General features: G+C 58.6%; 50 protein-coding genes, 1 other RNA gene and 1 pseudogene (2 of these 52 running past the window's edge). 23 read left to right on the top strand and 29 right to left on the bottom strand.

The features are described from left to right. From AC1PLA_RS08205 to AC1PLA_RS08190, 4 genes are all read left to right on the top strand, one after another. A protein-coding gene (locus AC1PLA_RS08205) for an ATP-binding cassette domain-containing protein (RefSeq protein ID WP_481105958.1) crosses the window boundary here: on the top strand, positions 1-732 show its 3' end. Its footprint begins 957 nt before the window's first position; the window shows 732 of its 1,689 coding nt (coding positions 958-1,689); its start codon lies beyond the left edge, outside the window; the stop codon is at positions 730-732. Continuing rightward, entirely contained in the window at positions 716-1,801 is a 1,086-nt protein-coding gene (locus tag AC1PLA_RS08200; RefSeq protein ID WP_024939322.1) for an HlyD family secretion protein, read from the top strand. Before AC1PLA_RS08205 ends, AC1PLA_RS08200 begins: the two co-directional genes overlap by 17 nt. Continuing rightward, positions 1,798-3,201, top strand: a complete 1,404-nt coding sequence (locus AC1PLA_RS08195) for a TolC family protein (RefSeq protein ID WP_115510827.1) — start codon at positions 1,798-1,800, stop codon at positions 3,199-3,201. Before AC1PLA_RS08200 ends, AC1PLA_RS08195 begins: the two co-directional genes overlap by 4 nt. Before the next feature lie 151 nt (positions 3,202-3,352). Further along, positions 3,353-3,565, top strand: coding sequence for a hypothetical protein (locus tag AC1PLA_RS08190; RefSeq protein ID WP_016901556.1), 213 nt, complete (start codon positions 3,353-3,355; stop codon positions 3,563-3,565). A gap of 271 nt (positions 3,566-3,836) precedes the next feature. On the opposite strand, the gene AC1PLA_RS08185 is transcribed toward AC1PLA_RS08190, so the two are convergent. The 6 genes from AC1PLA_RS08185 to hrcA form a co-directional block, all read right to left on the bottom strand. After that, the gene (locus AC1PLA_RS08185; RefSeq protein WP_481105957.1) at positions 3,837-4,964 is read right to left on the bottom strand and encodes a prephenate dehydrogenase; all 1,128 of its coding nucleotides are present in this window, start codon (positions 4,962-4,964) and stop codon (positions 3,837-3,839) included. Beyond that, positions 4,961-5,869 (bottom strand): pyridoxal kinase, encoded by a 909-nt coding sequence (gene pdxY, locus AC1PLA_RS08180; RefSeq protein ID WP_481105956.1) that lies wholly within the window; start codon positions 5,867-5,869, stop codon positions 4,961-4,963. Before pdxY ends, AC1PLA_RS08185 begins: the two co-directional genes overlap by 4 nt. Positions 5,870-6,203: 334 nt before the next feature. Beyond that, positions 6,204-7,334, bottom strand: coding sequence for a molecular chaperone DnaJ (dnaJ, locus tag AC1PLA_RS08175; protein WP_039511676.1), 1,131 nt, complete (start codon positions 7,332-7,334; stop codon positions 6,204-6,206). A gap of 159 nt (positions 7,335-7,493) precedes the next feature. Then, positions 7,494-9,419, bottom strand: a complete 1,926-nt coding sequence (gene dnaK / locus AC1PLA_RS08170; protein ID WP_016901561.1) for a molecular chaperone DnaK — start codon at positions 9,417-9,419, stop codon at positions 7,494-7,496. Between the two features lie 142 nt (positions 9,420-9,561). Further along, positions 9,562-10,080 (bottom strand): nucleotide exchange factor GrpE, encoded by a 519-nt coding sequence (gene grpE, locus AC1PLA_RS08165; protein WP_010366360.1) that lies wholly within the window; start codon positions 10,078-10,080, stop codon positions 9,562-9,564. A 99-nt stretch (positions 10,081-10,179) separates the two neighbouring features. Beyond that, positions 10,180-11,232 (bottom strand): heat-inducible transcriptional repressor HrcA, encoded by a 1,053-nt coding sequence (gene hrcA, locus AC1PLA_RS08160; RefSeq protein WP_016901562.1) that lies wholly within the window; start codon positions 11,230-11,232, stop codon positions 10,180-10,182. 116 nt (positions 11,233-11,348) lie between these two features. Between hrcA and recN the strand changes: the two genes are divergently transcribed. Then, complete coding sequence (gene recN / locus AC1PLA_RS08155; RefSeq protein WP_039520448.1) at positions 11,349-13,013, top strand: DNA repair protein RecN; 1,665 nt, start codon at positions 11,349-11,351, stop codon at positions 13,011-13,013. Positions 13,014-13,126: 113 nt separating this feature from the next. On the opposite strand, the gene fur is transcribed toward recN, so the two are convergent. Then, positions 13,127-13,537, bottom strand: coding sequence for a ferric iron uptake transcriptional regulator (gene fur, locus AC1PLA_RS08150; RefSeq protein WP_016901564.1), 411 nt, complete (start codon positions 13,535-13,537; stop codon positions 13,127-13,129). A 104-nt stretch (positions 13,538-13,641) separates the two neighbouring features. Between fur and AC1PLA_RS08145 the strand changes: the two genes are divergently transcribed. Further along, entirely contained in the window at positions 13,642-14,037 is a 396-nt protein-coding gene (locus AC1PLA_RS08145) for an outer membrane protein assembly factor BamE (protein ID WP_039528130.1), read from the top strand. A 276-nt stretch (positions 14,038-14,313) separates the two neighbouring features. On the opposite strand, the gene AC1PLA_RS08140 is transcribed toward AC1PLA_RS08145, so the two are convergent. Together AC1PLA_RS08140 and AC1PLA_RS08135 are read right to left on the bottom strand one after the other, a co-directional pair. Further along, positions 14,314-14,589: an RnfH family protein gene (locus AC1PLA_RS08140; RefSeq protein WP_016901566.1), complete on the bottom strand. Its 276-nt coding sequence runs from the start codon at positions 14,587-14,589 to the stop codon at positions 14,314-14,316. Positions 14,590-14,591: 2 nt separating this feature from the next. Further along, positions 14,592-15,023 (bottom strand): type II toxin-antitoxin system RatA family toxin, encoded by a 432-nt coding sequence (locus AC1PLA_RS08135; RefSeq protein WP_016901567.1) that lies wholly within the window; start codon positions 15,021-15,023, stop codon positions 14,592-14,594. Between the two features lie 60 nt (positions 15,024-15,083). Here AC1PLA_RS08135 and smpB point away from each other — a divergent pair, with 60 nt between their 5' ends. Further along, positions 15,084-15,587 (top strand): SsrA-binding protein SmpB, encoded by a 504-nt coding sequence (smpB, locus tag AC1PLA_RS08130; protein ID WP_039520446.1) that lies wholly within the window; start codon positions 15,084-15,086, stop codon positions 15,585-15,587. Between the two features lie 145 nt (positions 15,588-15,732). On the opposite strand, the gene AC1PLA_RS08125 is transcribed toward smpB, so the two are convergent. Continuing rightward, positions 15,733-18,192, bottom strand: a complete 2,460-nt coding sequence (locus tag AC1PLA_RS08125) for a S8 family peptidase (RefSeq protein ID WP_481105955.1) — start codon at positions 18,190-18,192, stop codon at positions 15,733-15,735. 133 nt (positions 18,193-18,325) lie between these two features. Here AC1PLA_RS08125 and ssrA point away from each other — a divergent pair. From ssrA to AC1PLA_RS08080, 9 genes are all read left to right on the top strand, one after another. Next, positions 18,326-18,722, top strand: a transfer-messenger RNA (tmRNA) gene (gene ssrA, locus AC1PLA_RS08120). Positions 18,723-19,033: 311 nt separating this feature from the next. Further along, positions 19,034-20,359, top strand: a complete 1,326-nt coding sequence (locus tag AC1PLA_RS08115) for a site-specific integrase (RefSeq protein ID WP_481105954.1) — start codon at positions 19,034-19,036, stop codon at positions 20,357-20,359. A gap of 159 nt (positions 20,360-20,518) precedes the next feature. Further along, positions 20,519-21,169: a Cap15 family cyclic dinucleotide receptor domain-containing protein gene (locus AC1PLA_RS08110; RefSeq protein WP_481105953.1), complete on the top strand. Its 651-nt coding sequence runs from the start codon at positions 20,519-20,521 to the stop codon at positions 21,167-21,169. After that, entirely contained in the window at positions 21,169-21,345 is a 177-nt protein-coding gene (locus tag AC1PLA_RS08105) for a hypothetical protein (protein WP_481105952.1), read from the top strand. The genes AC1PLA_RS08110 and AC1PLA_RS08105 overlap by 1 nt, the downstream gene beginning before the upstream one ends. A 5-nt stretch (positions 21,346-21,350) precedes the next feature. Beyond that, positions 21,351-22,283, top strand: coding sequence for a nucleotidyltransferase family protein (locus tag AC1PLA_RS08100; RefSeq protein WP_481105951.1), 933 nt, complete (start codon positions 21,351-21,353; stop codon positions 22,281-22,283). Between the two features lie 123 nt (positions 22,284-22,406). Next, a complete protein-coding gene (locus AC1PLA_RS08095) occupies positions 22,407-23,336 on the top strand; it encodes a HEPN domain-containing protein (RefSeq protein ID WP_481105950.1) in 930 nt (309 codons plus the stop codon). 140 nt (positions 23,337-23,476) lie between these two features. Further along, complete coding sequence (locus AC1PLA_RS08090; protein WP_249453430.1) at positions 23,477-24,310, top strand: vWA domain-containing protein; 834 nt, start codon at positions 23,477-23,479, stop codon at positions 24,308-24,310. A 2-nt stretch (positions 24,311-24,312) separates the two neighbouring features. Then, entirely contained in the window at positions 24,313-25,059 is a 747-nt protein-coding gene (locus tag AC1PLA_RS08085; RefSeq protein ID WP_481105949.1) for a hypothetical protein, read from the top strand. Next, the gene (locus AC1PLA_RS08080) at positions 25,056-26,714 is read left to right on the top strand and encodes a protein kinase family protein (protein WP_481105948.1); all 1,659 of its coding nucleotides are present in this window, start codon (positions 25,056-25,058) and stop codon (positions 26,712-26,714) included. The genes AC1PLA_RS08085 and AC1PLA_RS08080 overlap by 4 nt, the downstream gene beginning before the upstream one ends. Positions 26,715-26,778: 64 nt before the next feature. Here AC1PLA_RS08080 and AC1PLA_RS08075 read toward each other — a convergent pair whose 3' ends face one another. Further along, positions 26,779-28,143, bottom strand: a complete 1,365-nt coding sequence (locus AC1PLA_RS08075) for a phospholipase D family protein (protein WP_481105947.1) — start codon at positions 28,141-28,143, stop codon at positions 26,779-26,781. A 1,316-nt stretch (positions 28,144-29,459) separates the two neighbouring features. On the opposite strand from AC1PLA_RS08075, the gene AC1PLA_RS08070 reads away from it, so the two are divergent. Further along, positions 29,460-29,684, top strand: a complete 225-nt coding sequence (locus tag AC1PLA_RS08070; protein WP_481106175.1) for a hypothetical protein — start codon at positions 29,460-29,462, stop codon at positions 29,682-29,684. Here the strand turns inward: AC1PLA_RS08070 and AC1PLA_RS08065 are convergent. Next, a pseudogene (locus AC1PLA_RS08065) lies at positions 29,580-30,038 on the bottom strand (MobA/MobL family protein); the annotation flags it as partial. The gene AC1PLA_RS08070 and the pseudogene AC1PLA_RS08065 overlap by 105 nt on opposite strands. A gap of 595 nt (positions 30,039-30,633) precedes the next feature. Between AC1PLA_RS08065 and AC1PLA_RS08060 the strand changes: the two are divergent. The 3 genes from AC1PLA_RS08060 to AC1PLA_RS08050 all read left to right on the top strand — a co-directional run bounded on the left by AC1PLA_RS08060 (position 30,634) and on the right by AC1PLA_RS08050 (position 34,209). Beyond that, positions 30,634-32,448: a protein adenylyltransferase SelO family protein gene (locus AC1PLA_RS08060; RefSeq protein ID WP_481105946.1), complete on the top strand. Its 1,815-nt coding sequence runs from the start codon at positions 30,634-30,636 to the stop codon at positions 32,446-32,448. Next, the gene (locus AC1PLA_RS08055; RefSeq protein ID WP_057672816.1) at positions 32,438-32,869 is read left to right on the top strand and encodes a toxin-activating lysine-acyltransferase; all 432 of its coding nucleotides are present in this window, start codon (positions 32,438-32,440) and stop codon (positions 32,867-32,869) included. Before AC1PLA_RS08060 ends, AC1PLA_RS08055 begins: the two co-directional genes overlap by 11 nt. A 62-nt stretch (positions 32,870-32,931) precedes the next feature. After that, positions 32,932-34,209: an MFS transporter gene (locus AC1PLA_RS08050; protein WP_131084748.1), complete on the top strand. Its 1,278-nt coding sequence runs from the start codon at positions 32,932-32,934 to the stop codon at positions 34,207-34,209. 100 nt (positions 34,210-34,309) lie between these two features. Here AC1PLA_RS08050 and AC1PLA_RS08045 read toward each other — a convergent pair whose 3' ends face one another. The 12 genes from AC1PLA_RS08045 to AC1PLA_RS07990 form a co-directional block, all read right to left on the bottom strand. Further along, a complete protein-coding gene (locus tag AC1PLA_RS08045) occupies positions 34,310-34,894 on the bottom strand; it encodes a hypothetical protein (protein WP_228415116.1) in 585 nt (194 codons plus the stop codon). A 116-nt stretch (positions 34,895-35,010) separates the two neighbouring features. Then, positions 35,011-35,535 carry a hypothetical protein gene (locus AC1PLA_RS08040; RefSeq protein WP_228432359.1) on the bottom strand — a complete coding sequence of 175 codons (525 nt, stop codon included), beginning with the start codon at positions 35,533-35,535 and terminating at the stop codon, positions 35,011-35,013. A gap of 43 nt (positions 35,536-35,578) precedes the next feature. After that, entirely contained in the window at positions 35,579-36,217 is a 639-nt protein-coding gene (locus AC1PLA_RS08035) for a hypothetical protein (protein ID WP_139328711.1), read from the bottom strand. A gap of 66 nt (positions 36,218-36,283) precedes the next feature. Further along, positions 36,284-37,054, bottom strand: coding sequence for a hypothetical protein (locus tag AC1PLA_RS08030; protein ID WP_235857321.1), 771 nt, complete (start codon positions 37,052-37,054; stop codon positions 36,284-36,286). A 202-nt stretch (positions 37,055-37,256) separates the two neighbouring features. Continuing rightward, positions 37,257-37,751, bottom strand: coding sequence for a hypothetical protein (locus AC1PLA_RS08025; RefSeq protein ID WP_144431282.1), 495 nt, complete (start codon positions 37,749-37,751; stop codon positions 37,257-37,259). A gap of 27 nt (positions 37,752-37,778) precedes the next feature. Continuing rightward, positions 37,779-38,591 carry a pesticin C-terminus-like muramidase gene (locus tag AC1PLA_RS08020; RefSeq protein WP_221281601.1) on the bottom strand — a complete coding sequence of 271 codons (813 nt, stop codon included), beginning with the start codon at positions 38,589-38,591 and terminating at the stop codon, positions 37,779-37,781. A 102-nt stretch (positions 38,592-38,693) separates the two neighbouring features. Beyond that, positions 38,694-40,910 (bottom strand): peptidase domain-containing ABC transporter, encoded by a 2,217-nt coding sequence (locus AC1PLA_RS08015; protein WP_481105945.1) that lies wholly within the window; start codon positions 40,908-40,910, stop codon positions 38,694-38,696. After that, positions 40,907-42,205 carry an HlyD family secretion protein gene (locus AC1PLA_RS08010; protein WP_481105944.1) on the bottom strand — a complete coding sequence of 433 codons (1,299 nt, stop codon included), beginning with the start codon at positions 42,203-42,205 and terminating at the stop codon, positions 40,907-40,909. Before AC1PLA_RS08010 ends, AC1PLA_RS08015 begins: the two co-directional genes overlap by 4 nt. A 304-nt stretch (positions 42,206-42,509) precedes the next feature. Further along, a complete protein-coding gene (locus tag AC1PLA_RS08005; protein ID WP_481105943.1) occupies positions 42,510-46,193 on the bottom strand; it encodes a peptidoglycan-binding domain-containing protein in 3,684 nt (1,227 codons plus the stop codon). Continuing rightward, positions 46,190-46,645: a hypothetical protein gene (locus AC1PLA_RS08000; RefSeq protein WP_323486917.1), complete on the bottom strand. Its 456-nt coding sequence runs from the start codon at positions 46,643-46,645 to the stop codon at positions 46,190-46,192. Before AC1PLA_RS08000 ends, AC1PLA_RS08005 begins: the two co-directional genes overlap by 4 nt. Before the next feature lie 44 nt (positions 46,646-46,689). Further along, complete coding sequence (locus AC1PLA_RS07995; protein ID WP_481105942.1) at positions 46,690-48,393, bottom strand: type IV secretory system conjugative DNA transfer family protein; 1,704 nt, start codon at positions 48,391-48,393, stop codon at positions 46,690-46,692. A gap of 162 nt (positions 48,394-48,555) precedes the next feature. Then, a complete protein-coding gene (locus AC1PLA_RS07990; protein WP_033485469.1) occupies positions 48,556-48,897 on the bottom strand; it encodes a helix-turn-helix domain-containing protein in 342 nt (113 codons plus the stop codon). Between the two features lie 235 nt (positions 48,898-49,132). Here AC1PLA_RS07990 and AC1PLA_RS07985 point away from each other — a divergent pair, with 235 nt between their 5' ends. Continuing rightward, positions 49,133-49,450, top strand: coding sequence for a hypothetical protein (locus AC1PLA_RS07985; RefSeq protein ID WP_029820095.1), 318 nt, complete (start codon positions 49,133-49,135; stop codon positions 49,448-49,450). 48 nt (positions 49,451-49,498) lie between these two features. After that, on the top strand, positions 49,499-49,891 hold the full coding sequence (locus AC1PLA_RS07980) for a hypothetical protein (protein WP_076038853.1): 393 nt from the start codon (positions 49,499-49,501) through the stop codon (positions 49,889-49,891). Between the two features lie 224 nt (positions 49,892-50,115). Here AC1PLA_RS07980 and AC1PLA_RS07975 read toward each other — a convergent pair whose 3' ends face one another. The 3 genes from AC1PLA_RS07975 to AC1PLA_RS07965 all read right to left on the bottom strand — a co-directional run bounded on the left by AC1PLA_RS07975 (position 50,116) and on the right by AC1PLA_RS07965 (position 52,762). Further along, the gene (locus AC1PLA_RS07975) at positions 50,116-51,003 is read right to left on the bottom strand and encodes a MobA/MobL family protein (protein ID WP_076038851.1); all 888 of its coding nucleotides are present in this window, start codon (positions 51,001-51,003) and stop codon (positions 50,116-50,118) included. A 102-nt stretch (positions 51,004-51,105) separates the two neighbouring features. Further along, complete coding sequence (locus AC1PLA_RS07970) at positions 51,106-51,606, bottom strand: hypothetical protein (protein ID WP_481105941.1); 501 nt, start codon at positions 51,604-51,606, stop codon at positions 51,106-51,108. Between the two features lie 31 nt (positions 51,607-51,637). After that, positions 51,638-52,762, bottom strand: a complete 1,125-nt coding sequence (locus AC1PLA_RS07965) for a DUF4062 domain-containing protein (protein WP_076038849.1) — start codon at positions 52,760-52,762, stop codon at positions 51,638-51,640. A 534-nt stretch (positions 52,763-53,296) separates the two neighbouring features. On the opposite strand from AC1PLA_RS07965, the gene AC1PLA_RS07960 reads away from it, so the two are divergent. Beyond that, positions 53,297-54,688 (top strand): site-specific integrase, encoded by a 1,392-nt coding sequence (locus tag AC1PLA_RS07960; protein ID WP_481105940.1) that lies wholly within the window; start codon positions 53,297-53,299, stop codon positions 54,686-54,688. 42 nt (positions 54,689-54,730) lie between these two features. Here the strand turns inward: AC1PLA_RS07960 and AC1PLA_RS07955 are convergent, their stop codons facing one another. Both AC1PLA_RS07955 and AC1PLA_RS07950 read right to left on the bottom strand, forming a co-directional pair. Then, positions 54,731-56,545 (bottom strand): hypothetical protein, encoded by a 1,815-nt coding sequence (locus tag AC1PLA_RS07955; RefSeq protein ID WP_323522318.1) that lies wholly within the window; start codon positions 56,543-56,545, stop codon positions 54,731-54,733. A 228-nt stretch (positions 56,546-56,773) separates the two neighbouring features. Next, positions 56,774-57,671 carry the 3' portion of a hypothetical protein gene (locus tag AC1PLA_RS07950; RefSeq protein WP_481105939.1) on the bottom strand. 140 nt of this gene lie beyond the right edge of the window, so the window shows 898 of its 1,038 coding nt (coding positions 141-1,038); its start codon lies beyond the right edge, outside the window — the gene reads right to left on this strand; its stop codon occupies positions 56,774-56,776.

Below are 57,671 nucleotides of genomic sequence, written 5' to 3'. Positions count from 1 at the left end.
TTCGCCATCCCGCAGGAACGCGCGGTCGTGGCACCCGGCAAGACGCCCGGCAACAGCGCGGTGCGCCTGGACGGGGTGGTGATCGACGGCGCGCGTTTCGATTTTTCGCTGGCTGCCGGCGAGCAGCTGGTGACGATCGCCGATGGCGGCGCGGAGCGGCTGCTGGCGATGATCCTCAAGCGCCATGTGGTCCCTGATCGCGGGCTGGTGATGGTGGGCGGTGCGGACATGGCCACCTTCGACATGTATCTGCTGCGCTCGGAAGTGACGGTGCTCGACCGGCCGACCATTGTCGAAGTCACCATCCGCGAATATCTGGCGCTGGCGTCGGCCGATGTGAACTCCGAGGCGATGCTGGAAGCGATCGATGCGGTGGGCTTGCGCACCCGCATCGCCGCGCTGCCGCAAGGCCTGGACACGCGGCTGGCCGCTTCCGGCTACCCGCTGTGGATCGGTGAAGTGATGGCCTTGAAGCTGGCCAATGCGCTGCTGGTGCGCCCGCGCGTGCTGATGCTGTCGCAGCTGTACGACCTGATTCCCGCCGACCGCCTGGCCGGCGTGCTGCGACGCCTGAAGGCGGCCGGCACCACCGTGCTGCTGTGCACCGGCCGGCCGGAAGACATCACCCTGGATGGCTGGTTCCACCTGCAGCCCGAGCGACAGCAGCGCTTTGCCACCCGCGCCGAACTGATCGCCTCCACGCAGGAGGCAAACGATGCAGCACGCGACTGATCGCAACGCGCACTTCCCCACCCTGGCGGCGATGCGCCCACCCAGCATCGCCAAGGCGCTGGCCTGGATGCTGCTGATCGGCATTGTCATTGCCAGTGCGATCCTGGCGCTGGCGCCGTGGGTGCAGACCGCCAGCGGCAAGGGCCAGGTGGTGGCGCTGGATCCGGGCGACCGCCAGCAGCAGGTCACCGCCTTCGTGCCCGGCCGGGTCGAGCGCTGGTATGTGCACGACGGCCAGCATGTTTCGCGCGGCGATCCGATCGCGCGTGTCGGCGATCTGGACCCGGATCTGCTCGCCCGCCTGGCCAGCGAGCGGGCCCAGGTGCAGGCGGAAATCACCGCGATCCAGCAATCGCGCGCGGTTGCCAGCATCGATGTGGCGCGCAGCAGGCAATTGCTCGCCGAGGGGCTGGCTGGCCGCCGCGACTTCGAACTGACCCAGATCAAGGTCGCCGAGGCCGATGCCAAGCTGGCCGAATCGCGCGCCAAGCTGACCCGCATCGACATCCAGTTGAACCGTCAGTCGGCGCAGCTGGTGCGTGCACCGCGCGATGGCCGCGTGCAGCAGCTCAACGCCGCCAGCGGCAGTGCGATGGTCTCGCCCGGCACGGTGCTGGCGGTGATCGCGCCGGAGCGGGTGGAGCGCGCGGTCGAGCTGTATATCGACGGCCGCGACGTGCCGCTGATCCGCCCCGGCCGCCCGGTGCGGCTGGAGTTCGAAGGCTGGCCGGCGATCCAGTTCAGCGGCTGGCCGTCGGTGGCGCACGGCATGTTCGATGGCCGCGTGCGCGCCATCGACCCCAATGCCGCGCCCGATGGCCTGTTCCGCATCCTGGTCGAACCGCAGCCGGGCAAGCCGGCCTGGCCGGCGCAGGAATTCGCCCGCCAGGGCGGCAAGGTGCGCGGCTGGGTGCAGGGCGAAACGGTAAAGGTGGGCTACGAACTGTGGCGCCAGCTCAACAATTTCCCGTTGGAGTTCGGCCGCCGTCCGGCAGCGACGACGACGCAGGATGAGGGCAAGGCCAAGGCGGCGCCCAAGGCCGAAGACGACGAGACCGGCAAGAAATGATCCGCCGTCTTGTCGTCCTGCTGATCGCGCTCGCACCGGGCGTGGTCGCCGCCCAGACCACCCCGCTGACGCTGGACGAAGTGCTGCGCTCCTCTGCACGCTCTTCCCCGCAGATCGTCGAAGCGCTGGCCAAGGTCCGCCAGGCCGAGGGCAAGGGCATCTCGGCCGATGGTGCGTTCGATACCGTGTTCGATCTCGACGGCCGTTCGCGCGAGGCCGGCTACTACGACGGCAGCACGATCGAAAGCACCGTCAAGCGTCCCTTCGATGACAACGGCGGCTATTACTACGGCGGTTACCGCTCCTCGCGCGGCGCATTCCCGGTCTACGAAGACAAGTCCTACACCGACCGCGGCGGCGAAGTGAAAGTCGGCGCGCTGTATGCGCTGCTGCGCGACCGCGTGGTCGACGAACGCCGCACCCGCCGCAGCGTTGCCGGTGGCGATATCGATGTCGCCCAGTACGAAGCGCAAATGGTCGCCATCGGCGTGCAACGCCGCGCGGTGGATGCCTACCAGAGCTGGGTCGCGGCCGGCCTGAAGCTGCGCGCGTACAACGAGCTGCTGCAGCTGGCCGAGCAGCGCCGCAATGCAATTTCGCGGCAGGTGACGCTGGGCGCGCGGCCCACCATCCTGCTGACCGAGAACGACCAGAACCTGGTCCGCCGGCGCGCCCTGGTGGTGCGCTCGGAGCAGGACTTCGCCAACGCCGCCAATGCCTTGTCGCTGTACCTGCGCGACGATGCCGGCATGCCGTTGATCGTCTCCACCGAACGCCTGCCGGCCGATACATCGGCGCTGGAAGGTCTGGCCGGTGCCAGCAGGATCACCGCACCGGTGGAGCGCCCCGATTACCGCGCGGTGCTGACCCGGATCGACCAGGCCACCGCGCGGCTGATGCTGGCGCAGAACGATCTCAAACCACGCCTGGATGTCACCTTCGAGGTCAGCAAGGACCTGGGGGCGCCCGGTGTGGGCGGCCCGAACCGCTCGCCGACCGATGCGATCATCGGCTTCCGCTTCAGCGTGCCGCTGGAAAACCGCACCGCCAAGGGCAAGGTCGCCGAAGCACGCGCCGAGATCGAGGCGCTGGATCAGCGCAGCCGCTACCTGCGCGACCAGATCACCGTGGAGGTCGAATCGATCGTCATCTCGCTCACCGCTGCCGAGCGGCTGGCCAAGATCGCCGACGAAGAACGCAGCCTGGCCGACCGCCTGGCCGTGGCCGAACGCCGCCGCTTCGAACTGGGGTCGGGCGATTTCTTCCTGGTCAATCAGCGCGAGGAAACCGCCAACGATGCCCGCGTGCGCCTGATCGATGCGCAGGCGCGCATTGCCTCGGCGCGTGCCGAGCTGGCAGCGGCAACGGCCGACCGGGACGCATTGCAGCTGAGCCGTTGAGCAGGCTGCCTGCCGGCTCCCGAGCGGTGCCGCAGTGCGCAATGACGCCCGGGTAACACCTGCCTGCGCATGCTCGCCTGCACCGGCCCGGCGCCGGGCGTGCGGTCCCTGGCGGCTCGCACTGCGACCCTGAAATCCTTCGGAGATGCGTATGTCTTTCCGGCAATTTCCCGCAATCGGTGCAGATGGCGAGTCCTACGTCATCATCGAATTCCGCGACGAGCTCGAATCCCGCAACGGGCCTCAACCACGCACGCAAGCGCACACGGCGCCACGCTACGAACTGCCCGATGGCCGCCGCCTGCAACGGCATGGCCAGCGCTTCATCACCGATGGTGGCGAGCTGCGCCTGTCGACGCCCTGAGATGGCACTGGTCATTTTTTGACCAACCCGTTCGCAGCCGTTGCAGCGCAATGGCTGCACACAGTTATCCACATGCTTGTGCAGGTTTCATCCACACCCTGTGTGGATGAAAGCGGTGCGCCTTGTCCGGCATTGCGCCCAGCGACAATCACCGTCGCGCATGGGGCCATCGCATGCAGTGTCATGCGGCCAGCACGTGATCGGTGACTGACATCTGCACCCTGATGCGGCCATCGACAGTGGGCAAGCCCACGGCCGCCCCGCACTGCTGCTACCCGTTCCGGTCGGAACGCTCCAGCACCCGCCCGATGCCGCTGCGGTCGATTTCGCTGGCTGCCCGCGCCAGCGCGGCGCGATCGCTGCCCGGCTCGAACCCGATGCGGAAATGCAGCTCGCCCACCGGCGTGCGCGAGGAGTGGATCGACGACAGGTTCACCCCGTGCTGCTCGAACACATGCAGCAAGGCACGCAACGACCCGGGCTGGTCTTCCGGCAGATACACGCTCAGGGTCAGCGGTTCGGTGAGGTCGGCCAGCAGGTAGCCCACGCGCTCATAGGTGTAGTTGCCGGCCGCGAGCGATTCGCCCTGCAGCGCCTGCGCGTTGTCGTCCAGGAACCGGACGCGAAACTGCGCGCGCGCCGCATCGTCACCTTGCGCGACCAGGGCGCGCAATTCCTGCAGTTGCAGCAACAGCCGATCGAGCATCTCGCCGACATAAGGATTGCCGAACTGGATGTCTTCGTAGATCGCCGGATTGAGCGAGAGGATGCGCGCGATCACCGCGGTATCCAGCTCGAACGAGGCCGAGCGATACGGCATCAGCGCGCGCAGCTCGCCGAGCAGCGGCGCGTAGTCGCGCAAGGTGCCGGCCTGTGCCAGATGGGTGGCGTGCACCATTGCCTGCACCAGCGCCATCACGCGGTCGTGGTGCTCGGGCGTGGCGTACACGCACTCGGCCTGCAACGCGGTACACAGCGCCTGTACCCACGTGGACCAGTGCTGCAGGCGTGCCTGGCAGACCACCATCACCCGCCCTTTCAAGGTGGGCGATTTGGGCGGTGCGGTCATCGGATGCAGGCCGACGACCTCGGCCGGCGAGGCAAGCATCGCGGCGACCGGTGCCTGCTTGATCGAGGTGACATCCATCCACAACTGCGACGCGGCACGCGGGCCGGCAAGATCCACATAGCGCTCGATCAAGCCGGCGGTGTGGCGGATCGGTGCAGAGAAAATCAACACATCCGCTCGCTGCGCCAATGTGGCTTCGTCGATGTCGCCGTCACCGGCCGGATCGAAGCCGATCACCTCCAGCCGCATGCGCGTGCGCAGGAACTGCGCCAGCCAGCGTCCGTAGGCGCCGGCGATGCCGACGATGCCGACCACCGGCTGCGCCATCACGCCAATCGCTCGACGGCAAAGCGCGGTGCGGCCGCGAGTGCGGCCGGTGCGGCGGCCAGCACATCGAACTCTTCGAAGCCTGCAGCCAGGGTCGCTTCCAGCGCGCTGTGCACGCCGCCGAGCGCATGCCCCACCGCCTGCTCGAACGGCACCCCGCGCAGCAGCAAACCGATCAGCAAGGCCATCAGCACATCGCCGGTGCCGGCCACATCCACTGGCAGATGCGGCGTGGCCCAGCGATACACCGCCGTGTCGCTGACCGCCAGGGTCACCAGCTCACCGGCCGCACCGGCCACGCTGTGTGCGAGCACCCATTGCGGGCCGCGCGCCAGCAGTGCGCGCGCGGCGACGATGGCATCGTCCTGCTGCAGACTCGGCAAACCGGTCAGGCGCCCGAGCTCGAACGCATTCGGCGTCACCAGCCAGGCATGCGGCAACAGCCGCTCGGCGAAGACGCGCTCCAGTCCAGGCTCGACATACGGGCCGGTGTGCGTGTCGCCGATCACCGGATCCAGGCAATACCGCAGCTGCGGCGCCTGCGGCAGGGTCTGCTCGAGCCAGTCGGCGAATGCCTCGCCATTGGCCAGGCTGCCGAAGTAGCCGGAGACCAGCATGCGCGCACGCTGCGGCAGGCCGCGCTCGGTGGCACCCAGCAACAGGTCAGCCAACCAGTCGGCCGGCAGGATGCGGCCGCGCAAGGTGGCGTAGAACGGCGCGTTGCTCAGCAGCGTGGTTGGCACTTCCGCCACCCGCAGGCCCAGCGCACGCAACGGCGGCACCGCCGCGCTGTTGCCGGCATGGCCATAGACCAGTTGCGATTGCACCGAGATCACATCGATCGGCGAAGGACCATCCGGGCGCTGGCGGCGACCGTGGACGAGGTGACTGTCGGGGGCATTGTTCATCGCCGCATTTTACGCCAGCGCCACCGCGCGCCCAGCGTCGATCGATGCGCCCACCGTCCGCTCGCCGCTGCACGCACCGCCGCCAGGCTGGTCTATGCGCTGGCAGCAGTCGCTATCGCCCTTACCTCTGTGGGCTCCCGCCGCACAAACGTAAATGCCGGCCCCCGGGGCCGGCATTGATAGGGAGAACCTCGCTCAGCCGTGCAACTCTCCGGGCATTCGGAAGCGGGCGTCCGCATTTGCGAATCCCGAATCGCCACGCTGGCGCACCATCCCTGCAGGCCCGGCCACACCGCCCTTACGATTCCCCAATCCCGACCCCCGACTCCCGGCCTCAGGACGTCATCCGATCCCAGAAGCCCTTGACGCCGTCGATGAACGTGGCCGACTTGGGCGAATGCTTGCGTGCATCCTCACCGGTGAACGTGGCTTCGAACTGCTGCAGCAACTCGCGCTGGTCGGCGGTCAGATTCACCGGCGTTTCGACCACCACGCGGCAATACAGATCGCCTTCGGTGCGGCTACGCACCGAGCGCACGCCCTTGCCGCGCAACCGGAACAGCTTGCCGGTCTGGGTTTCGGCCGGAATGCGAATCTCCGCCTCACCGCCCAGGGTCGCCACGCGCACGGTATCGCCGAGCGCCGCCTGCGAGATACGGATCGGCACTTCGCAATGCAGGTCGTCGCCATCGCGCTGGAAGATCGCATGCTCGCGCACGCGCACTTCCACATACAGATCGCCTGGCGGCGTGCCGGCCGGACCGGCCTCGCCCTCGCCTGCCAGGCGGATGCGGTCGCCGGTATCCACGCCGGCAGGCACCTTGATCGACAGCACCTTGTCTTCTTCCACGCGACCGGCGCCGTGGCAGGTCTTGCACGGATTCTGGATCAGCGTACCGCGTCCGTCGCAATGCGGGCAGCTCTGCTGCATGGCAAAGATGCCGCGCTGGATGCGCACCTGGCCGCGTCCGTGGCAGGTCCCGCACACTTCCACCTTGCCGTCTTCCGAACCGCTGCCGTGGCAGGGCTCGCACTCGATCAGGGTCGGGATCTCGATGCGGCGCTCGATGCCGGCGACGGCTTCTTCCAGATCCAGTTCCAACACGTAACCGACGTCGGCGCCACGTCGCGCAGCGCGCGGACCGGCGGCGCCACCGCCGAAAATATTGCCGAAGATATCGCCAAAGATATCTCCCATGTCCGGGCCACCCGGCCCACCGCCACCACCGCCCATGCCGTGCTCGAACGCAGCGTGGCCATGCGCATCGTAGGCGCGGCGCTTGTTGCCGTCCGACAACACTTCATAGGCTTCCTTGCACTCCTTGAACATCGCCTCGGCAGCAGCGTCGCCTGGATTGCGGTCCGGGTGGTGCTTCATCGCACAGCGCCGATACGCCTTCTTCAGCTCCTCGTCGCTGGCGCCACGGGCAACGCCCAGCACTTCGTAGTAATCGCGTTTGCTCATAAGCCGGTATTGGGGATTCGTGATTTGAGATTCGTTGAAACGCAAAAGCGGACAGCATGCGCTGGTCCGCCTTGGCGACGCGACGCGTAAAGGATATCGGGATGGGGATCGGCAGCTTTAGCGGCTGCCAATCCCCACTCCCGACTCCCAAATCACGGCTTACTTCTTGTCGTCCTTGACCTCGGTGAACTCGGCGTCCACCACGTCGTCGGCGGCCTTGGAGGCCTGCGCGTTGCCGCTGGCCGCATCGGCGTTGCCGCCCTGCTCTGCCGCGGCGGCGGCTGCGTACAGCGACTGGCCGGCTTCTTCCAGGGTCTTGCTGCGGGCTTCGATCTGCGCCTTGTCGTCGCTCTTCATGGCGGTTTCCAGATCCGATAGCGCCGCTTCCACCTTGCCGATCACATCGCCACCGACCTTGCTGCCATGCTCGGTGATCGCGGTACGGGTGGCGTGGATCAGGCCATCGGCCTGGTTACGGGCCTGCACCAGTTCCTGGAACTTCTTGTCTTCCTCGCGGTTGGCTTCCGCGTCGGCGACCATGCGCTGGATCTCTTCGTCCGACAGACCCGAACCGGCCTTGATCTCGACCTTCTGTTCCTTGTTGGTCTTCTTGTCCTTGGCCGACACGTGCAGGATGCCGTTGGCGTCGATGTCGAACGACACTTCCACCTGCGGCATGCCGCGCGGCGCCGGCTCGATGCCGGACAGGTCGAACTTGGCCAGCGACTTGTTGAAGCGGGCCTGCTCGCGCTCACCCTGCAGTACGTGCACGGTCACGGCCGACTGGTTGTCCTCGGCGGTGGAGAAGGTCTGCGAGGCCTTGGTCGGGATGGTGGTGTTCTTTTCGATGATCTTGGTGAATACGCCGCCCATGGTTTCGATACCCAGCGACAGCGGGGTCACGTCCAGCAGCAGCACGTCCTTGACGTCGCCGGCCAGCACGCCGCCCTGGATCGCAGCGCCCACGGCCACGGCTTCGTCCGGGTTGACGTCCTTGCGCGGTTCCTTGCCGAAGAAATCGGCAACCGCCTGCTGCACCTTCGGCATGCGGGTCTGACCGCCGACCAGGATCACTTCGTTGATGTCGCTGGCGCGCAGGCCGGCATCGTTCAACGCGGTGCGGCACGGCTCGATCGACTTCTTGACCAGGTCTTCCACCAGCGCTTCGAGCTTGGCACGGGTCAGCTTGATGTTGAGGTGCTTCGGGCCCGAGGCATCGGCGGTGACGTACGGCAGGTTCACTTCGGTCTGCTGGCTGGTCGACAGCTCGATCTTGGCGCGCTCTGCGGCGTCCTTCAGGCGCTGCAGTGCCAACGGATCCTTGCGCAGGTCGATGCCCTGATCCTTGTTGAATTCGTCGACCAGGTACTCGATGACACGGTTGTCGAAGTCTTCGCCGCCCAGAAAAGTGTCGCCGTTGGTGGCCAGCACTTCGAACTGCTTCTCGCCATCGACTTCAGCGATTTCGATGATCGACACGTCGAAGGTACCGCCGCCCAGGTCGTACACGGCGATCTTGCGGTCGCCGCCGTTCTTGTCCAGGCCATAGGCCAGGGCGGCCGCGGTCGGCTCGTTGATGATGCGCTTGACGTCCAGACCGGCGATGCGGCCGGCGTCCTTGGTGGCCTGACGCTGGCTGTCGTTGAAGTAAGCCGGCACCGTGATCACGGCCTCAGTGACCTTTTCGCCCAGGAAGTCCTCGGCGGTCTTCTTCATCTTTTCCAGCACGCGCGCAGAGATTTCCTGCGGTGCCATACGCTTGCCATCGCTGGTCTGCACCCAGGCATCGCCGTTGTCGTGGGCAAGAATGCCGTACGGCACGTGCGAGATGTCCTTCTGCACTTCGGCGTCGGTGAACTTGCGGCCGATCAGGCGCTTCACCGCGTAGAAGGTGTTCTTCGGGTTGGTCACCGCCTGGCGCTTGGCCGAGGCACCGACCAGCACTTCGCCGTCCTTGGTGTAGGCGACGATCGAAGGCGTGGTGCGGTCGCCCTCGGAATTTTCGATGACGCGGGCCTTGCCGCCGTCCATGATCGACACGCACGAGTTCGTGGTGCCGAGGTCAATACCAATGATCTTGCCCATGGATACGCTCCTGATGATTCTGTAGCTGTGTCCGGCGAAGCCGGGTCTGGCTGAGATGTGGGGGTGGTGCGCAGGTGTTCAAGCCACCTGCACGAATCTGCGTTTCGCGCATGCGCCCGGCAGTTCAGCCGGGCGCTGCGGTTCAGTCGTGCTTGGCCACGACCACCAGGGCCGGGCGCAGCAGACGCTCGTTGAGCAGATAGCCTTTCTGGAACACCTGCACCACGTGGCCCGGGGCGATACCCTCGGCCTCGCCCTGGCTGATCGCCTGGTGCTGGTCCGGGTTGAACGGCTGGCCGACCGGGTCGAGCAGGGTCAGGCCGTTGTCGGCCGCGACCTTGAGCAACTGCTTGTAGGTCATGTCCAGGCCATCGCGCAGCGGGCTGGGCTCGGTGCCGGCCGCAGTCAGGCCGGCATCCAGGCTATCGAACACCGGCAGCAGCTCGCCCAGCAGCTTCTCGTTGGCGAACTTGCGCGCGTTCTCGACATCGCGGGCGATGCGCTTGCGCTGGTTTTCCAGATCGGCCCGCTCGCGCAGGGCATCGGCCTTGACCAGCGCGATCTCGCTGCGCAGCGACTCAATCTCGGCCTTGAGCGGATCGGTCTCGGGTGGGTTCTGGGACAGGTCTTCGGAGTCGAATTCGGGGTGGTCTTGGTTCATGTGCAGTTCCCGGGCAAGCGGAACGCCCGCCCCAACGTCACCCCGTATGTGGGCGCGCGCGCGCGTTTCAAGCAAAACGATCGTCTCGATCGCTGCCGCTTATCGCGTGCCGGGCGGTTCCATGGCCGCGCCCAGCACCTGGGCGGCGGTCTGCACCAGCGGAATCACCCGGTCGTAGGCCATGCGTTTGGGCCCGATCACGCCCAGCACGCCCAGCACCTGGCCATTGGCGGCATACGGCGCGGTGACCAGCGAGACATCGTCCAGCGACACCATGCCGGTCTCTTCACCGATGAAGATGCGCACGCCCGGCGCCTGGATGGTGCGTTCGAGCAGTTGCAGGATCTCGCGCTTGCTGGCGAAGGCCTCGAACAGCTCGCGCAGCCGGTCCAGGTCGGACAGGTCCTGCACGCCCATCAGGCGGGTCTGCCCAGCCATCACCATATCGTCGGCGTCGGCCGGCACCAGCGCCTCGCTGGCCAGATCCACGCTGTGCGCCAGCAGCTGCTCCATCTCGTTCTTGGCCATGCGCAGCTCGCGCAGCAGCGAGGCGCGGATGTCCGACAGCGCGCGCCCGGCAAATTGCGCATTGAGGTAATTGGCCACCCGCTCCAGCTCGGCCGGTTCGTAGGCCCGGCGCGGCTCGATCACCCGGTTCTGCACCTCGTTGTCGGCAAACACCAGGATCGCCAGCACCCGGCGCGCGTCCAGCGCCACGAAGTCGATATGCCGGAACGCGAACTGCTCGCGCCGCGGCGCGCTGACCACGCCGACGAAATGGCTCATCGCCGACAGCATCTGCGAGGCGCTGCCCAGCAGCGACTGGGTGCCGTTGCCGCTGGCAAGCTCCGCGCGCAGGCGGCGCACTTCTTCCTCGCCGGGCGGCTGCATCTGCACCAGGCTGTCGACGAACACCCGGTAGCCGTGCGCGGTGGGCACCCGCCCGGCCGAGGTATGCGGAGAGCTGAGCAGGCCCACATCCTCCAGATCGGCCAGGATGTTGCGGATGGTGGCCGGGCTGACGTCCAGCCCGGCGTGCTGGGCCAGCGTCTTGGAACCGACCGGCTCGCCATCGCGGATATAGCGGGCAATCAGCGTCCGCAGCAATTGGCGTGCGCGGGGATCGAGCGTTGGGGACTGTGACGCGCGCATGGGATCATCCGGTGAGACTGGGCATAGATAATGTCTGGCCCTGCGGTTGGCAAGCGTCTTATTCCCTGCCCGCCGCTCCCACCCTAAGCTTCCCCAAAGCGTTCACACTCGACCCCATGCTCAGACACCTCTCCATCAAGGATTTCGCCGTCGTCCGCGCCACCGAACTGGAATTCGGGCCAGGCATGACCGTGGTTTCCGGCGAAACCGGCGCCGGCAAGTCGCTGATGGTGGACGCACTGGGCTTCCTGTCCGGGCTGCGCGCCGACAGCGGCGTGGTCCGCCACGGTGCCGACCGCGCCGAGCTGTCGGCCGAATTCCAGCTGCCGGCCCAGCACCCGGGCCTGACCTGGCTGTCGGACAACGAGCTCGACGACGATGCGCAATGCCAGCTGCGCCGGATCATCCGTGCCGATGGCGGCTCGCGTGCCTGGATCAACGGCCGCCCGGTGACCTCTTCGCAACTGGCGGAGCTGGCCTCGCGGCTGGTGGAGATTCACGGCCAGCACGAACACCAGGCCCTGATGGCCCGCCATAGCCAGCTCGCCCTGCTTGATGCCTATGCCCGCAACGGCGCGCAGCGCGAGCAGGTGCGCCAGGCCAGCCAGCGCTGGCAGGCCCTGCTGGACGAACGCGATGCGCTGTCCGCGCAGGGCGATGTCTCCGACCGCATCGGCTTTCTGGAACACCAGCTCGGCGAACTGGAACGCGAGGACCTGGACCCGGCCGCGATCGCCGCGCTGGACGTCAATCACCGCCGGCAGGCGCATGCCACCGCATTGATCGGCGCCTGCGACAGCGTGGCCCTGCAGCTCAATGGCGACGACGGCGCCTCCGCCCTGGGCCTGCTGCAGGACAGTCGCCACGACCTGGCGCGCGTGGCCGAGCACGAGCCACGCCTGGGCGAGGTCGATGCACTGCTGGACAGCGCGGTCATCCAGATCGAGGAGGCGCTGGCCCTGCTCGACCGCGTGCGTGACGACCTGGAGGCCGACCCGGCCCAGTTCGAGGCGATGGAGCGCCGGCTCGGCCGCTTGCACGATCTGGCCCGCAAGCACCGTGTCACCCCGGACGAACTGGCCGCCCAGCGCGACCGCATGAGCCTGGAAGTGGAGAGCCTGCGCGGCGCCGACGAGCGCCTGCAGCAGCTGGACAAGCATATCGAGGCGGCGATCGGCGTCTGGCGCAGCGCGGCCAGCAGCCTCAGCGCCAGCCGCAGCACCGCTGCCGAGGCCTTGTCGGCCGCCACTACCACGCTGATCGGCGAGCTGGGCATGGGCGGCGGGCAGTTCCTGATCCAGCTGCAGCCCCAGGACACCCTGCGCCCTGACCCCAACGGCGCCGAGCGGGTGGAATTCCTGGTCGCCGCCAACGCCGGGCAGCCACCGCGCGCATTGCGCAAGGTCGCCTCCGGCGGCGAGCTGTCACGGATTTCGCTGGCGATCGAGGTCGCCGCGCTCGGGCTGGACAGTGTGCCGACCATGGTCTTCGACGAAGTGGATTCCGGCATCGGCGGCGCGGTGGCCGACATCGTCGGGCAAAAGCTGCGCGCCCTGGGCGAAGAGCGCCAGGTGCTGTGCGTGACCCACTTGCCACAGGTGGCCGCCAAGGGCCACGCGCACTATCGGGTCAGCAAGGCGCCGGTGGACGGCATGACCCAGAGCGCGGTCGAACTGCTCGGCCCGCAGGCGCGCCAGGAAGAACTGGCGCGCATGCTGGGCGGGGTGGAAGTCAGCAAGGAAGCCCGCGCGGCGGCACGCAAGCTGCTGCAAAGCGCCTGAGCCGCCGGGCGCTGTCTCGGCCGCCATCGGGGTTGCCCAGGCAGCCGATGGCGGCAAACGCACAAGGCGGCCGAAGCCGCCTTGTCGTTACCGCGATGCCACCCAGCTTGCCGTCAGCGCGGACGCTTCTTGCGCACGTACAGCACCAGCGAGTGCTCTTCCAGCTCGTAGCCATGCTGGGCGGCGATCTGGCGCTGCAAGGCCTCGATCTCTTCGCTCTCGAACTCGATCACGTGGCCGGTGTCCACGTCCACCATATGGTCGTGATGGCCGCCGCGATCCAGCTCATAAACCGCCTGGCCGCCTTCGAAATTGTGCTTCAGCACCAGACCGGCGGCCTCGAACTGGGTCAGCACCCGATACACCGTGGCCAGACCGATTTCGTCGCCATGATCGAGCAGCTGCCGATAGATGTCTTCTGCGCTGAGATGGTGCTGGTTGCTCTTCTGCTCGAGCAACTCCAGGATCCGCATCCGCGGATGGGTCACCTTGAGCCCGACTTTGCGCAGGTCGTGGGTTTCCATATGTTCTCCGTTCATTGGCGATTTAGCGCCAGCTGCCATCAAACGGGTCGCGGCGACCGGCGGGAGTGTATCATCGGCGTGATTTCCTCAGCACTTAATCCCCGATGCGTAATCTCCTGCTGGTCGCCGCCGTTGCTCTTTCCACCGCTGGCTGCGGCATCATCTACAAGCAGCCGATCTACCAGGGCAATCTGATCAAACAGAATGCCGTGGAGCAACTGCAGGTAGGCCAGAGCAAGCAGCAGGTCAGCGCGTTGCTGGGTACCCCCTCGATCCCCGATCCATTCCATTCGCAGCGCTGGGACTACACCTCCACCCAGCGCGTGGACCGTCTGGCGCGCACCGAGATCAAGAACTTCACCGTGTTCTTCGAAAACGAGCAGGTCGTTCGCTGGGAAGGCGATTATTTCCCGTCGCAGGACGAGCAGCTGGCCAAGTCGGCGCCCAAGCAGTTCGGTCGCAATCTGGCCCGCGACAAGAAGAAGCAGCGCGGCCGTTGATGCGCTTGGTCGCTTACCGCGTAATCGCCTGAGTGTTGGCTGGACCAGAAACGCATCCGTTTGAACGGATGCGTTTTTCATTTGCCTAGTCGAAAAGATGTGTTCGATCAGGAACTGCAGCGCTGATCCAGATATCGACATCTGCGGCTTTTTGTCAGCCGTCTCGGGGCGACATGCGCCTGTTCAAGCTACCGGCTGCGCTCGCTTGTCTAGATCACTCACCAGAAGAGCTCGCTGTTGCGCACGGCGCGCATGCATCGCAGTGCCGGCCAACAGCTATCCGTTGGGACCGGCCTTTTTGCTCGGTCCGGCACGCCGCCGCCGCGCCTCCTTCGGGTCCAGCAGCAGCGGCCTGAGCAATTCCACCCGGTCGCCGTCGCGCAGCACCTGATCCGCGCGTGCGATCAGCCCATGGATCGCCTGCGCGGCAGGTGGTCGATCCGGTGCCAGACCGGAGGCGGCAATCGCCTCGGCCACGGTGGCGCCCTCGGCCAGCTCCAGCGACACCGAACTGCAGCGGTCCGGCCAGGCCAGCACGACGTCGACCCGCATGCTCAGACGTCGCCGCGATCGGCGACCCGCACGAAATCGTTGACCATGCGGTCGGCCAGGCCCTGAAAGCCCAGCGCCAGCGCCGGGCCCAACAGTCGCGAGCTGGTTTCCACTTCCAGGGTCAGGCTGACCTTGCAGGCGTTCTCGCCCAGCGACTGAAACTCCCACAGGCCTTCCAGGCGCTTGAACGGCCCGTCGCGCAGATGCATGACGATGCGCTGCGGGCGTTCGAGCACGTTTTCGGTGGTGAACCAGGTGCGGAACGACCCCAGCCCCAGATCCAGCCGCGCCACGATATGCGCCTGGTCCTGTTCAAGCACCTGCGCAGCATCACACCAGCCGAAACGGCGCGGATAGGCGGCAACATCATTGACCAGATCGAACATGCGGGTGGCGCTGTGTTCGACCAGGGCGCTGCGACGGATGGTAGGCATTCGCTAACTTGTGAAAGACAGAAGATCGTTTGATGACGCCGAATCGGCGACAATGGCGGCATGAGCAAGAAACCAGCCAAGGATAAAGCAAACGGCGCGACGGCCACGAAAACCATCGCGCTGAACAAGCGTGCGCGCTACGAATACCACCTGGAAGAGCGCTACGAAGCCGGCCTGGCCCTGCAGGGCTGGGAGGTCAAGGCGATCCGCGCCGGCCGCGCCAACATCATCGATGGCTACGCCTATGTGCGCTCCGGCGAGATCTTCCTGATCGGCGCGCAGATCACCCCGCTGATCCAGGCCTCCAGCCACACCGTGCCGGTGGAACGCCGCGATCGCAAGCTGCTGCTGCACCGCCGGGAAATCGACAAGGTGCTGAGCAGCGTCGAACGCGACGGCTACACCCTGGTGCCCACCGCGCTGTACTGGAGCAACAACAAGGTCAAGCTGGAAATCGCACTGGCCAAGGGCAAGCAGAATCACGACAAGCGCGACGCCGCCAAGGACCGCGACTGGCAACGCGACAAGCAGCGCGTGATGCGGCGGCATAACCGGGATGCGTGAGTAGCCGGGATTGGGGATTCGGCATTGGGGATTGGTAACGGCAAAGCCATTCGCAGCCGGCGCTGGGCTGTCTCCAAGCCCTGGTGAGCAACAAGGCGACGCGTAGAACTCGTGCTTTTGCGAATCCCCAATCCCGACTCCCGAATCACGTCGCTCCAAGCATCCGCATCAAATTCGGCACTCCCCTGCCCTGCACATAGCGATCGCGTTGCAGGTCGGTGCTGGTGTCCAGCATCAGCTGCTTGACCCGATCCGGGAAGCCGATGAACTCGCGGCGGGCGGAGAGGAAGCCGGCCAGCACGCCGGAGACGTGCGGTGCGGCCATGCTGGTGCCGCTCATCTCCACCATCAGGCTGGCCGGATCTTTCGGGTCGAAATCGTAATAGGCCGACAGGATCTTTTCGCCCGGCGCCACGACATCCGGCTTGCCGCGTCCATCGGCGGTCGGTCCGCGTGACGAAAAATACGACACGCCGTAATTGTGCGGGCTGCTCTTGTGCACCGAGCCGACCACGATGGCGTCTTCCAGATTGCCCGGGTCGCTGATCGACAGATCCATGTTGGCCGGATATGCATCGCCGTCGTTGCGCATCAACCAGGCCAGACCTTCGTTGCCGGCGGCCACCACCACCAGCACGCCTTGCCGCCATAGCCGCCGCAACTCGTTGCACAGCGGCGTAAAACCGCAGCCGTAGCTCTCCGGATCGAAGTAACCGCCCAGGCTCAGATTGACGCCGTGGATGACCAGCTCGCCGGCGCGCTCGTTGATCGCTGCCACCTGCTGCACCGCCTTGATCATCCACGAATCACGGCCGTTGCCGGCATCGTCCAGCACCTTGAACCCGTACAGTTGGGTGTCCGGCGCCATGCCGGCAAACTCCAGCGGTTTGCCCGGGTTGCCCTGCGCGTCGGGAATCACCGCGCGGCTATGGCCGGCGATGATCCCGGCGATATGCGTGCCGTGCCCGTGCCGATCCAGCCGGGCGAAGGCATCGCCGTCGGCGCGCGTCAATCGCCTGGCTGCACCCCGCCGCGTGCAATCCCATTGCGCCACCACCGTGTCGCGCTCTCCCTTTGCGAAGAAATGCGGGTGACTGGCTGCGATACCGGTGTCCAGCACCGCCCAGCCGATCTGTTGCCCGCGTGCGCGATACGCGGTGCGCGCCGCATCGGCATGCAGGACGTTACCGGACGCGTTGATCAACGCGCGCTTGCCGGCATCGCGCCACACGCGCCGGAATCCTAGCGCGCGGTAGCGGTCCTGCAGCGATTCGATCTCGAACCGCGTCAGCCGCGCCGACACAAACCGCTGCAAGGCATCTTCCAGCTCGATCGCCTCGTCTAGCGCATCGCCGCTCAAGCCGGTGGTCGCTGCAGCGGTCTGGCGCAATTGCGCCAACAGCAGCGCACGCGTGGCGGCCGGGTCGTCGCCCAGCAACCGGCGATCCAGCTCGATCAGCACCTCATGCCGGTACTCGGCGCCATGCGCTTCCAGCTGCTCGCTGAGATCCTTGATCAGCACCGCATTGGAGACCGGTTGGTCGAAGCCGACGCCCACCGCTTCGCGCACCGCCGCGCGCACCTGCGGAATCGACAGATAGCCCGAGCCCGAATGCGCGTTGTGCTGCCAGTCCGGATTCAGGCGCGCGCCCGCGAGGTTTTCGAAACGCCCCTTGGCGTTGGCAATGTCGTCGCCGAGATCCGGATCCAGCGCGATCGGGTCGCGCGTATCGGCCACGTTGATCCAGCGCCGCACGCACGCGGGAAACGGCAGCTTGCGCGTGCCGGTCCAGCGCTTGAACATGCTGCGCACCTGCGGCAGGCCCAAGGGCGAGCCCAGGGTCAGGAACAGGATGACCTCGCACTCGGCCGCCTGGAGCTGACGCAGCACGTCAAAGGCGATCATCGATCCCTGGCTGTGCGCCACCACCACAAACGGCCCGCCACCCGAACGCAACCGCTGCATCAGGCTCTCGCGCATCAAGGCCGCACGCTCGGGCACGAAGAACAAATCGTGCACGTCCTGCAGCAGCGCAGCGGAGATCAGCCGCAGCAGCACGCGGTTGATCGCATCGATCGGACCTTTGGCCTGCACCTCGCCCGCCGCCGGCATCGCGGGCGCGGCATCCAGTTCATCCAGCAAGCGGTGCAGATCGACACGCTCTTGCTCGCTCTGCGCCAACGCATCGGCGAGCAGATGCAGATCCTGCTCGCCTGGCACCAGCCCAAGCGTGCTCAGGGCGCGCTGCACGCTCTGATTGAGCGCCGGGCCGACATCGCGCGCATCGCAGTTACCGGGTTCGGCAACCGGATAGCGCTCGCGATTGACCCAGTACGCCAAGCGCGTGCGCTCGCCCATCGGCCGCCCGAACAAAGCCTTGTCCCACTGACAGCGCAACACCTCGGCCGGCGGCTTGTTGCCGATGCCATGGATGTAGATCACGGTGCGCGCCTTGCCCTGCACGCGCGTCGGCCCGCTGTCCTGCGCCTGCTGCTGCGCGGCTCTGCCTGAGGAGGGCCGAGGCCTGGGGGCGTCGACGCCCGATGCGCGTTTGCGGGGCGTGCTGCGTGCCTGCCGCGGACCTGGGGGCTTGCCTGTCGCCATCGTTTGGCTCCTTGATTACCAGACTTTTCCGTCCGATAGGACTGAAGCCACTGTAAGCGCTGCACGTCTCACCACTTGTGACAGGGCGCTCCGATCCCTACACTGATCAGGTCAGCGTTTTGATGCTTTCCCCGGGGGTGCACTGGTTTCGACGGGGGTCGCGAAGTCGCTTGGCGCATGCCGAGGGGGCAGCTTTCCTCGTTAATCCAGCAGCAAACTTTTAGTTGCCAACGATGACAACTACGGTTCGGACTTCGCTATCGCCGCTTAATTGGCTTTAGTTGTAGTTCTACAGCCGCCTAAGGCGAACCCCCGAACCTACTTGTGCCCGTGCTCGTAGGTGTAGGGTCATTATCACGGAACCATCGGTAGTGGCTGCCTGTCAGCTACCGGTTAGATAAAGCAGGCTGGTTTCCAGGTGCGCTTTGCCAACCGTGCTGCCTGGGAATGAGATCCAACGGAGGGCTAAGCATGTAGTGCTGGGGATGGAGTGCTTCCGGACGGCGGTTCGATTCCGCCCACCTCCACCATCTGATCGCGGAAAAGAGCAGTAAGTGCTTGATTTCGCGAAGGTTAGGCCCGGGGTTTGATGTTCAGTTTGAGCCTGCGTTAGGTATCAAACGAGGTATCAAACCCCGTGCCGAAGCCTTATTTTTTGCGCCGCCCTGCTGGGCTCTATGTGCGCTTCTTTGTCCCGACCGACCTCCAAGCTCTCGTTGGCTCGCGCTACCTTGTCCGTCCCGTTCGCTTGTCCCCGGGTGATGCTGCCCGACTGGCCGTAGCTCGAACTGCTGTGGCACTCTCGGAAGCATTCGATCGGATGCGGCGGGGGGCAAGCAGCATGAAGGACGATTTGCTGAGCCAGGCTTTGGCCGCGTTGCAAGGGAACGAAGCACGCCCCTACACCATTAAGGTCGGTGGCGTGGAGCTCTCTGCCAACGGAGCAGACGATCACGCCCGGCTGCTGGACGCACTGAAACATCTCCCCCTTCAGCAACTGGCTTCTGTGAAAATCGCCGGACCGCTGCTTTCAGAGCGCGCGGCCATCCACATCAGTGAAATGCGGCGTGTGGGGCGAAGCGCGAAAAACGTGCTCGACACCGAACACAGCCTGGGTCTGTTTGTGGCGCTTGTCGGCGACAAACCGGTCGAAGACTACAAGCCCGATGATGTCCGCCAGTTCCTGGATGCGCTTGAGCACTATCCAAGCAACGCTACCAAGAAGGCGGTGTTCGCCGGCCTCACCCCTGTCGAAATCCTGAGCAAGGCGCGGCAAGGTGGTCATGAACTGCTGAGCATGCGCACCAAAGAAAAGCATCGGGATCGTATTGCGTCCTTCTTCAACGCCTTGGCGAACGAAGACCTGATTAGCAAGGCGCCTCACAAAGCCATCCTCAATCGTGCCAAGTCGCTCACCGATGAGCCGAGTCGTGATCCGTTTAGCCAAGCCGAGCTTGAAGCCCTGCTTGAACTGAATGCGTTCACTTCCTGGGCCCGCAAGTATCCGCACCGATGGTTTGGCACGCTGTTGGGATTTGCCACCGGTGCTCGGGTCAACGAGGTCGCTCAGCTCTATGTTGACGACATCGGCAAGGTCGGCGATTTCTGGGGCGTGCATTTCCGGGGAGCCAAGCCGGATCAACGCTTGAAGAACCCCCACTCCTCCCGCTTTGTGCCCCTACCCACATCCCTGATCGAGGCTGGGTTCTTGGTCTATGTGGATGAGGTCAAGCACGCAGGCTTTGAGCGACTGTTCCCGCACTTGGCCTACAACGCCGAAAACGGCTACGGCGACGCGCTAGGGGATCAGTTCCGGGCCTATGCGATCAAGCAAGGACTGACCCAACGGCTCAAAAGCTTTCATTGCTTCCGGCACACCTTGTCCAACTCGCTGGTCAATGAGCACGGCGTGTCGCTTCCGATTTCCCAGCAAATCACCGGCCATGAGTTGACGCTTCCGCCGGGCTTGAAGCATTACGTTGATCCGCCTTCTGTTCCCGCTCGCTTTTCGGCCATTGAACAGTTTGGCCCGCCGCTTCCCCTTCCCGCTTATACGCCTGGGCAATTTGATCGTGCGTTCAAGCAGGTTCGCCACATGGAGCGACGACGCGAGCAAGCGGCAAAGAATAGAACGACTAAGGCGCGGACCACCGGTTGGAGGAATTAAGCAGCTTGAGCGTTCTTGTCCCGCCACTGCCTCCCCACTTCAGTCTGACTTCCTTCGTAGCGACCACACCTAAGCGAACCCAACAACATAATTTCAACGATTCACGACTACGGACGTATTTCAACCGTCGCATTCTTTGAGACTATTAGCGACCATCCTATGGTGGTTGAAAAAACAGGGGCTCAAATGGATCATGAGTATGTAGTGCTCGGCGGGATCAACCGGGCGCAGATCGGGAAATACCTCGCCAGAACAGCTTCGATTGTCTCAGGCCTATTGGTCTGGACCCTTTTGCAAGCCGTCGACATCGCGAAGGGGCTCGGCCTTAGCGCAAACCTACCGCCCGTTGTCCTATCTCTGCTCGGTGCAGGAACGGTGTATGCCGTTCTTTACTTAATCTTTCCTCGCTGGATCTGGCGCATCCCACTCGTCATGCAATGGTTAAAGGTTGCTGATCTCTCCGGCACATGGATTTGCGAAGGTCATCCCTTCCCACGTCCTGATTCGCACGCCGTCAATTGGACGGGAACGATGACGATCACGCAGGACTGGGACAGGGTGCGGATCCACCTAGATGCGGGTCTATCAAAATCTAACAGTGACGTTGCGGGCTTGGTTTCGGATCCCATTGAAGGATTTGTGCTGCTTTACAGCTATCGCAATGAGCCCAAAGCTGGAGAAACACAGCTCAACGCTCATCGTGGCTTTGCACGACTGGTGTTCGTAAAAGACATGAAGAGTGGTAACGGCGATTACTTTACCGGTGATGGACGTCACTCGTCGGGCAATTTCACACTAAGGAAGCAGTGATGGCAAAGACTATTAATGAGCGTATCACTGCCTTGAAATCAAGACGCAGTGGCGAGGACCGATTTGATCTCTTGGTAGAGGACAAAGCTGCTTTGGCTAACTACATCGGCAAAATGCTGCGCGAGGAGGTATGGGAAAAGAAAGCTTCTAATAAACCCACACGCGTTATGCTTTAGGCGCAATGCAAGAAGTGGATGCAGATTACACCCGTATAAGCACTGAGACTGCAATGCGAGTAGCAAATCAGCTCGAAAAGCGCGTAAAAGCATTTAACCTGGAATTTCATCTTCAAGGATCCGTCCCGCTAAATGTCCACATCCGGGGAGTCAGCGATGTAGACCTCCTTACGCTCATTAATGAGCGATTCTACAACTATGATCCTAACGGGATTCGCGCTTTGGCCGGGGCTTATCAGCCAACGCAACTGACTTCTTTACAGGAGCTAAAAGATCTTCGAAATGAGGAAGAGCTGGCGTTACGGAACGCGTTCCAGGCAGCGAAAGTTGATACAACGGGAAGTAAAGCAATCAAAATTTCCGGCGGATCGCTTGCCCGGTCAGTCGATGTTGTCCCGTCCCACTGGCATGAGACCGCCGCTTACCAACAAAGCGGCGCGATGCATGATCGCGGAGTCATCATCTTAGACAAAAAGACAAACTCTACAATGACAAACTTCCCCTTCAAGCACATCAAACAGGTGTCAGACCGAGATAATCTTACACTTGGCTCGCTTAAAAAATCTATACGACTGGTCAAGAATGTCAAAGCTGATTCAGATAGGACCATTGCACTGCCAAGCTTTGATCTCGCAGCAATCATGTTCCACGCCAACCCGACGGCCCTTCGCGCGGGATATACGTTCGAACTTGCCATTTTAGCAGAGACTCAACGCCACCTTGATTATCTTTATCATCATCCTGACGAGGCAAAACTACTCGATGTCCCTGATGGCACGCGACGCATTTTCGACAGCCAGGCAAAGCTTGACGCACTGTTTAGCTTGTCTGTCGAACTGGATGAATTGCTCGAAGCTGTTGCCAATGAGCATCAAGATCACCAACCTGCCAAAACTCATTATGAGCGCCGACAGTTACTAGAAGCCGTCCAATTATGACCCCCATCCATAAATTGAAAAATTCTAAAAATTAAACTGCAACCACCAGTGGCGAGATTTTATAATGACTTATTTCAAAGACGACGCCACCACTACATCCCCATTCATAACAGAGTAATTATATTGAAATCGGAATGGAACGCGCCACCGAAGCCCGAGTCAAAACACGACTTCGACCAGATGATGATGGGGCTGGACGAGCACTTCAATGGATTGGACCTGCATATCCATCAACGTCCTGGCAATGCGGCCATTCTCATTGCCCAAACTTACGGGAAAGGGCAAAAAATCATTCTTTTTGGCGGTGGCCCGCCTGGTGACAGCCGGCCATTTTCTGCGACCTGGCTCTCTCAACGAGCTCATTCTTGGTATGAGCAGCGATATGGGGAAGACATCAAAGTTCTGCCTTCTCTTGGCTTTTTCATTATTCCACTTGAATACCGAGCATGGAAGGTGCGTGGACCTTACAGCAACGGCAGCTTACGCTTGGTATGTGATCGACGTCTTCATCAAGGAGAAAAAGAAAACATCATCAGTCGTGGCCCTATCGATGTGAACATGCTCGATTGCTTTGAGGGGATGACTCAGTCGTATGCTGATACGTTAGATGAAAAAGCATTCGATGAAGTCGCATCGCGTTTTCTCGTGGGTTTGGATGCTTTGACATTCTTAGACGCAATCGCTCAAAGCGACGACCCGCTGTTTCGACAAGCACGCGCAGATTACAACCATAGCGTCGAAGCACTGACGAGCGTTGAGCGTAGCTATGGCAAAGCAAGACGAGATACCGCCACATGTGCTGAAAAGGTCATGAAGGGACTCCTCGCGAGTAAAGGCATACCTTTCAAATCAAATCATGAACTTGTCAAGTTTGCACAAGCACTCAATGACCAAGGCGATCTTCATGTCGATCTTGAGCTGGCATCCTTGCTCTATACAGATGCAAGTGTGAGCTACGGAAAAGCAGTTTCGAAGGAAGAAGCTCTCGCAGCCCACGCCACTTTACTGCGTTTTTTGTCGGAACTACTTGTTCAGGCCTTTGGGAGGCCGTAACAGATTCTTTCCATGCATTGATCACATTTTGCTCTATAACAGCCACCGGCAACAGGTCGCGCCTGAACATCTTGAAGGTCTGACGCTATGATGTGGCTTGGAAGAGCTGGAAGTCTTCTAGCTCGCACTTAGGAGTCCTGATGAGCTATACCGCAGAGATTAGTCGCACTAGCCCAACCGCCTTCTTGTTTTTGGTCGATCAATCCGGCTCCATGCAGGAAGTAATGACGAATGGTAAGTCCAAGGCGCAGTTCGTCGCCGACGTGCTCAACCGCACCCTTGCAACACTGATCACCCGGTGCACCAAGTCTGAGGGAACGCGCAACTACTTCGAAGTCGGCGTTCTTGGCTACTCAAACTCGGACGCGCAGAACGGTTTGGCGGGTGCTCTCTCGCACACCGTGCTCCACCCAATCTCTCAAATCGAAGCCAATCCTTTGCGCGTTGAAGACCGAGTCAAGCGGATCGATGATGGCGCAGGCGGCTTGGTCAGCCAGTCCATCAAGTTCCCGGTCTGGTTTGAAGCACGCGCCTCTGGCGGCACCCCGATGTGTAATGCCATCACCAGCGCAGCCGCTGAACTTGTGGCCTGGTGCGATGCGCATCCAGACAGCTATCCGCCCACCGTTCTCCATGTCACTGACGGCGAATCCACAGACGGTGATCCGGAGGGCCTTGCCCAGCAACTCCAACAAATTGCCACGAATGACGGCAATGTTTTGCTGTTCAACCTGCACGTAAGCGCTAGCGGTGGCGATCCAGTGACCTTCCCGATCTCGGACGCTGGTCTGTCTGACAACTACGCCAAACTCCTTTTCCGGATGTCGAGCCCCCTGCCCCCGCACTTGCAACAAGCTGCTCAGGAAAAGGGAATCAAGGCGACCATGGAGTCTCGCGGCTTCATGTTCAACGCAGAGACTGCGGAGATCGTGGACTTCTTCGATATCGGAACGCGAGCAGCCCAGCTGCGCTGACCATGCCCATCCAGATCTTGTTCGACGGCTCTGTTGCCAAACATTTGGACGCGCCGGAAGCCAATGAAGACGCCTATCTTTTGGCAGCGGCGTCCGGACGCATCGTGCTGTCTGACGGTGCATCCGAATCGTTCGACGCCAAGAACTGGGCCGCGCTTCTTGTGGACCAGTTCTTGGAGCACCCTGCCAATCTGTCTGATGCGATAGCCACATCCACGCGGCAATACGAAGCGCTCCATGACGCGCCAAGTCTGTCTTGGTCGAAGGCTGCTGCCTATGAGCGCGGCAGCTTCGGCACCCTGCTTGTTGCACAAGACGAGGCCGAACAGTTACAGATCAGAGTCACGGCGATTGGCGATTCGTTTGCCGCACTCACCGATGGTGAGCAGATGCTCGCGTGCGCGCCCTATGAAAGCTCGGAGCAGTTCTCTCTTCATCCAACATTGATCAGCACCAAGCCCGATCTCAATGCGCTCTTGTTTGAAGATGGCAGCGGGGTCTGGACTGAGGTGGTTTGGCCCTATGAGACCCATGGATATCGGCTTCTCTTGTGCATGACAGACGCGCTAGCCGCGTGGCTGCTTGAACACCAGGAGCGCAGTGATCCCACTGCTCTTGAACGACTTCATGCTGTCAGGGAGTTGGAGGAGCTTGTCAGCCTTGTCGAAGAAGAGCGAACCAAAGGGAGCATGAGGCGGGATGACACCACCCTCATTATCGCCGCGTTGACTGGCGCCGGACATCTATGAACTATCCATCGCTTGAGAAATACAACGAAGCACTACAAGCGCCTGCGCGTGCGATTCAAGATCCACAGCTTAGAGCCGGGCAGTTGCGGACCACCGGACTGGGGTTACCATTGGCTTTGTGTGGCGGCTTTGCACTGACCTATACGGTTGATACGGGCGGAAAGCGCTTTGCGCTGCGTTGTTTTCACAAAAAATCCAACGATCTGGAACGGCGCTATCAGGCGATTGCACTCCGACTCAAGCAACTTGCGAGTCCCTACTTCCTGCCGTTCGATTTCATCCCTAGCGGGATCCTGATCGATGGGAACCTCTACCCCATCGTCAAAATGGAGTGGGCTCAGGGCACCACGCTTGCCGAGTTTTTGGAACGCAACCACGGAAATGCTGCTGCGCTAACCAAGCTTCGTCAGGCGCTTGCAGCTCTTTCCGCGTATTTGGAAGCACAGCAGATTGCTCATGGCGACATTCAGCCTGAGAACCTGATGGTCAACGCAGACGGTAGTTCCGTCCAGCTCATTGACTATGACGGCATGTTTGTCGAAGCCCTGCGTGGAAGTGGTGCGACTGAACTTGGCCAAGCCAACTTCCAGCACCCTAAGCGCACGGCGTCCAATTTCAACGAGCAGCTTGATCGCTTTTCTTTCATCACACTTGATGTCGCTTTACAGGCCCTGACCGTATCTCCGGGACTTTGGAAAGCCTCGAACTCCGAACCCAGCGCTATCGTTTTTCGGCGGAACGACTTCCTTGACCCCGGCACCTCTGTCATCTTCAATCAAGTTCTAGGCCTTCCGGGGTTGAAGGTTCCCGCGCAGTCGCTTGCGCAGCTTGCGGATGGGCCTTTTGATCAAGTTCCGACACTTGCCGACTTCCGTGTTCAGCGCGGACTCGGACCGAACACAATTGTGTTCAACCCACAGGGCAAGCCCAAAGACATTGCCTACCAAAGCCCTTATACGGTCTGTGATGCGGCGAACTTTGCCCAAGTCGAAGCTCAGGTCGGCAGCCGCGTGGAGTTGATTGGCAGGATCGTTGATGTCACTCAAAAACGATACGGCAGGAACAAAAAGCCTTTCATCTTCATCAATTTTGGCGATTGGACAGGCAAGTCCGTAAAACTTTCAATTTGGTCTGAGGCATTGCGGCAGTTCCCCTCGGAGCCCAACAGCAGCTGGAATGGCCGTTGGGTCAGCGTGACCGGCCTGGTAGAGCCGCCCTATCACGGTCAAGCCGGGAAGATATCGTATATCAGCATCGGCATTAGCATCGAAAATCCAGGTCAGATCAAGCAACTTACAGAGGTAGAAGCGCGCTTCCGATTGCGCGGCGGGAAAGCACCTGTTGTTACCGCTGGTCGAAATGAAAACATCCTCAAGGGTATGGGTGGAGCGGGAAATACAGTTCCTCGGAGCACGAGCCAACAAGCTCCCAAGCCACTTCCCCCGCCGAGCACTCCTAACGCTCAAGTCCTTCAAAGGATGCAGCGACAGACGCCTCAGGCTGTTCCAAGGCCAACTGGGTCCGCGCCCCGCCCCAGCTCTCATCAGGTATCACCGGGACCTCGCAGAACCAGCTCACCCAAACGCATGGGCGCAGGAGCTTGGATCGCGCTTATTGTCTTTGTTCTGATTGTCTTGCGTTGGTGTTCTAGCTAATCGCGGCTTCGCGTGTCAACGCAGAATTGTGTCCAATGAGCTACCCAGTGGTGAGTCTTGGCTGCTAGACGAGAACATCGACGTCGTTCCCAAGCGCTCGAAGCGCTTTACTCGTGCGTGAGTTACGCGGTGGGTAGTCAGTCGGACGGGCCCAACCCACCACCTCACCCAAGATACTAGTGCCAATGTGTGCAAGCTTGTAGGCGGGATCATGGCTCGCTAGCCAAATACGCTCGGCCACATCGCCATTCCCCCAAATTACGAAATCAAGCACCTCGGGCGCAGTCATGCCGTTCCCAGACTGGTGCTTCCAAAGTATCCGCGCCAAGGCTTCACTCTTCGCTTGGCTGCCTGGATCGGTGCCCAAGCGCAAGTATGGGTTGCTGATCTTCATCGCATGATCGCCAAAAGCGTATACGCGGGTAAGGGCATCGACCCATTCACCTTCGGTGAGTGTGGTGATCCTGCCTCGCGCAAGAAGCTCGTGCAGCAACGGCGCCGACGTATAAATCGTAGATTCCTCATGCTCATGCTCATATTCGCCTGCCTTCCACCAGGCAAGTCCACTCTGTAGTGCAACCTCTGGATCGAGACGGTTCTTTCGGAATTCGCGTTCGTAAGCGTCTTTTTCAGTATGAGGCCTGACGACTTGATAATAGTAGGCGTGAAGGAACTGATCACCTTGAACGCCTTGAGGCACATCTGATGAAATCCAACTGGGGCGATTCTCATCAAGCGCAACACGAGCGCCAACATTTCGGATCAAGGTAAGTGTGCGAGACCATTCGGCTTGGAAAGCTGCGATCTTAGCTTCGCGCGCCTTTCGATTTGGCGTAGGGGCGATAGGAGGTGTGCGGTCTTTCAGCTTCCAATGATCGTCTTCGAATTCACTCTCGATCTTGTTGAGCTTGCCGACTAGATCTTCCCTCCTTTTCTCCTGTTTGATCTGACGCTCATATTCCTCTCTATCGAGTGGGAACGACTTCTGCGCAAGGCCATCGAAGAATGCTTCAAGTTGGAGCACCATCCCAAAGTGCTCAAGCTCTTCGTGCTTGATGTAGACCCCAGCTTCGAAGTTCTTGAACCATGCCCGATCGGTCAGATTTGCCGAACCGATGTAAGCCCCTTGGCCCACCCACCAAATCACTTTAGCGTGTAGCCAGTGCGGCACAAGATGGCACACTAAGTTTGGCGATGCACGACGCAAGAACCAGTCGAGAATACGCAGATCGATGGGGCATGAACCGTCGACGCGGCCATAGAACGTCAGCTTTTTCCCCTTGGTGAGGCAGTCGTCAAACAGCAGGATCTCGCCGGATGGCTTCGTGGCGTAGGCAATTGCAACCTTGACCTCAGAACAGTCTGCGATGGCAGCAGCATGCTTGTTATAAATCATCTCACCCGTGATGGGTTTACCTACAAACTCCATGTATCTAGCCTCCCCTGTTCCGTAGAGCACAGCTTCGCAAAGTAGGAGAAGTTCGTCTACGGGACAGGAAGCCACGTCAACTGCCTCAGGATGCAGAAGTTGATTTGCCTTGCACTTCAACAGATCGATGCGCAAAGCCGTAGCACTCGGGCTGCAACAGAAAGAGCCCCGCATGCGGGGCTCCTTTGTCGCTAGCGTTGAAGCCTCAATCTCGGCGCCGGGTGCCAATGGCGGGCGGCGTTGTTCCGATCGTTTGGCAGGAACCTTCTGCGACAATCCTAGCTTCCAGCCAAATGCCTAGGCGCACCATCAGTCTGCTGCGCGGTCAACGGTCAGAAATATCTGAGCCGTCATAGACTTGGCTTCGGTGGCCGAAACTTCAACTCCCAATGCCCTGCATCACCCTCGGCCTGCGGTGGATGTGCATCCTCTCCAGATGCCTCAGGCGTCAGCACCTCAATCGGCTGCGGAGAGAAGTTCTTCTCCAAGCCCTCAGCCGCCTCCACCATCGCTTTTCGAGCCCGCTTGATCCGCCCCTGCTGGATCGCTTGGATGCGCGGGGAGACATGCCTCTTCGTCCGCGCCAAGCGCCGCTGTGCTCTGGCCACCACTCTCGTATCGGGATCGTATTCATGCTCATAGAGCTTGGCTTGCGCATCCAGCACGGCCATGCGCGCCTTGTAGGGTCGCACCAGCGTATGGGCATACTTGCTGATTGAGCGAGCAAGCATCTCGGTGTCTTCAAAGAGAAATGGCTTGGTGGCGTAGCTATCGACTCGCCGACAAACCAATGTCGAGTGAGCGCGCTGGAACTCGTGTTCAATCTGGATACCCGGGATCTGCCGCAAGACTTCGAGAGACTGCTGAGCCACCTCTCGCTGGGCTTCGAGCCAATCTTCGATCAGCTGCGCCTGCGCATTGAGCAACTCAGCGTCTTGTCGGCCCGAGGAACGAGCCAAACGCGTCACGCGACTAAGATGTCGGGTCTGACCGCTGTAAGGCGTGTAGAGACCCGGGCGAGGCGCTGGCGCACGCGCCAAGCGCTCTTTGATCTGCCGCACCCGCTCTGCGCCTGACAATCGTGTCTGCCCAACTGCTGTGCGCCCGTCCAATCCAGAAGCCTGTGCGTTGGCCCGATCCCGAAGTGCTGCCGCATGACTGTGGGACGGTGGCACTTCGTGCACGACGCCCCCGCTTTTTTTCATGTGCTCAGCGACAATCTTTGAAAGCGCCAAGGCCGCAGCTTGACCGCCCCTACCTCTGACTTCTGCTGTGAACTTCGTTTTGCGCATCACCGCCACTTTGGCTTTGCCCAAGTGCTTGCCAGGCCGGCGCGTGAGTTCGCGGGCGCGTTCAAAATCTCCATTACGCGCGGCTTCGTGTGCTTGTGCTCGGAGACTGCGATGATCTACCCGAGTCGAGTAGTCCGCATTTTTCAAGTGCGCATTGATGACCATTGCAATGTCTTTGCGGATTTGCCGCAGCGCTCGTGTGCCGCCGCCTTGTCGCGCATCAAACTCAGCGCAGGCGCGCTCCCCTAGTCCTCCCGGTCCGACTTGTCGCGCTGACATCAGCAAATGCACATGATGATTGCGCTGATCACCATATTTGCTTGGTGTGTGCACAGCGACCAATACGGCGACTTTGAACCGATTGACCAGCAATTGGCCAAGCGCTAAAGCGAGCGCTCTCCGTTGGTGTTGATCGAGTTGATGCGGAAGCGACACCTCGACTTCTCGGCAAACGCGTGCGTTCTTGCGCGTCTCGGCCGCTTCGTTCGCGTTCCAAAAATACTGCGCATCGAAACACCACTCGGGCGCTCCTTTCGGCGCAAGCATCTGATGGAAATCGACACCGCCTCGGTGGGAATAATTGTGGCCAAGCCCTGTGCTCATATCGAGCAGATCAAACCCTGCGCGGTAAGCAGCTGCTGCGACCGAAGAGTCGCCGTTGCCTCGGCTGAAAGACTTCATTGTTGCGTGATAAATCGCCATTTGTGAAACTCCTGTTTGTGGAGCACACAAAGAAGCGGCAGAACATCTGCCCGTCGAGAGAAAAGCGAACTCGACAGCACAGAGACCTCGGTCACGAGGTTTTGAAGTGGCTGTGTTGCCTAGCGAAGCATAGGCAACGAGGTGGCGAAAGCCACCGCACCGACGCGCAGCGTTGGCGCACGGTTTCTGCAAAGCAGAAACCATAAGTGCGCTCTTGCTCTTTAATTTTTTCTTTGAATTTTTTTGCCACAGTTGGATCAACCATGGCTCTTTTTACATATAAATATTAGTTATACTAAAGAATGAATAAGACCTGTACCAATCTGATTACGCCCTCACGCCATGTGTCGTTTTTATGCTGACTGTCCATGCAGAAGTGATGTCCCGTGGCCTCGGGAAATCCAAGCAGCAGCAAGACGAATTGCCGTCAGGTTGGTAGCATCACCAACGCCGATCGAACGCTAAGTCGCAACAGCTGCGGAAACAAGGAAGCGAAATGCCCAATGACTACTGGGACATGGATGATAAGAACGACCCCAACCTGTTGAGCCTTGCCAGCGTGAGCACCTCAATGCTCGTGCCCTTTCCAGTGGGAAGACTGCCGGATGCTTCTTTGCTCTGGCTCAATGAGCGCTGGTTTCACGACTTAGGCATAGCCATCCACGACGCGTCAACTCGGGCCCGCATCTCAGCGTCCTTGCTTGAGCGCTTTGCCGTGACCTCTATCGAAGCCCACTGCGTTGCCGGCACCTTCGGCGGACAGGCACTGGGCGCTGATCGCTATGGTGGGAGCGGTGGGGCGATCCACGGGGGGAGTGGCCGCTGTGGCTCCGATGGCATGCTCATCGCCAAAGGAACCGGCCCCACGCCACTGGTCTCCGAGGCCCATGATTGGTCACACTCCCATGGCTGTCTCTATCTTTACGACGCCATTCGCGAGGCAGTCGCCAGCGAGATCCTCAACGCAGAACTCCCCCACGGGACAGTCCCCATCGTTGCCATCATCGATGCCGGCTTCTCCCTGGCGCGCACCGATGCCGACGAGCCGGAGCGGTGCGCCATTCTGATCAGGCCTGCTTTCCTGCGCTTGGCGCATTTCGAGCGCAGCCTGTATTTCGGGACATCAGGCAGTGCAAACAGCGATCAATTTCAAGATAGCCTGCGAGTCAAAGATGCCATCCACTTTGCCGACGAACACACGCAGCGCGATGCAGGCAATCCCAATGACCTAGGCGTTGACTTGTCTGCGCTCTACCTCCGCCTTGCCGAGCAGATTGCCGCAAGTCGCGCGCATCGCCTCTGGACCGGACGCCCGACAAGCGACAACATCACATCGAACGCGCAGTTTCTGGATTTCGGCGGCTTCCGCGCAGTTCCCACCTGGAAGCGTGGCACCGATGGGCATCGTCACTTTTTCGGCGATGAGATGCGTGATGTTCGCCACTCGCTTCCCTCGCTTGCCTATTTTTTCAAGAAGTATTCCCGCTTTGACAAGGCAATCGCCAACATCGATCAGCTGCTTATCCAGATCGAGCATCACATGGAAGCTGCGTTTCTCCATCACTGTGCAGAAGCGTGTGCTTTGCCTGAGTCAAGCCCAGAGGTGTTCCATTTCAAAGCGATCATTGCGCACTACTACCGCGAGCAACAGCGCATTGACTATGCGCTCGATCAGCCCACAAAGCACGATGAGCGCCACGATTGGCTCTCCGACCACATCAGAGGCAAAGCAAGCTACGGGTCTCCTGTTGGCGAGGAGATCGCGGCGCTCCTGCGCGAACTTCCGAACGCACATCTCCATCTTTGTGCGGCCAACCGCTGGCTGAGACCACGACCGCGCCTTTCCTATCGCGTCTCCAAACGCCGGGCGATCAAGCTGGTGCGGTCGATCCTGGCCGATCGGTCGTCGGGACCCGAGCGGGTCTCGGCTTTTATCGCAACCGAGGTCGCGGTCTCACGCCGCGTTTGGAAAGGCTTACCGCCACACTGGCTTGTCCTGGGCTACGCAAGCGATCACGTGTCCACCGCCTTGTATTTCTTTGATACGCATCGTATGGCCTATACAGTCCAGCTGGAGGGGCCACGCGTGCGTGGGGGAACACTGATCTTCGGTGCCGAAGTCGCAGATGAGACACTGGGCATCACCAATTCTGGCCATCGAACCGTCGCGCTTGTCGACTGCGAACCTAACAGCTACTTGGTAGGTCTAAGCTTGAACGGGCGTGCATCAATCCCTACCGCACTGCTCACCTTCCCGGACGCTGCCGTTGCAGCGCAGACATTTAACTCAACCACCACCCATGCAACCTAATGCCGTTGATGCGCAGGCGCTTGGCCTGGCAATGCAACTCCTGTTCAAGACTGACCGCAAGAAGTTCAGTATCGCAGCGGCTTATGTGTGGCTATGGCCTGCAATTCGCCTAGGCCAGCTCGTCACGATTGAAGACGAAGACGGGGTCTGGACCGGCTACGCCTTATGGGCTTATCTGACGCCTGAAACCGCCAGTCATTTGGTTCTGCAAGATCCGCCGTTCTTGCCGATTAGCGACTGGAACGAAGGTGATCAACTCTGGATCTTGGATTTCGTGGCTATGCCAGGGCATCACCGACGCCTGGCGAGAGCACTCCGGCATCGCTTGCGCCCTCACTTCAAGCAAGCGTATCGCTTGGTGCGAGATAAGACGGGCGCTATGCTGGGAACCAAGACCCACAGACTTCGCAAAAATAGCTGAGGAAGACACGTTGCTTCCTTGATACGAATGGACGAACCGAAGCGACAAGGCAGTTGCAGCCTATGCACGAAGTGACATCAAGGTCGACCAAGGCCTGGACTGGATTTTTGTTCCTGGGCTTCGGTTCTGGTTTGCCCTATCCGCTGATCGGCAGCACCTTAGGCTATTGGCTCAGCGAAAAGTCGCTTTCGATCGCAGTCATCGGTGCCTTGGCTTGGACCGCACTTCCCTACTCCCTAAAATTCCTATGGGCCCGCCATCTCGACCAACGTCGTGCGCCGGTCGTTGGAAGCACCATGTCGCACCGTCAAGGCTGGATTGTCTTGTCTTCGATCATGGTCGCCATCTCTCTCCTAGGCCTTGTCCTGAGCGTTGTCGCTGGCAGCCTTCCGCTGATTGCACTGAGCTGCATCGCAGCAGCCTTTGGCGGTGCGACCCTGGATGCCTCAGTCGATGCGTTCCGGATCGAACAAGAGGCAGTGCACCAGCAGCCAGCCAAGCTCCTCACTGCCTACCAATTTGGCTACCGCATTGCTCTACTGCTGAGCGACGGTCTGGTGTTCTTGCTCGCAGCGCGGCTGTCCTGGCAAGTTGCTTATGCACTTCTGCTTCCCCTCATGTTGGTGCCCATCTGCGGAACGCTCTTTCTGCGATCTGCCCCCGATAGCGTCCTCACCCCAGGTCGCACGAGTGCGGAGAAGCAGGGGGCTCCGTTGGTGTCGCTTCGACCCTCCACGCTCCAAGGATGGATCGCGGTGGTCGTCTTCATCGGCTGCTATCGCCTACCGGACATTCTTCTGGGTCCCATGATCAATCCTTTCTTCTATGCCCTTGGCATTGGAAAGAGCGTGGTCGGATCCCTGCATATCTGGCTTGGGATCCCAGCAGCCTTCCTCGGAATTTTGGCTGCAGGCACAAGCTTGAAGCGTATGTCTTTGAGCACGACCATTCTTGTTGGCGCAGCTCTCCAAGCCCTTGCCCTCCTCGTTCTTGCATCGCTCTCGTCGAACGAGCAGTCTGCTGAACTGCTTTGGGCTAGCGTTATTCTTCAAAACCTTGCTAGTAGCTATACCGGCATAGCCCTGGTTGCTTACATGTCAAAGCTGGTCACGCTTGGACGCGCAGGTGAGCACTACGCTTGGCTAACCAGCTTTTACTCCATCTTCGGCAGGGTGCTTGCCGGCTTCTCAGGCCTAGCAGTGGCTTATCTCACCACGCTCAATGGACAAAGCCAAGGCTATGGCATGTTTTTCATTGGCATCTGCCTGACGTGCGTGCCCGCCCTCCTCGTCTACTTGCTCATCATTCGGAATAACTTGAAGGAGCGACCAGAGCCGTAAGTGCCATCACGCTGTTGCCTTGCAATGACCTTGGGCTGTTTACGAGAACATGTAATGCGTGAGCTTAGTCGTTATGCACAGGCCGGTGCAAAAATGAACACTATTTACTTGACGTTTGAGTGACAGCATCCAAACCATCACTCAGCCTCGTCGAAACCGTCAGCCCAGAAGCACAAGGCGAGGTCACGTCCGTCGTCGAGACATAGATTTTATACGGCCCTTTCGTCAATGTCGCTGGTTGGGTCCAAGCTGCATTTTTTATCACGGCCCGAGGCTCACGTATGCCTTCCACAAAAGCATATTTTTTAACGATATCACTATATCTTTCACAGCCTCGGGCTTTTTTGTCAGCAGAAATTACAGCTAGGGCAGCTACTGTCCAAGCCTGAGAGCTTTCATCACTGCGATGAACGCCGAAGCTCAACGCTGCTACCTGGGACTTCTGATCATTCAATGAAACTCGATAGTGACGACGAAGGGGCTCGTCTCTGACAATCTCGGTCTTGCCGGCTCTAATTAATTTGTTGACCTGAGACTCTTCAACAATAACGCCGCTACTGAATAGCGACACCAGTTCGTCAAGCACTTTTTCTGAACCATAGGCGTCACCACAGAATGTGGCCGATACTAAAATAGAAAAGGCCACGATAGCTGAGGACCATACACTACTCTTATAAAATTTCACTCCAGCCCTCATTGCATTTAAAGCGCTTCAAGTGTCGTCTTGAAGCCTGCCCAGATGTCGGCCCGGATTAGCGCTAACCAATTTGATGCCTAATTGGCTAGCACCAGCGGACCTCATCAGTTTCGACTTCTCGTGAGACCAAGCAAGCACTCGCCCTTCGAACTCGCCTTTACATACACCGACGTTTCACCAAGATTGGTTTTATAGAAGACATCCTTACTAACGTCGGCGAGTGGCGCATGGGGATTGGGTGGCAGGACGTATGGGGTGAGCGCAAATTTCTGCTTGATCTTAGACACTTCATAACAGCGCCCAGGAGCGAGCTCCATATACATAAAACTCACTCCTTTATCGAGTTCAGGCGGGACCCTGAACTCAACGAAGGAGATCGCATACTGATCCCGCGTCTTGAACGTATTTGAGCGAAAAGCAATGTTCAATGATCGACTTGAACTCACCTGATGGAAATCACGGAGTCCAATTTCGCGGAAAACTTCATAGTTTACCGGCTTACCCGGATCATAGATTTTACCAACTATTTCATCCATGGCGAGCCCTGAAATTCCATCTTCCGCAATGGCGCTTGTGCAGAAGACAGCCATCAGCAATGTAACCGCAAGACCTTTGTGCACGCCCAACATTACTGGCCTCTCAAATAAGCACGCGATTCAATTTCAACCTGATCTACAGGCGATAAATATCTAAAGCAACCGACAACAAGGAAGAGTCATCCTTGACCAAAGCATAAAGCGTCCCCTGGTCAACCCTGTGCAGCGCACCGATTTGAGCCAGTGAAACTACTTGACCATCGATCTCGGCAATTGCCTCTCCCTTTTTCGGAAGTCCTGATTTGCTTTTTGAATACATCATGAGGCGCGTTTTACCATTAGTGACCCAGGCTCCCACGTATTTGTCGTCTGAGTGATCGTGTGATGGCGATACGAGAATTGAATCGACCAATACGCCCTTTGATAGCGCACCATCTTTAGCTGCAAGAAAATTACCCTTACCAATCTTCTCGGGACGAGGATCTATATCACCAATAATCCCTGGCTTCGCCTGAATTTTTAGGTTGGTGGACAGGTAATAGGTATCACCAGAATAATAGTCAACAAATTGAGCGCACGTGCCTTTGATCGCATGAACTCGGACATTGTCAACCTTACTTACCTTGGCTAGGGGGACTACCAAATTCGCACTCCCGCCCTCCACATAGAAATTGTCTTTAAGCTGAGACTTTTCTGAACATAGAGCCCTAGCAGCACTCTCTCGCTGGTCATTTGAGCGGGCCTGCCCGACCATTAGGCCGGCGAGCGTAAGCACGCAAATCGAATTTAAGGCAACCCTAACTATGGACATCGAAAGCACCTCTTTAACGCGAATGTAAAATCAAGGGGTTGGAACAATGATAGTCGGAGTTACCTCACTATATCCACCAACAACCTTTGTATCACTGGGACCAAGCACGCCTATGCTGAGATAATTTGCAACACCCCTCACAATATCATTGGCAAATTTCTCACTTTGATTAAACTCAGCATTGGTAAAACCATCTTGATAGAGGTTTTGGTAAAGGGTTCGAGCAGCTGCTGCATTATGTGCCAGCTCATGCATCACCAAGAAATTCGCCCCTCCCATTAGATCGGAATAACCCTTAATGGTGTCAATGTTTATTGATATCTGTGGGTCGCCGTTGTTATAGTCGGACTGCCCAGTCGCAAACCCATTACTATAGCTAGTGCCCGCTTCGTTTACCTTATAGTCTGCATTGAGCATCAGACTCTTGATTTCAGACATCTGCACGGTTGAACCATCGCTCATTTGCATATAAGCGTTATCAGGAAGCGAGCTGATAGAGTCTTTAACAAAGTAGATTGCATCGTCAAATTTAACCAGAGCGGCCGACTCTTCCGCTGTCAACGCACGCGTGAAGTTGAGATCGTATTCCGGCGCTGTTGGAAGAGGAGTGCCACCCCCACCTGGAGGACTAATAGGCCCTGGCTGTTCAACTGGTGGTGAAGGGGGAATAGTCGGAGGCGGACTTGGGGGAGGGTTAACTACAACTGGCGGCAGCTCAGTAGGCGGCTCGCTCGGATCGACATCCGCAGCGGCTGCCGCACCTGCCACTAGAAATAACTCTTCGTTTGTCAGCTCTCTCATTACAGCACTCCCTGCAATATTTCGATTGATAAATTACTGTTTCGCTTTCTTTTCTTCCTAAACATCATTTTTTTATTTCCCGTGCAGCCCATAAATAACGGTCCATTGCAAGCCCGGATCACATAGACTTAGAGCTAGGCAGACTCGAAGCACTTGAAGATAAATTTACCTCTGTTGGCCTCTTACTCTTGGCATGCAAACCTCATTTCTCCAACGTGACCGTTTCAAAAGTAGCATCTGGCGCATATTCATGTGCCCATCTCAGAACAGAAATCTCTGCGTCGAGGCTCTTTTTATTCCTGGGCACAAATAAGGTGAAAGTGGGATTTTTTGAGCAAGAAGCGCCCGACTTTTTGGTGTCGGCTTTGCAGTTAAAGTGAATGAGCCCAGCAGCTTCGACCGTATTATCACTCTTGATCGCAACTGCACCTTTCTCAATGCAGCTCTTGTAGCGGCAGCCGGATATTAAGGTCAACCCATTCCCCACATCAACGTCTTTGTTGGGTGGACCGCTCAGAGCCTCCCCAAACTGCTGCACCAATGGTTTTCCGGGAATAATATAGTCACCTGCTGACTGACCAAAGTAAGCCGATAGGACCGCAGAATTAATCTTGGCAGGCGCAGCCGTGGCCAAAACGCTTCCCCACAATGAAAAGATCATTATTGCAATTGATGCAATTCTTTTGTTAGCCTTCATCTCCAACCTCACGTTATAAGTCAACACTTAACCGCCACCCGGCACGCTGCCGTTCGTAATATCTTGTTGAATAAGGGCGGCCTCCCTGTCTCGCCTTGTATCATACGCATCACCGAAATCGTTCAGATTGGTAACAGCATCTTGCCAATGTCCCGTTGTTACTTGGGTCCAGAAATTGGGGGTTGCTGTGGCAAGGCCAGGGCCGTATTGGTAAGCAACACTTGCGATGGCGGTCTGGACGCCACCAGGCAGCTGATAAAAGTCAGCATAATCGGAAGAATTGTTATAGCTATTAACAACCGTATTTAAAATGTTTGATCGAACTGCGTTATCCAACGCATCTGCCTGCGCCTCGGTGATGTGGAGAGGGTTGTTTTGAACGGCATTCAGCGCATCTTGTCCTGTTAGATGAAGGTAGGGCGTCAACGTAGTAACAAGCGCCTGATCCACACCTAGCGCGGCAAGGCTTTCGGTAGTTTGGCCACCCAAATCGACTCCAGTTGCCACAGTTACTCCGCTCTGATCTATGACCACGCCGTTATTGGTGGGGACATATGCATCTAGCTGTTGCCCGCCCTCGACGCTATCAATAAAGGCGTTATCGATTCTGTTTTCAGCAGCCAGCGGGACAAAAACATCACCATCGTTGCCCCCTCCTCCACCTTGTGGCGGTGGTGGGGGTTGCTCAACTGGCGGTGTTGGCGGCAATGTTGGTGGTTCTGATGGAGGTGGATTAACGACCACGGGGGGCAACTCAGTGGGCGGCTCGCTTGGATCGACGTCCGCAGCGGCTGCTGCACCTGCCACTAGGAATAGCTCTTCGATTGTTAGCTCTCTCATTACAGCACTCCATCCTGTGCGTTTAATTTTGATCCAATCATTTCTACTATTTGATTCGCAATAAGGCTTCTCTCTCTGAATTACTTTTACAAGTATTACTACTTATCCTTGGCTGGATTTTCCAGCTGTTTCCACTGCATTGTCCTGTTCAAAGCTGCTTGGCTGCTCTTTGATCAGGGGCCTCAGGTTCCCGTTAACGAAGAGGTAGTGCATATCGCACATCCGAGAGATATTCTTGTCGTGCGTCACGACGACCGTGGTCGCGCCGATGCTCTTGATGTTCTTCATCAACTGGATGCCCATCTGCTCATCAACCCCAGTCGTTGGCTCATCCATCAGCAACAACTTGGTGCGCCTGTAAAAGGCTCTCGCCAAGAAGATCCGTTGTTTTTGACCGCCTGACAGCGTGTTTCCCAAGTCGCCGACTCTGGTGTTGAAGCCCATTGGCATGCGCTGAATATCGTCGTGGATGCATGCCAATTTCGCAGCCTGCACAAGACGCTCTTGATCAATGTGCTCATCGAACATGGAGATGTTTTCCGACAACGTCCCGGACAACAGATTGTCTCCCTGCATGACGATGCTGACCTTGCTCCGGTAGCTCGACTTACCGACTTTGCGCAGATCCTCTCCATTGACTAAGAAGTCCCCGACTTGAAGATCTTCAAGCCCCGCCAGAACACGGATGAGTGTGGTCTTACCCACGCCAGAGTTCCCGACAATTGCAATCACCTGGCCTGCCGGGGCCCTGAGCTGCAAGGCGCTCATGATCCACTTGTCCGTAGACGAGTAGCGGAAATAGCCGTTGGCAATTGCAATGGCGGGCGCAGCGTCTTCCAGTGCGCCGTTGCCATGCAGAAACGACTCAGGCTCGCTGTGCGTGATGTCTGAAATGCGCTCGGTGTGCAAGCGAAGCAGCCGGAGCTGCATCAAGTAGTCGGCCAGATTGATGCTGCGTTGGCTGAACTGGGTCGCGTAGATCAAAAAGACCGTCAACACCCCGACCGTCATGTCCCCACTGAGCACCAGCCGGGTGCCTTCCCAGATCACGAAAATGCGGCACAGGCCTTGGATGAGAAGCTGGACGGAATCGAACCCAATGCGGATACGCTCGGCTCCGATGGTCGCATTGGTGGCTTTCGCGCTGTAGTTCGTGAAGCGCGACGCCCAGAGCGCTGACTTGTTGAACAGCTTGATGGGCTGGATGCTTCGGACCGTTTCGTAGAGCAAGCTTTGCCGGCGTGCATCAATGTTGATCTGATCAAGGTTGGCTTCTTTCAGTTTGGCGTAGTAGGCGTAGCGCGAACCCACATAGGCAATGGTGAAAGCCAACAAGGCGAAGGCAAGCGGCGCGTCGTAGCTCATCAAGAGCAACAACATGAGGAAAGACATCACCCCATCGATGACCGCTTCCATCATCTTCGTCGTGAGTGACTGTTGGATGGAGTAGATCGACTGGAAGCGGCTTGAAATATCCCCGGTGTGCCGTTTCACAAAATACGACTGGGGTAGCGACACCAAGTGACGGAACAAGTTGCTGCTCCACCGCAAGCCGGTGGTGGAAGAGATCCACAGCAAGGTCCACTTCCTGGCAACGGTCAAGACGAGCTGGACCAGGAGCACGATCGAAAAACCGATCGCCAATGTGGTGACTAGGCCATCGTCCTTGACGCTGAGCACCTGATCCATGGTCAGTCTCAGATATTGCGGCGCAATCAGCGCACAGCCTTCCAAGAAGAGCGCCAAGATGCCCACACCCCAGAACGCGGGCACCAGGGACCGAAGCGAGCCTGCCAGATCACGAAGCGATACCGATGGCACGCTCTTGATCTTCTTGAAGGCCGGGCCCGGATGCGCTTCCAACGCAATCCCGCTAAAGAGCTCATCGAACTCATCGAGCTTGATTTTTTTGACGCCCGTTGCGGGATCGCTGATGTGCACGTGCCCTCCCCTCACCGCTGTCAGCACGACAAAGTGCCCGTGGTGCAGGTGGACCATGCAAGGCAACGACAGCTTGGGCAGTTCGTAAAGCTCCAAGCGAAGCGGACGCGTCGTGAGTCCGTTGGCGTCAGCGATTTCAATCAGCGAGGCGAGCGTTGCCCCACTGGTTGACACCGTAAAGCGGTTGCGAAGCTCCCCAAGGCTCGTTTCATGGCCGTAGTAGGAGAGCAGCATCGCAATGCAGGCCAGGCCGCACTCACTCGACTCCGTCTGACGGATATGGGGCACACGGCGCTTCGAGGAGAACACCAGGCTTGGTTCCGCAGAGCGATCCGTCTCGGAATCGCCATTGGCTGATGGCGTCAAGACGTCCTTCATCGCTTTTCACCCGTCAAGCGTGATCCCATGGTTTGGAAGGGGTCAAACATCCACTCCCAGATCTTGCGGCCTTCCAAGATCAGTTCCGCATCCACTTCCATCCCCGGCAGGAAGGACTTCGCTTCTTGGGCGACGCCGATGGTTTGAGAAGGCAAAGCCACCTTGGCGGTGTAAACCGGCTCAGTGGGCGACTGGCGACCATAGCGGCGCTCCAACTCACCGAGGGGACTGGTTTGCGTCGACAGCGATGCGATGCGCCCCTGGATGGCACCATATTTTGCTTTCGGGAATGCGGCGATGTTGAGCAGCACTTCGGTGCCGACCGTCACATGTCCGATGGCTCTTGAAGGAATGAGGATTTCAGCTTCGAACACCGACTCGCTTGGGGTGATGGACGCGATGATCGAGTCGGTGCCAATGCGCTGACCTTGGGATGCATAGATTGCTGCAACGGTGCCGCTCAAGGGTGAAGTGATGGTTTGCAGCCGGTCGGACTTGGCTCTGGCCACTTGATCTTCGATCGTGGATTTCTCACGCTCGATCTCACTCGCTTGTCTGCTGGCGGTTGTCTTTATCTCGGTGATTTCACCCAGCAATGCGGCACGCTGATTACGAAGTGTGGACTGCTGCGCGCGGGCATCCTGGATCTCCGCTTCTGCATCCAAGAGAGCATTTTCGTAGGTGAGGTAGGTGTATTTGGACACATACTTCTCAGCAAGCAGCGGCTCAATGGTCTTCAAGAGTTCTTTGTTCTTGGCGTATTTCTTTTCCAAGATTGAGATCTTGCGAGCGACTTCCTGCATCGCGCCGGTCGTTTCTTCGACTTGACGCGTCAGTTCCCGCTCGCGCTGGCCGGAAAAGTCATGCGTCTGCAATTGCTCCTTGGTCAGCTCTTCTGATCGGGTGAGCGCACGCTTGATCGTCTCATCGGACAAAGAGCGACCCGCTTCGTCGGTGATGTCGGCTGACAGCTCCGCAAGCACTTGGCCCTTCTTGACCAAGGCATTGGGCTTCAATGTCGTCGACAGGATGAGGCCAGGCGTTCCACTGCGGATATCCACTCGCCCATGCGTCGAAATGATCTGGCCCGACACGTGCTCCCGCTTGGAGTAAGACGCGGTCAGAACAAAAGTGGCCAGCAAGAGGAAAAGCGCACAGCCACAGCCAATCCAGATCCGGATGGACGAGGGAAACGCATCTTTTAGGTCGCCGAGTGTGGAAGTTGTCTCCGGCCCCTTTCGCTTGCGAAAGAGCGGTTGTTCTGCGTCATCCGTCTGACCTGACCCGCTATCCATAGCACCTACACTTCGAGATCTACTGCACAACTTGCGTGAGATGAGGCTACCCGCGCAGACATTAAAATTACATTTGCGTTTTGTTGATCTGGCGTTGGCATTGGCGCCAAAACCTAAGGTCGCAAGCCCACGCTATTGCTTTTTCAGCAACCAAGGCTTGCGTCAAGCGAAGGTGCGTTGCGCAAAGCGCAGCCGCACATTGCGGAGTCGGAACACGGCGGATAGCGCACAAAACGCGTCAACATCAACTTAGAGCACGTGCTGCTCCCAATCGTTATCACACCGATCCTAGGCTTCCACCACGTCAGCCACCGCCCCCATCACCACTGGACGTGTCTGACATCGCTTGCTGTTGAGAGCGAGCGGCCATCGTCATCACGGGACCAGTTGGGCTCTTGTCGATCTCTTCGCGCTCCCGCTGAAACTGCACCATCTCCTGCGCCCGTTGCTGATCCAGTGCTTCCGTCTTCTGCAAGGTGTCATTGATGCCAGGCGATGGCGTGTTGAGCGAGGTTTCCGAGTGAAAGCCGGGCGTTTTGCCAAAGACAAAGGCGACATCATCTTGGATGGTCACCTTGCGGAGTTCATCCGCGCGTTCGATCCCTGACTCTTTGACGGCATGCAATACCTCAGCCGTCTTCTCATCGGATGTGCCCTTAGGGAGCCGCGCCTGGATGGCAGAGAACAACGCGTAATCCCGATGATCAGAGGGAAACGCCTGCTGAGCGGCATCTTGGAGGGGCCTTGCTTGCTCAACCCGATCCTCATCGTGTTCGTGTGCGTTAGAGCGGGCAGTTGTCCCACCAAAACCTGGCGACGACGCATAGGCAGCGGGTTGGCGCTCCGGCAATACGATCTGCGCCGGCACTTCGCTTTGCGTTGGAATTGCCGGCGACGGCGCTCGCACCGCCTCTTGCTGCTCTGCCTGCAATGGAACAGCCGATGGCGCACCGTTCTGTGGTGCAACTCCTTGCGCTTGCTGCTCGCTGCCCTGCTCCACCGGCCCATTTGCCGATGCCGGCGCTGTGGATTTCAAGGCATCTCGGCGCGCGCTTTGTGCCTGGGACAACGCCGCGTCCAGGTCTTGGCCGGCAACGCCCGTTGCCGGCAAACCTTGGTCTTGCTGGAACTGCCTTACCGCATGTTCCGTCTCTGGACCATAGTGCCCGTCTTGCGGCACGGCCTGACCGTTTGGCCCCCGGGCATCCACTTGCTGCAATCGATACTGCAAGAACTCGACCTCTTGTCCCCGGTCGCCGAGGCGCAGCCCTTCCACCTCATGCGATGACGGCGGCGTTGGAACAGTTGCCTGAGTTGGAGTTTCCTCACGAGACGTGAGAGCTGATGAAGGCGATCCGACACTCGGCGCAGACGCGCTTGCAGAAGCTGGCGCCACTGCCTCTGCCTTCGGCTGGACTGCGCCGGCTGTCGGAGGTGCAGCAACCTCAGGTGCTTGGGTCTCTTGTGGTTCGCGTTGCGGGACAGGTTCGGACTTCGGCTCAGCAGGCTTAGCGACCGGGCGCACGTCTTCCTGCAGAGGCGCGTTGACGGATGCAGGCATCACGACCGGAGCAGGCGTTGCCGTCTCCGCAACAGCAGGCCCGTCGGGTATGCGTGCAACGTCTCGATCTCGCTGCACGTCAATGGCTGCCTGAGGCGCTTGGGTTTCATCCACATGCGGAGCGGTAACGGTCGTTGCGGCGAAGCTTGCGACCTGTTGCGCCTCTTGCGTGGACACACCTTGCCGATTGGCTTCGCGCAACGCTTGCTCGTAGGCGTCGCGCTCCTGAGGCGACTGCGCATCAATGCGCAGGTCTGATGCACCGGCCGAAGGCGGTTGCTCCTGCCGAAGCGACTGCACCTCGCCGAGTGCGTGATGGATCTCATCAGCGCTGGTGGTCGCCGCAACGCGCACTGCACCATCGGCGTCCCGCCTCAGATGCTGGATGGGGCTGTCCACCGAGTATTGACCGGTCGCATCACGCTCCAATGCCAAAGAGCTGGTCGCTGCATCGATTCCGTTTGCCTCACGTGTCCGTTGCACCGCGAGCTGGATCGCGCCTGCGGTCTGTGCATTGGGCGCAACGCCATAGGCGGCATAGGTCGCTTCGGTATTGGCCTGGTCTTGCTGCTGTGGCGTTGGCGTTTGCCTTGCCGGCATCTGTGCCAATGCCTGCTCGTGCTGCTCCAAGGCCGGCTGCAAGCGTTCACGCGTCGCGTTAAGTTCCAACGGGACATTGCCTTCGGCAGCAACGCCATCATGCCGCCACTGGCCTTGCGTATCGCGCTGATACTGCTTGCCGTCCGATGCTTGCAGCGAGTCTGGGTTCAATGCGGCTTGCACGGCAGCTGGCACGGGGCCGAAGTCATCCCAGCCATTGCGCTGATGGGCAGCCTGATAAGTCGCTGCGATCGCAGCCGGACCTCGGGCGATGTTGGCGTCTACCACCTGGGCTGCTTGTTGATCCAACGCGGCATTGCGCTCAGGGCTTGCTGGATCCACCGTCCAGATGGGCCGATCGTTCCGATCGACGTCGTCGGCGACCATCCGAGACCACTGGCCACTTGCCGGATCATTCCGCCAATCCCGTGCGTAAAGATGCGCAGCATCTGCCTCACTGGATGGCTGCACATAGGGATTACTGGGTTGCACCTTGCCCAGCGCCTGCTCGGTCGCTTCGCCACTGGCGTGATAGTTCAGCTCGCGCGCCTTTTCAGGCAGTGCGAACATGGCCTGCTTCTGCGGCCTATCCACGCCATCGTTGGGCAGATCGGCCTTTTCTTGGCGCAGCCACTGGCTGCCGTTGAACTCCCAGCTCACGCCCTGCTTGTCGGTCTGCGCATAGATCTGACGGTTGTCCCACAGGGTCGCGGCCTTGTCGGCAGCGGCACTGAACAGATAACCATCGGCAACTACCAACGCGACAGGGCCTGCACCGGTTGTGCCAACAATGGCAGCGGCAGCGGCGCCGCCCGCCCAGCCGCCCGCGCCCCGGGCAGCAAAGTGCAACGCTTCTGAGCGTGCAGCAGTGAGGTTGTCTTGTGCCAACAGCGTGCCAACACGCTCTCCGGTTTGCGACGCATCGTAGGCAGTGGCGGCAACACCCAAGCCCGCAAGCCCTGCTGTCATCCCGGCGCGACGCAAGCCTGGGATTTCAGGTTCCGGCGTGGTTTGGATGTTGCGTCCCTGCCATTCATCCCAGCGCTGCTGACCCGCCTGGGCATGCTCGGTTGGCGGTTTCATACGCTGACTGAGCGGAAGCGTGCTCTGGTCTAACGCCCTTGAAGTTCCCTCAATGGCTGTTCCTCGAAAATACTCTCTGTTGTCGAGCCTCAGAACTTTGTTCTCGCGAAGCGCATCATCAGTGGCCGGGATGCGCAGCATGCCTTCGTGTTCACGCGCACGGGCCACGATCAGCTCAAAGGCTGCTTGCTGACCGAGCCGATCCTTCACACCAACCAGCGCTTCACGTGGAAGCCCCTCAATCGAGGTAACGTTTGGATTGGCAAGAATGTGAGGCACTTCAATTTCGCCAAAGACGCGGCTTGGCTGAGCGTCGCCCACGATCGCATGAACTTCACCTACGGTTGCATCGGCAAACCGTCCGGAAGCATCTGCCCAAGGACCTTGCGTAGGGTGGTAGAGCCACTCCGTGGCAGGCCCCCGATGAGACCCCTCTATCAGCTCACGAGGCGAAATTTCATAGATGTCGGCGAGCGCGGTATAGAACTCGCGGGAATTAAGAAACTTCGATGCCTGACTTTTATCGATAACCCGGATGTCTTCGCCAGAATCGATCATCGACCCAATGACATCAGTCGACCAGATGTCCTTTGCTGCTGGGCCACTGTAGAGAACAGTGACCTTGCCGGAGGCATTCGCATCCACCTGCGCGGCGAGCGACCGCAGCGATTCTGGTGTTTGATAATCGCCAGGGTTCTGACGAATCCTATCGATTGCGTCCTGGGCAGATATCGAGCCATTCACACCAAGCACCCCTCATCGATTTCAAAAACGATGTGGTAGTCCGTGTTTCTGGAGTGGACGCCAAAATCCTTGTATGCGAGCAAGGCCTCTTTGAGGTCAGCTATGAATTGCTCCTTGTCAGCCTTGAGATGCTCAGGCAGTCCATCTCCACCATTGATCCACATCAGTCTCCAATGGGACCAACCGGACTGACCTCGCGCGCCTCCACCGTCGACCAAATCCAGTCTCAGCGTCAGGAGTTCGCCATGCCAATAGAAGGAAAATTTCGTCTGGTTTCTGACTTCAATTTCAGTGCCGCCGCCGTTTGCGACATTGCGCAAATACAGGTCGCGATCACGATCAATTGTCCAGTCTCTTGCATTGGTGCCACCGACCACAAAGTCTCTATCGATTGCTTCCAAGTCGTATTTCACAACATCCGGTTCCGGAATAAATTCATTTACAAATGGCATCTTCGTTTCCCGGCATGGCTTAAATTTGTGATCAAGAGCTATTTTTATGAGCTCGAGACGGCGGCAGACAGCTTCTTCACCTCGGCTTTTGGTAGCAGCCGTTTGGTGAAATAGGCATCTTCGTAATACTTGATCTTCTCGCAGAGCACCGGGCTTGGGATGCCTTCATAGAGAAAGACTTCCTTGTCAAAGCCCATTGCCTTCAACTCCTGCGGCAGCATCAAGGCGCGGCGCTGCTCGGTCTCGGAGTAGGACACGCTGCTTTGCTTGCCACTGGTGTGCGACTTGTTCTTCTTGCGCACCGTGGTGTAGCCGAGCATGTCCGAGTAGTCGTTGGCATCTTGCTGCTCGCGTGGGGCGTAGACGATTTGCAAGGCATGGTTGGTGATGATCGTTCGCGAGACATCCTTGCCATATGTTGCGTCCAGCTGCGCCATGCTCTGGATGATCGGCAGCAAGCGGATGTTGTAGCCGGCCATGTAGCTCACCGCGCTTGCGATGATGTCGACCCGGCCGATGGACGTGAACTCGTCCATCAACAGCAAGCACTGGTGCTTGAGCGCCGGGTTGTTCTGCGGCAGCTCTTTGGTGTTGAGGTTGATGAGCTGACTAAACAGCAGATTGATCAACAAGCGGCTTTCGGCCAGCTTGTTCGGCTGGATGCCGATGTAGATGCTCATCTTCTTCTTGCGCACATCAGTCAGCAGGAAGTCGTTGTCGCTGGTTGATGCATCCAGGATCGGGTTGATGAACTGGTTGAGCGGCTCCTTGAACGTGCCCATGATCGACGCGAAGGTCTCCTCGGCTTGCGAGAGCAAATTGTCGAACGCCGTCTTGGCGTCGCGGCCCAGGAAGTCGCGCTGCGAGAGCTTTTTGAGGTAGCCCTTCAAGTCGCTTCCGTCCCCAGACGACACGCGATAGAGCATCCCAAGCGTTGGGAACATCCAGGTGTCTTTCGGGTGCTTGCGCTTGATCTGATCGTCCAAGCTATCGAACAAATAGAGCGTAAACGCCATGAACGCGTTGCGGGCCTGGCTCACCCAGAACTTCTGGGCGTCGGAGCCATCTGGGTAGAGCATGGCCGCAACACTCATCAGATCCGACACGCGAAACGCCGGATCGGGTGAGATGTAGCTCAGTGGATTCCAGCGATGGGTGCGCCCGTCTTCTGCAAAGGGGTTGAACAAAAAGACATCTTGGCCTTGGCTCTTGCGCCAGCCGGAAGTCAGATCAAAATTTTCCTGCTTGATGTCCAGAACCACCACTGAGCCTTGGTAGTCGAGCAGATTGGGAATGACGATGCCCACGCCCTTACCGGAACGCGTGGGCGCGGCCAGGATCACAAACTGCTGGCCGGGCAAGCGCACCAACTTGCCACCGCGCTTGCCGACCACAATGCCAGTTGGCGACGGTTTGAGCATGTCCTTCTTGGCCAGATCACTGCCCGAAGCAAAGCGGGCGTCGCCATGCAAGGCGGCGGCCTTTGGCTTGAACAGTGGAATCAGCAGTGCGAACCAGGCCAGGAGCGGCACGCCGAAGCCGAGGGCACCAGCCAGCTTGATCTTGGTGGCATAGGGAGCGAACTGGGGAAGGTCGAGGGCTTTGACGTAAGACCAATAGGTGCCGACGCTAAGCGGCCCAGCCACCTTCAACAGCATCAGGATCAACTGACCGGAGAGGTAGATGCCTGCGGTGAGGGCAAGAAGCAAGAGCACGATGGCGACGCTGAGCTTGGTCTTGCCGGTCATGACGCGCTGCCTTCCATCTGTGATCCCTGGCTTGTTTGAAAACGACCGTCCGCTCGCAAGATTACAGGATCACACCACCCGCTCAGATCGGATGGGCATTGGCATTTGTGTAGGAATTGTCTGACCTGCACGCATGCCAGGACCGCAGTAAGGCCCCCCGCACTATGGGCTAGGCTGATTGCTGCCCTGGGCTTTGAGCTGCAATTCGGCCACGACCTTTCGCTGCTCCTCGACGGAGAGCTTCGCGAGCGCCTGGATGGCGTCTGCCACCTCATCGGTCTCGGCGAAGAAGGCAGCCAGTGGCATGCCGAGAGCGTCGGCCAAGCGCTTGGCGGTGCGTAGATCGCACTCGTTCACGCCCTTCTCGTAGCGATTGATGCGCGTCCTGGCCACCTCAGGAGCCAGTCCAGCGGCAACACCCAAGGCTTCTTGAGTCAGCTCGGCCTTCTGGCGCGCGTGACGGAGGCGGTTGGCGAAGATGAGACGAGCGTCGTCCAGATCCAAAATGTGACCACAAACATGCAATGACGTGTTTGAGCATGAGGTCTCCGACTTGCCTTGTCTGTTACTTTATCAGTAACATGGTTCCGTCAGCCAATCAACTGCGACTGCCAAGCACCAACACCGGTCATTCCTGCCGGTGTGCGGAGGCGTGCAGCCATTGAGCATGCCGGCAATCAGGGCATCCGAACCTGTCGGTCTGGTGGATCCCTAGCGCTCTTCCCTTCCCTCTTTGGAGATGCACATGTCAAAGCTTTGCTTGGCCCTGGTTGGCCTGATGTCGGTCTGTTTGGCCAGCTGCTCTTCCGGTGGCCCCTCGCAGTCTGAGCGAGAGCATGCATTCCTGCTGTTCGTCCAAGACAACAGCAACGAAAAGGCGCGTATTGAAGACTTCGAAAGCAACCAGTGCACGAAGGCGGAAGGTGCGCCCAGCTACACCTGTGACGTAACGGCCAAGGTCAGAGCCATGGATCGCGACTTTGGCAATCAGATGGACGGGGTTTACTCGTTCACCAAGATGGGCGGCACTTGGAAAATCACTGGTCGCGTCCAATAACCACCGTTGGCGATCAACGGTGACACCATCCATTCCTCAGGAATTCGCATGACCGTCGGCACTTTTCTTACCCTGGTCTTCTTCGCTGGCTGCGCCGCGATCTTCTTGGTGCTTGCTAAGACGGTGAAAACGCGCAGTGACAACGCAACATTTGACCATGACTTCCAACGATTCCACGGCTACAAGAACACGCGCATTGCTATGTCAACGGTCCGCTCATCTATCAAGTTTAAGACGGGAAGTCGCATCAAGTCATATGCACTGAGCGATGTGCGATCTTGGGAAAAGCACTGGCACAACTACAACCGCGAGGGCACGCTGACGCTCAATGTTCGCGACATCGATCATCCCGTTTGGACGATCAAGTTCGGCAACGAGACCGAGATGAACAAGTGGTATGAGTTGGTCAGTCAGGCGGTCAACGAAAAATTGAAGCTCTGACCGAGCGACAATTGCGCTAGGCGACTGGGCTTGACGGCGAAGACTTCTCTGCTACGAATCGAAGAACCACAACACTGGATTCGTCATTATGACTTCTGCCGTCCACTCCCTCGCTACGCTCCTCGACCATCAAGAGCATCAACTCCGCCAGACCCATGTCGAAGGCTGGATCGCCCAACAAAACGCGGCTGGCTTTGGCATTGATCAGCACATGACCGACGCCCTCAATGCGTATCTTGATGGCCGCTTCGATCTACTTGCATTGTTGACAGAGCTTCGTCGTCCTTATTTGAACTGAGTCTGCCAACGGATGTCGGCATAGGCATCTGCGCCACCGAAGCCTGATCAACAGAAGTATCCATGCCTGGCCCAGGGCGCTCTCGCTGGGCCTGTTCCGCCGTATGGCCATCCGGCACGCTCAACAGTCGCCCCTCTTGGCGGTAGCGGGACAGAAGCTGCTCAAAGCTTGCTTGTCCTTGGACAAAGATCCCGTTGCCTCTCATCGCTTCCAAGCGTTCCGTCAAGGGCCGATGCTCAACCGCCTTGCCGATGCCAGCCTGTTCAAGGTGTGCATTGATCCGATGAGCGATCATGGCGCGGATCCATTCGATTTCCTCCTTGCCATTGATGCGCCCATCGAGCACCCGCGTCTTCTGGGTCAAGCCAGAGGCTTGCATGCGCCTGGTTGTTGCAAGCAGATGGGCGTAGAAGTAGCGAGGATCGTCTTTGGTCGGGCGATGGTGACTCGCTTGCAGGGCAAAGCCAAAGCGCTCAATCAGGCGATGTGCGATATCCAGGGTAAGGTCCCAGCGCTTTGGGTCATCAAGCTCGTGCGGCAGCGCGATGGCGAAGTCGCGACACACGGTGCTGTTGCAGCGTCGCTCTGCGGCTTCTGCAGCGGCCCAAAGTGCTTGCGGGTCATCGGCCCATGCAGGCGAACCAAGTGGCGCCATGCAACGCGATTGGATGATGCCTGCCCTACCCCGGTAGTCGTGGCGAGCGTCCGACTTGGGATCGGTGAGCAAGTAGCCGCCGCGATAGGCCGCAGCTGCGATCGCAGAGTGCCCCTTTGATCGGCTATAAGTTTTGATGCGGGTGTGGTAGATGGCCATGCGTTTCTCCTGATGTTGGAGAAACACTTTCTCTAGATTTAGAGAAGCGCAAGGCCTTTGGGATCACTATTTTTCGCTGCTTTCGTTGCCTAACTGATGGAACTAGCTAGCAGTTCGATCGACCTCAAAGATGCGTCTCAAGCTAACGAAAGGCCGAGACGGATGGGAGAGCTCAGCGCTCCATGTAGCAAAGCGCTTAACCGCGCCACGGGGATGGACACTACGGGGCTGTCCATCCATGCCAAACGCGATCTTGTCGCCGTCCCCCCATTGGCTGGGCATTTGACCAACCACCACCGGCCCATGTGGCGTAAGTGATAGTGATGCGGTATCCACCACGTCATGTGCTGGGAGCGCTACCTCTTTCACTGATGCGAACCATCCGAACGGCTCAGCCAGAGTCAGACATCGAGTCATGCCCTCTCCTACCTTGAAGAGCGAACCTGCGCGCTCGCCTTGGAGCATCAAGAAAGCGAGAACAGGGTCGCCTTCTTCCTGCTGATTGTTGACCAACATTGCCCAACTCTCTCGGAACAGAAAGATGCTGCCAGGTGATAGGTCATTGGGAAGCCGATCTGCAAAAGCTTGTGCGGGAATGCTCATCGATTTCTCCCGGTTGACGTCATGTTGGACGTCAGTTGATCCAGCGGCGGCGCAAGAGCACGACCAGGTCTTCTACGATGCGCTGCGCGTCCATGGACAGCGCCTGCCTGACTTGATGTGGTGGCGAAAGAAGCATGGGCTCTTGGTGCTCACCCTGTCGCCAAGGCACTTGCATGCTGTTCGGGCTGGCGTCGTGCTCAGCGCGAGTCCTCCAAGCGCCGGCGTGCTCTCCGATTAATCGCACTGCCGGCACCACGTGGGTAAGCCGTTCGGTAGGGTCAATCTGACCCAGAAGCCAAGCGGCATAGGCGATCGCCGCTTCAAGCTTCTCTGCGACGCTTTCTTCCAAGACCACCGATAGCCCCATGTCGCGCTCGGGAGGTGGCACGGGCAAGCTCAGGAGCACATCCCCATTCGGCCAGAGCCGGATCGACGCACCTTCGCTGCGTGGACCTTCTTGGGCCAAGAGCAACGCGTCTCCCTCTAAGCGCGACTGCATCCCCAAGCCACGATCAAAAATGGAGGGTTTTCCGAAGAGCGCATGCTGTTGCATGGCCTCCAGAAGGGGCTGGGCTTCCATCTCGGCGGGGCGAAGCACTGTTGTGTCCGGTCCAGCTGCAACAGCAAGCTGCAAGACCGTGCCACTTTGCTGATAGCCGCGCTCGATCCGTGGGAAGAGCGCCAGTGCACGATCGCGCAATCCTGTGGGATCGAGGAGCGCCACGGCCTGCGTCAGCTGGAACCGATGGATGGCGCGAGTTGCCTTTTGCCCCAGGTCATCCGCTGAGACAAAGCCATCCCAGAGCTGACCACCTTGCCACTTGCCAATCTCCTTAATTAGTTCGGCTTGATCCGGTTCCGCTTCCACGCCGGACTGCACGAACATCAGAAGTGGCTTGCGGCTCCGGGCCTCATGCACCTCTTCGTGCGTTGCTGAAACGCCTCCTGCCTGCTTGGTCCCGTAGCGCGGTCCAAGAACGAGGATGACAAGATCCGCATCGCGCACGCCACTCAGACATGCGACTTGGGGAGAGCTGGCTCGGGCGCCGAAATCCTCCGCCATGATGGCTTGATGACCGAGAAGCTCGATGGCCTGCTTGACTGCCGCACGCTCGGCTTCCATACCCGTGATAAGCGAACTGATGAATATTTTCATATCTTGACCATTTCGAACCGTGGAATGACGCTAACCCTCGCCCGGCGAAAATCAGGTGACTGTCATCCTGGAAGCTGGGCCACTTGCTCTCCGTTGTTGCTAGTCCCCGGGCCCATTTCAGACCACTTATGTCTCAAATGCTCAGACTTCCTTTCAAGAGTTTGCAAAAGCCCAAACGCCATAAATCAGATTGCCTAACTGTCTTCTTAAGAATTATTATATTAGGTAGAGCCACTTAATTTATCTGGCGTTCATTTTATTTGCGTGAGATATCTCTCGCTTTTTTGCGATTTGTTACTTTTAAACACTACAAGCACGTCTATGGCTATTTTAATCAAATCAAACAAAAATCCCCGCGCCGCCTACATTATTCTATACAAAAAGACCAAACAGATTTACTCATCTTTGCAGAAATTCGCACCGCAAGAAGATCCGGCTTAGGCAATCTTCCTGATCAAAATTCTGTCTCTTTTTTGTATTGACGAAAATCGCCACTGCCTTATCACAAATCTACCTCCACACACGGATAAGTAGATGCCTTTGCAAATTCCTCAATTACAGCACTATCTGCAACACCCCGTTGGCGATCTTTTTATCGAAGAAGTCCGTAGCGGAAAGTCCGCTTTTAAGAATATTCGCATCACGAGCCAAGCTGGCGCAGTCTACTTTCAAGATCTCGTTCAAGCGACACTCGACGATCAAGAGCGCAAGCGCCGACTTAGACGCTCAGGAACGCGCTATGCAGAGCCTTTGCCTCCGGCAACTCCGGCCAGGCTTCTTTCAAAGGAGGTAGAAGACTTCCTCAATGACAAGGATCGCCAAGGCGTCATGCGGACGACTATCGACGCCTATCGGCGAACACTCGCGATCCTTCAACGCGTGACTGGCAACATCTCCGTCGCGCGCATCAATCACACGCATATCTATGAGATGTGGGATCTGTTGCGCTGGGCCCCTGAGAACTTCATGTCCAATCCAGCCTATCAAAAGCTTGACGTCAAAGGGTTGATCACTAAAGGGCAGGCCTTGGGCAGAACACAGCCAGCCAACGCTACGCTTGAATTGCATCGCCGCTTCTTGAACTCCTTCTTCAACACGCTAGACGATGCCAAAGCTATTCCTCATTCGCCGATGGCAGCGTTCAAAGCTCCTCGTGCCGACCTTCTCATTGACCACGACGAGCCAGAGCGTCTGCTCTCACCAGAAGAAATCCAGAAGATCTTCAACCCGGAGACCTTCCTGCCGTGGGCCAGAAAATACCCGCACAGATGGTGGTGCCCGCTCATTGCCCTTTTCACGGGCGCTCGGATCAATGAGATCGCGCAGCTCAAAGTGGCCGACATCATGCAAGACCAAGGCGTGTGGTGCTTTTCGATTCAGAAGACCGTGGATGAGGACTTGGCGCAAAGCGCAGGCAAACGCAGCCGGCAAAGCCTCAAGGGCAAGAGCGCCATCCGTAAGGTGCCGATCCACCCAAGCCTCATCCAGGCGGGCTTCCTCGACTTCTTGGCCGACATCAAAGCGTCCGGCCACCCGCGCCTCTTCCCCAATTTGTCGGCCGGCACCTGCCGCAAGACAGGCGAGCCAAACGGGCGCTACAGCCAGGGCTTTGTGAACCAGTTTGCGAAGTATTTGAAGGAGCTTGGCTTTGGCAAAGGCATCGGATCGCATGCGTTCCGGCATACGCTTGCAACCGAACTAGACGCCAAGGGCGTGCGGGTAGAGCACATCGCATTGATCACAGGCCACTCTCTGAGCAAGAAGGCGCCTGTGCTCCAAGACAACTATGTCCACAAGTCGTCAGGAAATGTTCGGAAGATCCAGATCGAGGCGCTGGATCAGTATCAGCCGTCTGTGACACTTCCAGGCTATGTGCGCGGGCAATTCAAGGAACGACTCAGCAGAGATGCAAAGATGTACCCATGATTTTTGCTGTATATTTTTGGTCCACCCTACCCAGTCGATAGATCAACCGGAAGGTGCTACTGGCTGCGCAGGAGGACGACCAAATCTCGACTCTTCTCCCCAAAGTGGGACATTCTCGGCCCGCTTCGTAAGGTGAATGAGAAGGTCCATTGTCTTAAGTGGCAGATTTTTTTTCGTCTTTAAAGCATCGCAAACACGTTCAAAATTCTGCCTTTCGAATTCCAAGGCCGTATCGATCGTCCAGCTCACATGCTGGCTCATATCGTCAAGCAGCCGGCCTGCTGCGAAAGAAATGTAGGATTGAGCATTCTCAAGAAGCCGCCACGCCAAATCATCGCGCTCACCTTGATGGACAAACACATTACGGGCCCGATATATGCGCATGATCTGCCACTTTACACGCTGCTCTGACCGAGACAGCGCTTTTCCAAGCGCCTGAGGATCATGACTTTCCTCCCAAGCGTTTTGAAGGTGGTAGCAAAGAAGTGGATTGACGCCGCCGATACGCAGCAGAGCTAGTATCCCCGGGTTGTCTTTGAGGCCTGTAATGCAGCTTAGAACATCCTCTCTCGCGACGTGCCCCTTCGTTGAGGCTGGCATTAAAGCAAAGTCAAGCGCACTCTCAGTGAGCCGCTTAACATCCAAAATACACAAAGCAAGATAAGTCACAGTCTTATGAATGCGCCGAGACGTAACTACTGGCGCGATGAGGTGCATGACGCGCTCGCCGATGTTAGGTGGTCCTTTCGGGCCGACCATCGCTTCGAGCGATGTCCAAAAGTGACTCAAAGCTGCTGGCGGATCATTACTATCCAATCCGAGCGCGTGTGCGCTCAACATATTCTCAAGTCTGCCGCTCAGCCGTCCCCCTAACTCATTAAATCTCTGCCTTGTAGTCCGAGCAAAGTCATTACGTGCAAAAAGACCGTAATGCGCCGCTGCCGAAACGTCGACCGCATGCATGCCACTGTCGGTTTCAACAAGCACCTGATGACTGAGTCGATGATGATTGCCATTGGCATATAGCGATAAGACGTTCAGCAATAGCTGGAAGCGCAGCCTCGCGCGCTCTGCTGCAAGACGCGGCGTCATCGCAGTTAAAGAAATCTCAGCCAAATAAAGCTCTGAGTGCACATGATGCCAAGCCAGTGCCACCTCGCTTGTTCCGAGGCGTGACACACCAATACGCGAGAAATCTCCGCCAGCCAGAAGTGCATCGATCTTGCTGACATCCCCGCTTACAGCGATGAAGCAACTTTGATTTTGCTCTGGCGTGGTAAGTCTTTGATAAATTTTATCAAGCCACGCAGCAGGTTCGATAGACAGATCGACTAAATTTTCATCTGACAAAAATTCATCGCGCCGACCGAGTTGGTGAGCACGCGTCGCCATCATCCCAAGGCTACGTAAAAGAAAAGACTTCTGTTTGAGTTCTGGCTCAATTAGCGATAAAGCGTGCTGGTAAAAGACAGCTAAAGGATTGCCACTGAGATCTAATACCAGCCGTGCACTCTCTGCGACTCGATGGATATCGTCATGCTTGACCGTCGTAAAAGCCGAAAGAGTCTGCACCGCATGCTTGGCAGCACTTGCTAACGGCAAACGCATAATCGCAGAAGCTTCGTCTCGGATCTCTTCGCAAATGAGATGAACATGCGCAAGCCACTTCGAGTCCACTCGTGCCAGCTCACACACACGGTAAAGCTCGCTCAACAGCGAGAACGGATCAAGTGCTCTGGCCCGATAACTATCTGGCGACTGAGGGTCGAGTAACTCGCGCCAAGCCTGCTCCAAGAAGAGCGTGTCGCGATTGACAGAATTGTCCTGCAACACCCATTCGGGCAGCCAAATAGCCATGCCCAGACCCCGTAAAAGGACACGGGCCGCACCACACTTGGTGGATTGGCCCGGTCTGAATAGAAGGTTGTCTCGCGACGTGTGAACATAGTAACGCAAATGTGACAAAACGCAAGAGGGGCAGCGCCTTCCTGAGAACGAGGATGGCATCAGAGCGGGAGCGACTTTTCAGAGGCGAGACACACGGGGGCACGTGGCAACTCACAGCGGCTAGGATCTCTGCGTCACCTACAAGCGATGCGCGGCATTTCCGATCATCTCGCGCAAGCGTTCTCTCATGACGCCATAGAAGGCCTTTTTGAGATCGAAATCCGACGCTTGTTCGACGCCCGAGCGCCCGGGATGGAAGTAGAGATCACAAGCCCAAAAGCCATCATGGAAGCGTCCACTTGGTTCATCAGGCACTTCGTTCAAACCAGCATACCAATGTGGATGGATGACCTGGGCCCGCCAGCCACCGATCTGTGGAACCTTAAAAATTAGGTCCACCCCATGGAGCTGAGCGAGGATTGATGGATCCAAAAACATCTCAACACGTCTCGCGCGTTGATCATACTGATTGGGTCGGTAGACGCGACAACGAAAGCCCGGTAACACCGATGCAAGCACTGCACGAGACAGTGCCGCGTGAGCGTTCTTACGAACTTTGCGATCGTCCTTCTGATCTTCTGGGTCGTAGACGAACAGGCCTCCCTGCCACTCATTGTCTATCAAACGCGCAGTGACGATGTTGCGCCCAAATGCTTGCCCTTTCTCCTGGTGTAGCTCGTTATCTGGGAAGCTCCGATGCTGCCAAGAAGAATCGACCCGAAACTTCTCTCTACGGAAAGCATCGCCGGGCTTCCCGCTGAAAAATTCAGGCAGCACCACGACAGGCGGGCGTGCCCAAACATGTCCATCCAGCCCGCTAAGGGCAGCATGAACCTCATAGGTCGTGTTTGTGTAACGGGGATGCTGACGACTGGGATCAAACGCAATGTTTAAGTCCAGTCGAACACCGGAGGCCAACGCACCCACAGCCTCAGCAGTCGGCCAAGAATTGGTCATTTGCGCTAGTTTCATGACGAAGGTAAGCATATCGAAATTAATCCCTATCCAGTCGGGCTTTTGATCGATGTGAGCAAGC

The sequence above is a fragment of the Xanthomonas sp. NCPPB 1826 genome (assembly GCF_056725285.1).
The sequence above is the reverse complement of the archived record's forward strand: the minus strand, read 5'-3'. Positions and strand labels throughout refer to the sequence as shown.

Coding starts and splice junctions, on each gene's coding strand:
- AC1PLA_RS08190 (WP_016901556.1), top strand. CDS start 3,353: ATGTCTTTCCGGCAATTTCCCGCAATCGGTGCAGATGGCGAGTCCTAC.
- AC1PLA_RS08075 (WP_481105947.1), bottom strand. CDS start 28,143: ATGGAGTTTGTAGGTAAACCCATCACGGGTGAGATGATTTATAACAAG.
- AC1PLA_RS08060 (WP_481105946.1), top strand. CDS start 30,634: ATGCCCAATGACTACTGGGACATGGATGATAAGAACGACCCCAACCTG.
- AC1PLA_RS08080 (WP_481105948.1), top strand. CDS start 25,056: ATGAACTATCCATCGCTTGAGAAATACAACGAAGCACTACAAGCGCCT.
- AC1PLA_RS08110 (WP_481105953.1), top strand. CDS start 20,519: ATGGTGGTTGAAAAAACAGGGGCTCAAATGGATCATGAGTATGTAGTG.
- AC1PLA_RS08015 (WP_481105945.1), bottom strand. CDS start 40,910: ATGAAGGACGTCTTGACGCCATCAGCCAATGGCGATTCCGAGACGGAT.
- AC1PLA_RS08010 (WP_481105944.1), bottom strand. CDS start 42,205: ATGGATAGCGGGTCAGGTCAGACGGATGACGCAGAACAACCGCTCTTT.
- pdxY (WP_481105956.1), bottom strand. CDS start 5,869: ATGAACAATGCCCCCGACAGTCACCTCGTCCACGGTCGCCGCCAGCGC.
- dnaK (WP_016901561.1), bottom strand. CDS start 9,419: ATGGGCAAGATCATTGGTATTGACCTCGGCACCACGAACTCGTGCGTG.
- AC1PLA_RS08135 (WP_016901567.1), bottom strand. CDS start 15,023: ATGCCTACCATCCGTCGCAGCGCCCTGGTCGAACACAGCGCCACCCGC.
- AC1PLA_RS07970 (WP_481105941.1), bottom strand. CDS start 51,606: ATGAGCATTCCCGCACAAGCTTTTGCAGATCGGCTTCCCAATGACCTA.
- AC1PLA_RS07965 (WP_076038849.1), bottom strand. CDS start 52,762: ATGAAAATATTCATCAGTTCGCTTATCACGGGTATGGAAGCCGAGCGT.
- dnaJ (WP_039511676.1), bottom strand. CDS start 7,334: ATGAGCAAACGCGATTACTACGAAGTGCTGGGCGTTGCCCGTGGCGCC.
- AC1PLA_RS08050 (WP_131084748.1), top strand. CDS start 32,932: ATGCACGAAGTGACATCAAGGTCGACCAAGGCCTGGACTGGATTTTTG.
- AC1PLA_RS08105 (WP_481105952.1), top strand. CDS start 21,169: ATGGCAAAGACTATTAATGAGCGTATCACTGCCTTGAAATCAAGACGC.
- AC1PLA_RS08025 (WP_144431282.1), bottom strand. CDS start 37,751: ATGAAGGCTAACAAAAGAATTGCATCAATTGCAATAATGATCTTTTCA.
- recN (WP_039520448.1), top strand. CDS start 11,349: ATGCTCAGACACCTCTCCATCAAGGATTTCGCCGTCGTCCGCGCCACC.
- AC1PLA_RS07980 (WP_076038853.1), top strand. CDS start 49,499: ATGACCGTCGGCACTTTTCTTACCCTGGTCTTCTTCGCTGGCTGCGCC.
- AC1PLA_RS08020 (WP_221281601.1), bottom strand. CDS start 38,591: ATGAGAGAGCTAACAATCGAAGAGCTATTCCTAGTGGCAGGTGCAGCA.
- AC1PLA_RS08115 (WP_481105954.1), top strand. CDS start 19,034: ATGAAGGACGATTTGCTGAGCCAGGCTTTGGCCGCGTTGCAAGGGAAC.
- AC1PLA_RS08195 (WP_115510827.1), top strand. CDS start 1,798: ATGATCCGCCGTCTTGTCGTCCTGCTGATCGCGCTCGCACCGGGCGTG.
- AC1PLA_RS08030 (WP_235857321.1), bottom strand. CDS start 37,054: ATGAGAGAGCTGACAAACGAAGAGTTATTTCTAGTGGCAGGTGCGGCA.
- AC1PLA_RS08145 (WP_039528130.1), top strand. CDS start 13,642: ATGCGTAATCTCCTGCTGGTCGCCGCCGTTGCTCTTTCCACCGCTGGC.
- AC1PLA_RS08125 (WP_481105955.1), bottom strand. CDS start 18,192: ATGGCGACAGGCAAGCCCCCAGGTCCGCGGCAGGCACGCAGCACGCCC.
- AC1PLA_RS08085 (WP_481105949.1), top strand. CDS start 24,313: ATGCCCATCCAGATCTTGTTCGACGGCTCTGTTGCCAAACATTTGGAC.
- AC1PLA_RS07985 (WP_029820095.1), top strand. CDS start 49,133: ATGCACATGTCAAAGCTTTGCTTGGCCCTGGTTGGCCTGATGTCGGTC.
- AC1PLA_RS08140 (WP_016901566.1), bottom strand. CDS start 14,589: ATGCGGGTCGACGTCGTGCTGGCCTGGCCGGACCGCTGCAGTTCGGTG.
- fur (WP_016901564.1), bottom strand. CDS start 13,537: ATGGAAACCCACGACCTGCGCAAAGTCGGGCTCAAGGTGACCCATCCG.
- AC1PLA_RS08000 (WP_323486917.1), bottom strand. CDS start 46,645: ATGCCATTTGTAAATGAATTTATTCCGGAACCGGATGTTGTGAAATAC.
- AC1PLA_RS08100 (WP_481105951.1), top strand. CDS start 21,351: ATGCAAGAAGTGGATGCAGATTACACCCGTATAAGCACTGAGACTGCA.
- AC1PLA_RS08055 (WP_057672816.1), top strand. CDS start 32,438: ATGCAACCTAATGCCGTTGATGCGCAGGCGCTTGGCCTGGCAATGCAA.
- hrcA (WP_016901562.1), bottom strand. CDS start 11,232: ATGCGCGCGTCACAGTCCCCAACGCTCGATCCCCGCGCACGCCAATTG.
- smpB (WP_039520446.1), top strand. CDS start 15,084: ATGAGCAAGAAACCAGCCAAGGATAAAGCAAACGGCGCGACGGCCACG.
- AC1PLA_RS08090 (WP_249453430.1), top strand. CDS start 23,477: ATGAGCTATACCGCAGAGATTAGTCGCACTAGCCCAACCGCCTTCTTG.
- AC1PLA_RS07995 (WP_481105942.1), bottom strand. CDS start 48,393: ATGACCGGCAAGACCAAGCTCAGCGTCGCCATCGTGCTCTTGCTTCTT.
- AC1PLA_RS07960 (WP_481105940.1), top strand. CDS start 53,297: ATGCCTTTGCAAATTCCTCAATTACAGCACTATCTGCAACACCCCGTT.
- AC1PLA_RS08040 (WP_228432359.1), bottom strand. CDS start 35,535: ATGTTGGGCGTGCACAAAGGTCTTGCGGTTACATTGCTGATGGCTGTC.
- AC1PLA_RS07955 (WP_323522318.1), bottom strand. CDS start 56,545: ATGGCTATTTGGCTGCCCGAATGGGTGTTGCAGGACAATTCTGTCAAT.
- AC1PLA_RS07975 (WP_076038851.1), bottom strand. CDS start 51,003: ATGGCCATCTACCACACCCGCATCAAAACTTATAGCCGATCAAAGGGG.
- grpE (WP_010366360.1), bottom strand. CDS start 10,080: ATGAACCAAGACCACCCCGAATTCGACTCCGAAGACCTGTCCCAGAAC.
- AC1PLA_RS08200 (WP_024939322.1), top strand. CDS start 716: ATGCAGCACGCGACTGATCGCAACGCGCACTTCCCCACCCTGGCGGCG.